Here is a 56,886-nt window from a genome sequence, read left to right on the forward strand (position 1 = left end):
CCGCGTTTGCGTCCGACGATCTTCTTGCCGGCGTCGATGCCCTGGCTGGCCAGTGGCGCGTTGGTGGAGGTTTTCACGCTCTGGGTGTCGATCACGCCGGCTGAGGGCTGGGTGGCGCGTCCGGCCTTGGCGCGGGCCAGGCCGGTGAGCTGGTAGTTGAGTTGGGTGAAGATGCCGTCGCCTGTCCAGGCGGTGAAGTAGCCGTAGACCGTCTGCCAGGGCGGGAAGTCGTGGGGCAGATAGCGCCAGGCGATGCCGGTGCGGTTGACGTAGAGGATCGCGTTGAAGATCTCCCGCAGGTCGTAGGTGGGTTTGCGTCCCCCGATGCCAGCATCGGTGCGAGCCTGGCGCCAGGCGTCCAGGCGTGGTGCGATCAGCGCCCAGCGGGCGTCGGACAGGTCGGAGGGGTAGGCAGGTCGTTCGGCCATACGACATGTCTACTGTGGACGCGGCGGTGGATCACACTTGGGTCTGCCGATTCCCGAACTTTGTGAACCAGACACGATCTGCGGATCAAAGCAGGGCATCTCGCATCGGCATCAATCAGGCGAATCTAGTCCCCTTGGTGATCATTCGGCCCCGCCGACGCCTCACCGGCCAGGTCCACGAAAGCAGCAATATGCAGCGAGCGTGATCAAAACGCCCAGTGAGATCTTGTCGCGGAACCCGGTCGGGTGATGCCCCCGGCCTGGTCAGTTCGGGTGGACGGGCTGGTCCAGGATCGCGCTGAACCGCTCCTCGGCCAGGTCGAGCTGGCCGAAGATGTGCCGCTTCACCGCCGGCGACAGCGGCGTGTCCGGTCGGGCGATCAGCTCCCGGAAGAGCGGCACCATCGGCCGGTACTTGCGGGCCGATGAGACGACCTTCGGCCCGACCGTGTGGATCACCCCGACGCCGTTGTCGGTGAAGTCGGAAACCTTGATCACCCGGGCCCACGGCTCCCGGTCCAGGCTGACCGCCAGGTGCTCGCGGTACTGCGCGTTCCGGTCGCGCTGCGGGTCGTACGCCGGGTTGGTGACGGCGGCGACCAGGGTGGCCACCCGCGGCCCGAACCGGCTGGCCAGTGCGGCCAGCGCGGCGCTGGTCGGGTCGGTGCCCACGTCGCCGCCGGCCAGGTCGGCCGGGTGGTCCTCGACGGCGTCGTGCAGCAGGCCGGCGACGATCACGTCCACATCGCGTACCTGGTAGTGGTGCATCAACCGGATGGCTACCCGCAGCAGGTGGTTGAGGTACGGCTCGCGGACCCGCCGGTCGTCACGGTGCAGGTCGGCGGCCAGGTCGAGCGCGGCGGTCAGCCGGGCCCGGGCGTGGTCGTCGAACTGCAGGACCTCCAACCGGAAGCGCTCCAGCAGGCCTGGTTCGCCGTGGATCTCGGTGATCGCGTGCATCGGCATGCTGCCCAGGTGCGGCGGGAAGTCCATGCGTCACTTATAGCCGATCTTCACCATGTCGATGGCCCCGTGCGTCGCCGACCCGACCGCACGGGACCGGGCCGAACGCTGTCACGGCGTTCGGCCCGGTCGTGCGAACGATGGTGGGCCGATTGCTCAGATTGGCAGCCGGTCGGCGCCGGCGAGCGGCCCGACCAGGAGCGGGACCAGCGGTGCCGGCAGGACCGGGTCGCGGCGCAGGGTCGGCGTCCAGCCGGCGTCGGCCCCCAGGTCGGGCTCGTGCACCGCGTTGTACGCCGCCAGCAGGTCGACCGGTCGCGCCGGAGCGCCGCCCCGGCGGACCCAGGTGCCCCGCTCGGTGAGCGCGGTGCCGCCCCAGTCGTAGAGCAGGTCGGCCGGGTCGACCGCCCAGTCCAGGGTGAAGAAGTTGTTCTGCGCGTACAGCGCGGACTGCACGCCGACGCCGAGCGCGTACTGGAAGTCGGCGCCGCCGAGCCGGTAGTGGTTGTTGTAGACGTCGACCTGGCCGAAGCGCACCCGGGGCAGCCGTTGCAGGACACCGTCGAAGAGGTTGTGGTGCAGGGTGACCTTCAGCCGCCCCACGTCCGGGCCGACGGTGTTGGACGAGCCGATCAGCATCAGCTTGTCGCGTCCGGTGAAGCGGTTCCAGGAGGCGGTGACCAGGCTGGCGGTGTGCGTGACGTCCAGCGACCCGTCGTGCACCTGGTACGGCCGTCCGAAGTAGGTCGGTTGGGCGCTGTCCGGGTTGTCGCCGTCGGTGAAGGTGTTGTGGTCGACCCAGACGTGCTCGCTGCGGCGTACCGAGATCTGGTCGTACTGGCTGTTCCAGTTGCCGGCCTCGCCGTCGGTAGGGGACCAGGCGGGGAAGCAGTCCCGGGCGTCGAAGAAGGTCACATTGCGGACGATGACGTTCGACGCTCGGTCGATCATGAGGGTGAGCCCGGTCAGCCGGGCGCCGGGTAGCCCGACGATGGTGGTGTTGGGGCCGACGTTGATCTGGGTCTGCCGGGTCTGGTTGGCCACCGAGCGCACCCGGGCCTCCTCCAGCGGCCCGGCCGGCGCCACCCGACCCCACACCGCCGGGTCGTACGCGGCCAGGTAGGCGTCCAGCCGGTACGCCGGGTCGGCCAGGTCGCCGCAGCTCAGCGGCGTGCCGTCCGATCCCTCGAAGCCGTCGACGGCACCGTCCACGTAGATCAGCTTCGGGGTGGCGTCGGTCGCGTTGCTGGCGTTGTCGCCGCCCAGCGCCTCGACCAGGTCGGCCCGGCTGCGGACCACCCGGGTCCGCTCGGGGGTCGCCGCCGATCCGCCGCTGGTCCCGGCGCCCTCGGCCGCCCAGCCGTCCCGCTCGGGCAGCGCCTGCCGACCGAGGTGGCGGGCCGACCAGGAGAGCCGGTCGGCGGCGGCCGGTGAGTCCGGGCCGGTGACAGCGGCGGCCGGTGAGTCCGGGCGGGGCGCGGCGCCGGCCGGTGCGGCGACAAGCAGGAGGGCGATCGCCGTAGCGCCGGTGAGGATTCTGCGCATCGATTCTTCCCGTTCGCTGGTGGTGATTCGGCAGTCACCAGGAACGGTAGGTTCGGTGTTTTATGAGAGTCAATATGGATTGTGTGCAGGAATGTTGCAGTTGTCCGGCTCGATCGGCATTGCCCCGACCTCACCGGTCGAGTATTCGGGGGATCTGTCCGATGTGGCCCGCAGGAGTCCGGGCGGTGTTTGCACTCCGGTTGCCGTCGCCCCCTAACCCGCCAGCTCCGCGCGGTACACCGGGGTCGCCCACGGCACCGCCAGCTCGCTCGGCAGCGCCCCCCGTTCGGCCGTCCGGCGCAGTACATCGACGATTCCCCGCAGGTGGCGTACCCGATCTCCGCCCTCGCCCACGTCGGCGACCAGGTCGCCGTCGAGCAGCCGGGGCTCCGGCGCGGCCCGCAACGCGTCCAGCAGCGCGGTGAACGGCGCGGTACGGGCCAGCGGGGCGATCAGCGGCAGCCCGTCCGGGTCGGCCCGGTGTGCGAGCAGGTTCTCCAACAGGCCCCGCCGCCCCGGGACCCGGCGGGTCACCACGTCCCCGGGCAGCCGCAGCCGGTCCGTCGGATACTCCAGCACCGCCCGCCCCGTTGTGCCGGTCACCACCAACTCGCCCGCGACGAACTCCTCGGCGGCCAGGGTCACCGCCGCCAGCACCGGCGGACCGGCGCGGAACCGGACCCGCAGCACCGCGGTGTCCTCCACCTCGATCGGCCGGACCCGGTAGCGCTCCACCTCGATCGCCGTCGGCCACGGCGGCGCACCGCCCAGCACCTCGGCGACCGCCAGGCACTGCATCACCGCGTGCGCGAGCGGGTTGGCCAGCGCGCCGTCCAGTACCGGTCGGCCGTCCAGGGTCCGTTTACCGGCCCACGGGGACCGGACGTAGTAGGCGTCCGGCCGTTGCCAGGCGGCGACCGTCGCGATGCCGGTGACCGTGCCCACCCGGCCGGCGGCCAGCGCGTCGGTCAGCGCGGTCAACGCCGCCGAGCCGAGCGCCTGGAAGCCGACCTGGGCTACCCGGCCGGTGGCCGCCAACGCCTGGGTCAGCTCCTCGTGCTCGACCAGCGACAGCACCGGCGGCTTCTCCAGCAGCAGGTCCGCGCCAGCGGCCAGGGCGTCCCGGGCGATCGGCAGGTGGGTGTGCGGCGGGGTGCAGATCACCACCACCTCCGGCTGCGTGGCGGCGAGCATCGCCCGATGGTCGGTGAACACCCCGACTCCGGGCGGCACCGGCGCCGCCGGCTCGTCCTCCACCGGCCGGACGTCGACCAGGGCCACCAGCCGCAGCCGGCCGGCGGCGTGCAGTGGCGCGATCACCCGCCGGTGCCACCGGCCGTGCCCGTTCGCCCCGATCACCGCCACCCGGGTCGGCGGCGTGTGCCCGTTCACCGGGCACCAACCAGCGTCGCCCCGCTCACCAGGGCACCAACCAGCGTCGGCCCGTTGGCCGGGCCGCAAGCCAGCGTCGGCCCGTTCACCGGGCACCGGCCAGTGTCGCCTCGACGCCGTGGCGCTCCAGCGCGGTCAGCCAGGCGGTCACCTCGGCCCGAACCTCGTCGTCCCCGGCCACCTCGGCAGGGATGACCTCGCGCAGCGCGAAGACCGCGTCTACCACACCGGCCGGGCTCTGCGTGCCGGCGTCCAGCGCGGCCCGGATCGCCCCAGCGAGGGGATCCTGCAGCGGCAGCGGCCGGCCGTCGTCGGCGTGGCCCAGCACGAAGCGCAACCAGGCGGCCACCACCAGCGCGCCCCAGCGGGCGGACCTGCCGGACGCACGCAGGTCGGCGATGGTGTGCAGGATCCGTTGCGGCAGCTTCTGTGAGCCGTCCATCGCCACCTGCAGGGTGCGGTGCCGGATCGCCGGGTTGCCGAACCGAGCGAGGACCTGCTCGCCGTAGTCGACCACCCGTACCCCGTCCGGCGGGGTGAAGCTTGCCGCCACGTCCTCGGCGATCAGCCGGCGCAGCACATCGGTCAGGTGCGGGATCTCCAGCGCGTCGGCGATCGTCTCCCGCCCGGCCAGCGCGCCCAGGTACGCCGCGGCCGAGTGCACGCCGTTGAGGGTGCGCAGCTTCAACCGCTCCCAGGGACCGGCGTCGTCGGTGAGCACCGCCCCGGCGTGCTCCCAGCCCGGCCGGCCGCCGGGGAAGTCGTCCTCGATCACCCACTGCGCGTACGGCTCGGCGGCCACCGCGGCCAGGTCGGTCACGCCGAGCGCCCGGCGGGCCGCCTCGATCGTCTCCGGGGTGCTGGCCGGCACGATCCGGTCCACCATGGTGCCGGGGCAGGTGACGTTGCCGGTCACCCAGTCGAGCAGCCCGGCGGGTACCCCGGCGGCCCGGCCGACGGCCTGGTCGACCAGGCCGCGTAACCGCCGGCCGTTGGCCGGCAGGTTGTCGCAGCTGACCAGCGCCACCGGCCCGGCGTCCGCCGCGGCCCGGGCGGCCAGCCCGCGCAGCAGCAGCCCCGGCACGGTGGTCGGGGGCCGGCCGCCGGCCAGGTCCGCGGCGAGCGCCGAATCGGGGCACAACTGGCCGGTCACCGGGTCGAGCTGGTACGCCTTCTCGGTGACGGTCAGCGTCACCACCCGCACCGCCGGATCGGCGAGCAGCGCCACCACGGCGTCCGGGTCGCTGGCCGCGTGCCGTACCCCGCTCAGCGCGCCCACCACCCGGGTGGCGCTACCGGCGGCGGAGAGGGTGCTGACGCTGAACAGGTTGTCCTGCGCGGCGAGCGCCTCGACGAGGGCGGTGCTGCGCGGGGCGACCGCCACGATGCCCCAGTCGCCGCCGGCCGCGCCGACCGCGGCCTCGGTGTAGACGGCCTGGTGCGCCCGGTGGAACGCACCGAGCCCGAGGTGGACGATGCCGGCCCGCACGGTGCCCGGCCGGACCAGCGGTCGGGCCTCGGCGGGCAGTTGACGCAGCATGCCCAGGCCGAGTCGGGAGGCGCCGACGGTCACCGCCATGCCGGGCCGTCCGGGAAGCGGAACTCGGCGATCGACGCGGGCTTCATGGTGGCGCTGTAGCCGGGCCGCTCGGGCAGCAGGTAACGGCCGCCCCGGGTACGTACCGGGTCGACGAAGTGCTCGTGCAGGTGGTCGACGTACTCGACCATCCGCCCGTCCAGGCCGGTGCCGACCCGCAGGTAGTCGAAGATCGCCAGATGCTGGACGTACTCGCAGAGGCCGACACCGCCGGCGTGCGGGCAGACCGGCACCCCGAACTTGGCCGCCAGCAGCAGCTCCGCGAGGACCTCGTTGACGCCGCCGACCCGGCACGCGTCGATCTGCATCACGCCGATCGCCTCGGCCTGGAGCAGTTGCTTGAAGATCACCCGGTTGGCGGCCACCTCACCGGTGGCCACCCGGCACCGCCCGTCGGTCAGCTCGGTGACCGCGCGGGCGATCCGGGCGTGCCCGAGGATGTCGTCGGCGTGCGTCGGCTCCTCGATCCAGTACGGGTCCACCTCGGCCAGCACGGTCATCGCGGTGATCGCCTCGTCGACGTCCCAGACCTGGTTGGCGTCCATCATGAGCAGCGCGTCCGGGCCGATCTCGGCCCGGATGATCCGGGCCCGGCGCAGGTCGTCGGCGAGCGGGCCGCCGACCTTCATCTTCATCGCCCGCCAGCCGTCGTCGTATGCCTGCCGGGTCAACGCCCGCACCTTGTCGTCGGGGTAGCCGAGCCACCCGACCGAGGTGGTGTACGAAGGGAAACCACTTTCCGTGAGCTCCGCGAGCCTGCCATCCCCTCCGATCAATCCATTGTCGAGGATGGCGGCGGCCTCGTCCGGGGTGAGCGCGTCGGTGATGTGCCGAAAGTCGATGCTGGCGACCAGCTCGTCGGTGGGCAGCTCGGCGAGGAACCGCCACATCGGCTTGCCGGCCAGGGTGGCCCGTAGGTCCCAGACCGCGTTGACCAGCGCGCCGGTCGCCATGTGGATGACGCCCTTCTCGGGGCCCAACCAGCGCAGCTGCACGTCGGCGCTGAGCGATCGCCAGAACGCCACCGGCTCGGCGGCGATCTCCTCGACCGTGCGGCCCCGCACGTGATGGGCCAGTGCACGGACCGCCGCGCAGGTGATCTCGTTGCCCCGGCCGTTGGTGAATGTGAACCCGGCGCCGGTCGGCCCGGCATCGGTGCCGAGCTCCACGTACGTGGCCGAGTAGTCGCCCCGGTTGATCGCGTCGGAGCCGTCGCCCCGGGCGGCGGTCGGGAACCGCACGTCGTGCACCTCGACGGAGGTGATGGTGACCGTCACCGCTGTTGTTCCTTCCCAAAGTTGAAGACCCGCTTCGGCAGCCGGTACGCCAGGTCGACGATGGTCTCGGCTGCCTCGTCCATCGGCAGCCGGTGCTCGGCGACCAGCCGGGCCAGGAAGCCGGCGTCCACCCGGCGGGCCACGTCGTGGCGGACCGGGATGGAGCAGAACGCCCGGGTGTCGTCGACGAACCCGGTGGTGTTGTAGAAGCCCGCGCTCTCGGTGACCGTCTCCCGGAACCGGCGCAGCACCTCGGGGGAGTCCAGGAACCACCAGGGCGCGCCGAGCAGCAGCGCGGCGTAACCGCCGGCCAGCGGCGCCAGCTCGCGGGTGAAGGTGTCCTCGTCGAGGGTGTAGAGCACCACCCGCAGCCGGGGGTCGTTGCCGTAACGGTCGAGCAGCGGGGCGAGCGCGTGCACGTACTCGGTGGCCTGCGGGATGTCGCCGCCGACGTCGCGGCCGTGCCGGGCGTGCAGCCAACGGTTGTGGTTGCGCACCGCGCCGGGGTGCAACTGCATGACCAGGCCGTCGTCGAGTGACATCCGGGCGAACTCCACCAGCATGTGCGCCCGGAACGCCTCCGCGTCGGCCGGGCCTGCCTCGCCGCGCCGGCCCCGGTCGTACAGCCGCGCGGCCTCCTCCGGGGCCAGGTCCAGGGTGCGCGCGGTGGGGTGACCGTGGTCGGAGGAGGTCGCCCCGGCGGCGATGAACGCGGCCCGGCGGGCCCGCAGCGCGGCCAGGTAGCCGGTGTACGTGCCGGTGTCCTCGCCGGCCAGCTCGCCCAGTCGCTCCACGTTGGTCGACCAGCCCTCGAACTCCATGTCCACCACGTCGTCCGGGCGGAAGGTGGTGACCACCCGGCCGCCCGGCCCGCCCCAGCCGTCGGCGGCGAGCTTGGCGTGCTGACCGAGGTCGTCCAGCGGCGACTCGGTGGTGGCCAGCACCTCGATGCCGAACCGTTCGAACAGCGCCCGGGGCCGGAAGTCCGGCTCGGCGAGCCGGGCAGACAGTTCGTCGTAGAGGGTGTCGGCGGTGGCCGGGCTCAGCGGGGTGTGCACCCCGAACACGGTGCGGAACGTCTGCTCCAGCCAGAGCCGCGACGGGGTGCCCCGGAACAGGTGCCAGTGCGCGGCGAAGCGCCGCCAGATGACCCGGCCGTCGGTCTCCACCGGGCTGCCGTCGCGGGTGGGAACGCCCAGGTCCGCCGGGGGTACGCCCTGGCTGAGCAGCATCCGGGTCAGGTAGTGGTCGGGCACGATGAGCAGTTGCGCCGGGTCCGGAAAGGGCTGGTCCTCGGCGAGCAGGGCCGGGTCGACGTGCCCGTGCGGCGAGATGATGGGTTGCTCGGCGGCCAGCGCGTACAGCTCCCGGGCCAGCGCGCGCTGGCCGGGCTCGGGTGGCAGGAGCAGGTCGGTGTGGTCGAACGTCGACACGGGGCTGGGCTCCTCGTCGGGTGGGTCAGCGGGGGGTGAGCAGGTCGGCGACCCGGACCGGCTGGCCGGTCTCGAAGGACCGGTTGGCGGCCAGGCCGGTGAGCAGGGCCAGGGCGCCGTCGTCGGCGGTGGCGGCGCGGTCCAGCGGGTCGGGGTGGCCACCGAAGAGCACGCCGGTCATCCGGGCGTCCGCGCCGCCGTGCCCGTGCCGGGTGCGACCCTCGACCGGGATCTGCCGGGGTGGGGCCCAGAACGGGCGCAGGGTGAGCGTCGCGCCGCCGCCCTCGGCGGGCGCCTCGGTGCCGTGCAGCGCGGCGCCCTTGACCGCGCCGGCGGTGCCTCGGTCGACGAAGTCGTTCTCGGTGACCTCCAGCTCCAGCCGGCCCCGGCTGCCGTTGACCATCACCCGGTAGCCCTCCCAGGGGGCGTACGCGGTGAGGTGGTAGGTCATCGTGGCGCCGGTGGAGTAGCGGGCGAGCACCGCCATGTCGTCCTCGATGCTCACTCCCGGGGCGAAGACGTTGCGGTCGCGCTGGTAGCCGTCCTCGGCCTCGCCGTCGAGGTACAACTCGCGCAGCCGGGGGTGCGCGTCGAGTCGCAGCGCGAACGGGTCGTCGACGGCGGCGGGGGAGCCGTGCGCCCGTTCGTAGTCGCGGGCGTAGCCGTGCCGGCGGCCGGTGTCGCCGTAGAAGAACAGCCGTCCGGCCGCGTACACCTCGATCGGGGTGGCGGCCAGCCACCAGTTGACCAGGTCGAAGTGGTGGCTGGCCTTGTGCACCATCAGCCCGCCGGAGGTGGCCTTGTCCCGGTGCCAGCGGCGGAAGTAGTCGGCGCCGTGCCGCACGTCGAGCAGCCACTCGAAGTGCACCGAGCCGATCTCGCCGACCGCGCCGTCGGCGAGCAGCCGGCGGACCTGCTCGTGCAGGGGGTTGTAGCGGTAGTTGAAGGCGACCGTCACCCGGCCGCCGGTCTCCGTCACGGCGTCCAGGATCCGCCGGCAGCGCGGCGCGTCCACGGTCATCGGCTTCTCGGTGACGACCTCCCGGCCGGCGCGCAGCGCGGCCACCACGTACTCGTCGTGGGTGACGTCGACGCTGGTCACCAGGACGACGTCGACGCGCTCCTTGTCCAGCATGGCCAGGAAGTCGCCGGCCGGGTAGGTGGCCACCGGCCGGTGCCCCAGCTCGGTCAGCCAGCGGTTGTGCGCGTCCATCCTGGCCTGGTTGACGTCGGCGAAGGCGACCAGCTCGGTGGAGTCGGCGTGGTCGAGCACCAGTGCCCGGACGAACATCTCCGCCCGCGCGCCGGCGCCCACGACGGCGTACCGGACCCGGCCGTCGGCACTCGGTGACATTCGGTCGCCTCCCCCGGATGATCCTGCAAAGGTTTGCAGTGAAGTAATCATGCTCGATCCGATCGCGTCAACGAGGGCGGCACAATCGGCGGTAAATGTCAGTGTTTACGGGGCTACGAGTCACGTGTGGGAGCGCTGACGCAACAGAACCGTAATCGTCCACCGTTGACACTGGCGCAACCGTTTGCATTAATTGGCCCCACCCACGTGACCGCCGCCACATCGGACGAAGGGGCCGCCGTGCCAGTCACCATCCGGGACGTCGCCCGTGCCTCCGGGGTGCACATCTCCACCGTGTCCCGCACCTTCTCCGCTCCGCACCTGGTCAACCCGGAGACCCGGGTCCGGGTGCTGGCCTGCGCGGAGGACCTGGGCTACCGGCCGAACCGGGCCGCCCGGGCCCTGATCACCGGGCGGACGCACAACATCGGGCTGATCATCGCGGACATCGCGAACCCGTTCTTCCCGCCGCTGATCAAGGCGGCGGAGAGCCAGGCCCGGCACCGCGACTACCACGTCTTCGTGGCCGACACCAACGAGGACCCGACCACCGAGGAGGAGTTGGTCCACGCGCTGGCCAAGCAGGTGGACGGGGTGCTGCTGTGCAGCCCGCGGATGAGCAACAGCCTGATCGAGCAGCTCAGCCGCGAGGTCCCTTTGGTGGTGGTGAACCGCCAGGTGACCGGCCTGCCCTGTGTGCTGATGGACGTCGGGCAGGGCGCCCGGGCGGCGATCGAGCACCTGATCGGCCTGGGCCACACCCGCATCGCGCTCCTCGGCGGGCCACGCAGCTCGTGGACCAACCGGGAGATGCGCCGGGCCGCCGCCACGGCCGCCCGGGCCGGCGGCGCGGAGTTGACCCTGCTCGGCCCGAACGCGCCCACCGAGACCGGTGGGTCCGCCGTCGCCGAGCAGGTGCGCCGCAGCGGGGTGTCGGCCGTGCTCGCCTACAACGACCTGATGGCGATCGGCCTCATCGAGGGGCTGGACGCGCTCGGGGTCCGGGTGCCGCAGGAGGTGAGTGTCGTCGGGGTCGACGACATCGCCCTGAGCCGGCTCACCCGCCCCAAACTGACGACGGTGGCCACACCCACCGCGGCCGCCGGCCGGACGGCCGTCGACATGCTGCTGCAACAGGACACCGAGTCACCGCGCGGCGCGCGGGGGCTCGGTGCCGGCACGGCGCTCGGCGTCCGTCGTACCACCGCACAGGTAATGCTCCAGACCGACCTGGTCATCCGCGACTCGACCGGCCCGGGCCCGCAGGCCCGACCGGTACGTCCCCTGGCCGCGCCGCAGAGCCCGGACCCGCATTGCCCTGCGGGCCCGGGCACCCCGACCGCGGCCACCGGTGACGCCGTCGCCTCCTAATGCCGAGGAGTGAGCGCACATGCACCCCGCAACGCCCCCCACCGCCAGCGCGTCCGTCGGGCGCACCCACCGTACCCCGCTGCCCCGGCGGCGGCTGCTGCGCGGCCTGCTCGCCGCGACGGTCGCCGCACCGCTGCTGTTCGGCGCCGCCGCCTGCGGCGGAGACGACGAATCCGCCGATCCCAACGCCCCGGTCAAGCTGTCCATCTTCTGGTGGGGCGGCGACGCCCGGGCCAAGCTGACCGAGGACGCCCTGGCCCTCTACACCAAGAAGCACCCGAACGTGACCTTCGAGAAGACCTGGCAGGCCAACCAGGGCTACTTCGACAAGCTGGCCACGCTCACCGCCGGCGGCAACCCGCCGGACCTGTTCCAGATCGACGACAACTACCTGGCCGAGTACGCGGCCCGCAACACCACGCTCGACCTGACCTCCTACCAGGAGTCCGGCAAGCTGGACACCTCCAAGTTCCCCGAGAGCCTCTGGCAGTACGGCGTGGTCGACGGCAAGCTCGCCGGTCTGGCCGCCGGGGAGAACACCCAGGGTCTGGTCTACAACAAGACGCTGCTGACCAAGAACGGCCTGCCCGAGCCCACCACCGGGATGAGCTGGGAGGCGCACATCGCCTGGGCCGAGGAGGTGTCGAAGAAGACCAGTGTGCCCGGCACGCAGGACCCGAGCGCCGACTACAAGGCGTTCTGGGTGTGGCTGCGCCAGCAGGGCAAGGACCTCTACAAGGGCAAGGAGCTGGGCTTCACCGCCGAGGACGTGACCGGGTGGTTCGATCTGTGGAAGGGCGCCCGCGACCGTAAGGCCACCCCGACCGCCGACGTCATCCACGAGGGCAACTCCAGTGACGTCACCAAGCAGTTGGTGGTCACCGGCAAGTCGGCGACCTCCTGGGTCTGGGCCAACCAGATGCCCGACCTGAAGAAGAACACCAAGGACGAGCTGGGCGTGATCGCCTACCCCGGTGACCCGAGCGCGCAGTGGGCCCGGGCCTCGATGTACTGGTCGGTGTTCAAGGGCAGCAAGAACAAGGACGTCGCGGTCGACGTGATCAACTTCCTGAACAACGACCAGGAGGCGGTCAAGCTGCTCGGCACCGACCGCGGTCTGCCGTCCAATCTGGACCTGCGTCGCGTGGTCAGCGACGACACCACCGACCCGGCGATGAAGCAGTCCATCGCCGTCGAGGCGGAGCTGACCCAGAAGTTCGGCAAGTCCCCGCAGGTGCCGATCAAGGGTCACAGCAAGGTCAAGTCCGAGCTGATCAAGGCCGCCGAGAACGCCCAGTACGGCCGGGCCACCCCCGCCGCGGCCGCCGCCCAGTTCGTCGAGGCGTGCAAAGCCGCCATCGCCTGACCGCCCCACCAGGCGAGGAGAGGAGCTGTTCGTGGCGTTGACCACGGCACCCGACCCGACCCGACGCGGCCCCGGAACCGACCGGGCCCACGCCGAGAGGCGTGGGCCCGGACGCCTCCGGCACAGCGAAGGTCTGGCGGGGTACGTCTTCCTGTCGCCGTGGCTCATCGGCCTGATGGGTGTCACGGCGGTCCCCATGCTGTTGTCGCTCTACCTGAGCTTCACCAACTACGACATCCTCACCCCATTCTCCGAGGTGGAGTGGGTGGGGTTGGCCAACTACGAACGGATGTTCACCGCCGACCCGTCGTACTGGCACGCGGTGCGGGTGACCTTGACCTTCGCGCTGGTCGCCGTGCCGCTGAAGCTGGCCGCGGCGCTCGGCGTGGCGCTGCTGCTCAACCGTGCCTGGCGCGGGGTCGGGTTGTTCCGCGGGCTGTTCTACCTGCCGTCGCTGCTCGGCGGCAGCGTCGCGCTGGCCATCGTCTGGGTCAACATGTTCAACCGCGACGGCGCGTTCAACTCGCTGCTGAGCCTCTTCGGCATCCAGGGCAAGCCGTGGGTCAACGACCCCGACTGGGCCCTGGAGACGCTGATGGTGCTGGCCATCTGGCAGTTCGGCGCGCCGATGGTGATCTTCCTGGCCGGCCTGAAGCAGGTGCCCACCGAGCTGTACGAGGCCGCGTCGGTCGACGGTGCCGGGCGCTTCCGCCAGTTCCGCAACGTCACCCTGCCGATGCTCTCCCCGGTGATCTTCTTCAACCTGGTGCTGGAGACGATCAACGGCTTCCAGGGGTTCACCGCCGCGTTCGTGCTGAGCAACGGCACCGGCGGCCCGGTCGACTCCACCCTGATGTACACGCTGAACCTCTACATCACCGGCTTCACCGACCTCGAGATGGGCTATGCCTCGGCCATGGCCTGGGTGTTCCTGCTCGCCATCGCGGTGATCACCGCGATCTTCTTCAGCACCGGGCGGTTCTGGGTGCACTACTCCGACGGGGAGGATCGGTGATGGTGGCGGTGACCCCGACGGCCGGCGTACCGACCGGGCCGGCGCCGGCAGCGCGTCGGCGCACCGGCGGACGGTCGGCACTGCGACTGCTGATCCTGGTGGCGATCGTCGCCGTGGTGCTCTACCCGCTGATCTGGATGCTGGGCACCTCGGTGAAGTCCCAGGAGGAGATCGTCAACAACGTCGGGCTGCTGCCGGAGCGGTTCACCCCGGGCAACTACACCGCCGGGTGGTCCAACTTCGACGTCAGTTTCGGCCGGTTCTTCCTCAACAGCGCGATGGTCAGCCTCCTCACCGTCGTCGGCAACGGGCTCTCCTGCCTGCTGGCCGCGTACGCCTTCGCCCGGCTGCGGTTCCGCCTGCGGGGCATGTGGTTCGCCGTCATGATCGGCACGCTGCTGCTGCCCCAACACGTGCTGATCGTGCCGCAGTACATCCTGTTCCGGACGCTCGGGCTGGTCGGCGGCGAGTGGCCCTACCTGCCGCTGCTCATCCCGCAGTTCCTGGCCACCGAGGCGTTCTTTGTCTTCCTCATGGTGCAGTTCATGCGGGGCGTCCCACGCGAGCTGGACGAGGCGGCCCGGATCGACGGCGCCGGCCCGTTCGGCATCTTCCGGCACATCATCCTGCCGCTGAGCCGTCCCGCGCTGGTCACCACGGCGATCTTCTCGTTCATCTGGACCTGGAACGACTTCTTCCGGCAGTTGGTCTTCCTCTCCCAACTGGAGGACTACACCGTGCCGGTCGCGTTGACCCTGTTCATCGACTCGACCAGCCAGAGCGCGGTCGGGCCGATGTTCGCCATGTCGGTGCTGTCGCTGCTGCCGGTCTTCCTGTTCTTCGTCGCGTTCCAGCGGATGCTCGTCGAGGGGATCAACACCAGTGGCATCAAGGGCTGAGCCGGAGGAGGCGGGCGTTCGGCGGGACTGGCGCGACGTCGCCTGGGACGCGGCCGACCTGGCGCTGCTCGGCATCCTGCTGGTGCTGGCGGCGGCACCGCTGGTCACCGCCGCCGCGGCGGTCGGCACGGCCAGCGCGGCGGTGCACGACTGGACCCGTACCGGCAGTTGGCCGCCGGCGCGGGCCACCGTGGGCCGGTTCGGTCGCTCGGTGCTGCCCGGCGTGCCGGTCAGCCTGCTGGCGGTCGCCGTGGCCGGGTTGCTCGCCGCCGACCTGGCGGCCCTGGCCACCGGCCGGGTGCCGGGCGGCCCGCCCGCGCTGTTGCTGACCGCGCTGGTCACGGCCGGCCTGGCCGGGTGGGCCGGGCTGGTCGTCGTCGAGGTGGGCGGGAACGGGGGCGGGCGGTGGCGGGCGGCGGCCCGGTCCGCCGCCCGCGCCTGCCTCGACCGGCCCGCCCGCTGGGCCGCCCTCAGCGGGGTGACCGCGCTGGCCGGGCTGCTTGGCGTCCTGGTCACGCCGGTGGCGGTGCCGATCCTCGCCGGCTACACGGTGGCAGCCCTGTACGCCGTCGCCGGTCGCCGGTCGCTCCCCGCCCACCCGGAGCTGCCATGACAACCGAGCGTCCGTCCGGCCACAGCGCCACCGACCCCGGCCCGGCCACCACGACCGAGGAGCCGGCACGGCTGCTGGTCGACGGGACGGAGGTGGCCCGGTACGTGCTCGACCCGGAGCTGGACGTGCGGCACGGTCCCCGGCCGTACCTGCACCCGGTACGCACCCTGGGCGGCACGGTCGTCACCGACGCCCTGCCCGCCGACCACGTGTGGCACCTCGGCGCCTCCCTCGCCGTGCAGGACGTGAACGGCACCAACCTCTGGGGTGGACGCACCTACGTCCGCGACGTCGGCTACACCTGGCGTGACGACCACGGGGTCATCGCGCACGCCGGTCACGTCGAGCGGGCCCCGGACCGGTACGCGCACGACCTCCAGTGGCGTGACCGTGCCGGCCGGACGCTGCTGACCGAGCGGCGTCGGCTCGCCGCGTCGGCGGTGGCGCCGGACGCCTGGCGGCTCGACCTGGACTCCGCCCTCACCGCGCCGGGCGACCGGGAGGTGCGCCTGGGCAGCCCGGCCACCAACGGTCGGCCCGGTGGGGCCGGCTACGGCGGGTTCTTCTGGCGGACCGCCGCCGACGGGGACCCGGCGGTGTTCACCGCCGACGCCGAAGGGGAGGAGGCGGTCAACGGCAGTGCGGCGCCGTGGCTCGCGCTGACCGGCGTCGGGCCGGGCGGCGGGGCGTACACCCTGGTCTTCGCCGGTCTCGGGCGCGGCGACCGGTGGTTCGTGCGGACCGCGATGTACCCGGGGGTCTGCGTGGCGTTCGCGTTCGGCCGGCCGGCCGTGGTCGCGGCCGGCGAGACCCGGCACGGCCGGTACCGGGTGTGGGTGGCCGACGGGACGCTCGACCGGAACCGGGCTGCGGCCCTGGTCGGGGCGGTGCCCTGAGGCCGATGTGCACGCCCGGGGCGCCGACGCCGACCGACCGTGGGCGTGGTCAGCGGGAGCGATCGGTCAGCTCGCGGACCGCCGCCTGATACGCGGCCTGAGTGTGGTACGGCCAGTGCCGCTCGACCGGGGGCGGCACGGTATCCGCCGGGTAGATGGTCAGGCTGCGGGGATCGCGGAGCCGGATGTCGACGTCGTCTGCTGCCGGGTCGGCGCAGGACGGCGGTGTGTCCGAGGCCCCGGGGAAGATCGGCCCGCCGATCGGATCGGTGTCCCGCCACAGGTTCCGCCACCGCCACCCGATCCGCTCGCCCAGGTCGCAGAGCGTCTGCGGCCCCAGGTACGCCGGATAGAGCCGGGCGTAGGTGCGGCGCAGCGGCGAGCCGTAGGTCAGCAGCGAGACCCGGGACAGCACGGACGGCGGTAGTTGCAGGATGGTGGCGGCGGCGAGGACCGAGCCGTGACTGTGCCCGGAGAGGATCACCGGCCCGTGTGCGGCGAGCCCGGTGACCCGTTTCGCCAACTCCGGAACGGTGCGGGCGGCGTAGCTGGGCGGCGCGAACGGGTGGACCGTGCGGGGCCAGAAGGTGCCTAGGTCCCACAGCACCGCCACCACCCGGCGGGTCTGGGAAGACCGGTAGGCGCGGAAACCGAGGACCATGAGGCAGATCACCAGCAGGCTGATCACCCACACACCCGCATCGGTGACGTAGGCGGCGACCACCGCCAGCGCGCCACCGTGTCCGCCGAGCCGGGCCGCGAGCTGGGTGGGACCGATCCCGATCAGGTCCAGGGCGACCGTGACCAGCCCCAGCGACGCGATCACCAGGAACGCGATGAGCACCGGTCCCAGCTCCTCGGTGAACCGGGACCGGGCGATGGTCTCTCGGACCAGGCGTAGCCGCTTCTGCTCCTGCGCCGGCACGTTCGGGTAGTCCCGCTCCACGACGCGTGCCGCCAGCCGACGTCGCCGCTGCCGGCTCAGCAGGAGCGTGGCCGAGGCAGCCGCCGCGCCCACCAGCAGCGCGGTGAGCCCGGCGAGTGCGGCCCACCAGTAGGCGACCGGCGGCTCCAGCGGGCCGAGGCTCGGCGCGTTGGGCCGGATCGGATCGGGAATGTTGCCGTGGTCGAGGGCGTCGGCGGTCCGGTAGACCAGGGTGGCGGTGAAGGCCGCGCCAACGCTTACCGCCGACGCCGCCATGATCGGGGTGCCGAGCCCGCGCAGGAAGTGGCGGGCGTGGGCGCCGGCAGTGCGCTGGCGGGCGTACGTGACGACGGTGAGCACGACGAGCAGGACGCCCTGGGCCACGACCACGCCAGCTGCCGCGCCCTCGTACCCGGGCAGCTTGCCGGACCCGGAGGGTGCCGCGCCCGCGAGGGCGGCAGAGCCGAGGCACAGCACACTCACCCCCGCGGTGGCCGCCGACAGCGATCGCAGTAACCGCCGGGTTCGCGCGGTGGTGGCGGGCACGGGCAGGCAGAGCAGGACCACGCAGAACACGAGCAGCCCGACGGCCGCCACGAACTGCGCGATGTGCCCGGATACGCCGACGCCGTCGGGCGAGATGCCCGCCAGCAGGCTGACGTTCAGTGTGCCGACGCCGAGCGCCACGTGGACCTGGCGCAGCCAACCGATCGTCCGCTCGTCGTGCCAGAAACCGGCGTCTTCGAGGCCCTCGGTCTGACCGGGGGCGGGCGGCTGCGCGGACGACGGGCCGAAGCCCTCGAACGCCCGCGCGGACCGGACGCCGATCGCCCAGACGACCCGCAGCGCGAGCAGTGGGACGAGCGCGAGCAGAGCCAGCCGGGGGCCGGACGGCAGCGTGTAGAGCCAGGCCAGATAGGGGCGGCTGGCCCGGCACCCGGGGTAGGGCACGCACTGCCAGCCGATCAGATCCAGCGTGACGCCCACGATCGCCAGCACGAAGGTGGCGGTGAGGGTGCCGGCGAGCAGCCGGCAGAGCACGCCGAGCAACCCCCACCGGTCCTGCCCCGGCGGCCGCAGCCAGATGGCCAGGTTCCCCAGCATGAAGGGCAGCAGCAACAACATCGAGGCCGACCGGACCGCGGCACCTGCGGTCAGGGATCCCCAGTGGTACGCCTCGACGGTGACTCCGGGGGTGGCCCCACCGGCTACGCCGCTCCCCGGACGGGGTCGGAAGAAGCCCGCGTGGCTGTCCCCGGCGACCCGGACCACGATCGGGTGATCGAGGATCCGTTCCGCGGTCACCCCGGAGACGCCGTGCACGCGCAGCTCCACTGCGTCGCACGCCGGCATCCCGTCCACGCCGCCAGGATCACAGACGATCCACCGGCGCGGTGCCGATCGCCGAAACGTCAACGGGTGGGCAGCGTGGCGGTCACCCGGACGGCCTTGACGATCGCCGGGATCGAACCGATCAGCAGCACCAGCCCCCAGATGATGGCGATCACCGCGAAGACCAGCGCCGCCACGTCGTCGACGATGCTGACCAGGATCACCGGCACCAGGTTGTGCAGGAACTCCAGCACGACCGTGCACAGCAGGGTAGTGAGAATCAGCAGCACGAGGCCCTTGTTCTGCAGGAAGCGCGGTTGGGCCAGCACCAGCAGCCCGGCCCAGACCAGCTTGAGCAGCAGCACCAGCCCGAGCAGCACCGCCGCCTCGCCGACCGGGAAGAACCCCCACAGGGCCAGATAGGCCAGCGTGCCGAACGGAACGGCCAGGAACAACGACACCATGATCATCAGTTCCACGAACGCCACGATCAGCGCGATCAGCCCGACGATGATCAGGATGACCGAGAAGATCAGGCTGGCGACGCCCTGCACCCGGCCCTGGATCCGTTCGGGCAGCAGCAGGCCCAGGCAGAACAGCCCGGTGCTCCAGACCGCCACCGCGTCGATCAACGCCAGGTAACCGGTGCCCCGGCCGGACGGCTCGCTGACCCCGGACACGTCGTCGAGCTCCACATCGAGGTCGCCGGCACTGTCGACCAGTGCCGTGCCGGCGTCAGCGCCGCCGAGCAGCAGCCCGGCGCCCAACTCCACCCCGATCGCCAGGACGACGGCGAGCATCGCCAGCAGCAGGAAAGGCTTGCGCAGGTCACCCACGGCGGCACCGCCTTCTCGGTCAGGACGTGGCCACGGTGACCGTGCAGCCACCGAGACCGGGACAGGTCACCGCCACCTCGGTCGCTTGGTCGACGGCGACCTTCGCCACCGCGCCCGTGCCGTCCGCCGCCGGCTCGACCTCGTCGCGGATGGTGAGCTCGGCGTCGCCGGGCGCCGGCGCGACGACCGTGAACCGTGCCCCGCTGCGCAGCACCAGGGTGCGCAGCCCGCCCGGGTCGGCGACCCGCAGCACGCAGCTACCGGAGAAGACCAGCACGCCGGTCTCGTCGGCGCAGTCGGCGCTGACCGTGGCCGGGTCGACGGCCGAGCGCTCGCCGCCCAGCGCCCCCAACCGCTCGACCAGCCCGTGCCGGGCCCCCGGATCACCCTGGTCGTCGCGGCCCGCGCCGACCGCGACCACGAACAGCGCCACCAGCAGGACGGCGAGCAGCCCCAGCAGCGCTTTCTGCCGGCCACTCATCGCGCGACGGCCTGCGCCACGAGCTCGGTGAACCGGATCTCGTCAACGCCCGCGAAGTAGCGGTTGGTGCCCTGCGTCTTGCCCACCACCAGCAGGGTGACCCGGTGCGGACCCTTGGTCAGCCGAACCGTGCCGACGTCCAGGAACTCCGTCTTCTGCACCGTCGGGGTGAAGCCGAGGAACGCCCCGCCGACCTGGTTGCCGTCGATGGCGAACACGGTGTTGGCGTAGTCGAGCGAGGTGGTGCGCACGGCGGCGAAGCGCCACGTGCCGTCGGCCGGGATCTGCACCGTCACGGTGACCTGGTCGCCGATGGCCAGCCCCTGGAAGAACAGCTGCTTGTCCCCGGACCAGGTCACTCCGCAGCAGTTGGGTTGCGCCACCACGACCGCCCCGCTGGTCCGCGGTGACTCCACCACCGCGGCGTCCACCAGGCTCTCCGCCTCAAGGGTGACCACCCGCGGCTCGCCGGGGTCCGGCTCGCCGCCACGGGTCAGCAGCACCACCCCCACGGTCACCACCACCAGCACCAGCGCCGCCGCGGCGGCGATCCACGGCCACGGGGTACGCCGTGGCGGGGCGACCGCCCGTACCTCGTAGGTGACCCGGCCGCTGGAGCGGGAGCTCTCCTCCGGCGCGGTGTTGGCCGAGTACGCGAACCCGGTCATGTCGTAGCGCCGGGGCGGGGTGCCGGCCGGCACGGCAAGCTTGACCAGGAACGAGACCGAGCCCTGCCCGGGCACGACCCGCTGCGGCTCGGTGACGGTGAACCAGGCCCGCTGGGAGCCGTCGCCGGGCGCCACGTCGAACACCACCGTGTCCGGCGCGTTGCCCGGGTTGGAGACGGTGAAGGTCAACTCGCCGCTGTTGCGCGGGTCGAGGGTGAACTGTTCGGCGGCGGCGACGACCGCCCACTCGGTGGTCATGACGACTCCTCTGCGACGACGATCTCGACGGTGGTCGAGGCGGGCTTCTCCGCCTCGACGATTCGGGTGATCACGGCGAGCTGGCCGGCGGCGGCCGCCGGTACCTGCACCACGACGTGAAACGGCTGCTCGGCCGGTTCGTCCAAGGCGAAACCACTCAACCCGGTAGCCACCTCGAGAGCTCTTCGCATCCCGTACGGGGTGCCGCGCCAACGAGCCAGCAGCGCCCCGTTGGCCACCAGGTCGCGCAGCCGGCCCACCGGCAACGGCAGCGGTGCGTCCGGGCGGGGCGAGGCCACGACGTGGTCCATCGCCACCCAGCGGGTCAGCTGGGCGACCAGCCCGTCCGGCGCCCGGTACGGGTCGAACAGGGCGTCCACCTCGGCGAGGATGGCCTCGTCCGGGGCGTGCAGCTCCTCCATCACCTCCAGCAGCGCCCAGAGCACGCTGCCCGGCACGCAGGCCCGCTGGTAGGCGGCGGGCAGCAGCCGTTCAATCGCCGAGCGTCGCATCCTGCCGCACCACCTCGATGTTGTGCTCGCCCGAGCAGAGCAGCCAGGTGTCCGGGACGGTCACCACGTCGGCGGTGGCCTGGTTGGCGCTGGCGGTCCAGTCCACCGCGCTGGCGCTGCGGTACACGCCCCGCTCGCCGCCGGCCAGGATCAGCCGCTCCGCCGCCTGGCCACCGGCGCCGGTGGTGGCGCTGCCGCTCACGGCGATCGCGTCTACCGGTACGAACCGGGTCCGGTCGCGCAGCGGCAGCCCGCAGTTGACCATCACCGGTTGCCACTGCGGCTGCGCGGCCAGGGTGTCCAGCCGCAGCACTCCGCCGCTCTGCGTGGCCGCCACAGCGAGGGGGCCGGCGAACGCGAGGTCCCGGCAGGTGCCGCCGATCCAGCCGCCCTGCACCGTCTGCCACTGCACGTCGGACTCGAACAACCGGGTGCGGTGGCAGCCCTGGCCGGGCTTCTTCGGATCCGGCTCACCGGCACCGCTCCACAGCAGCGTGGCCGGGCCGTCGTACTGCACCGCCAGCACCCGGTTGTCCACGTTGGAGAGACCGACGTGGGCGAAGCTGCCCGGCCGGCCGCCGGCGGTCGACAGGTACACCCCGAAGCCCGCCTGCGCGGCCACCGCGACGCCGGGCGCACCCCGCTCGGAGACGAACGCGCGCACCGCGTAGAACCCCCGGTCGGCGTCGGACGGGTCGACCAGGATCTGCAACGGCACCGCGCCGGGCAGCAGCGACACCTCGTACAGGCCGGTGTCGGTGGCCACCAGCAGCGCGCCCGCGCCGTCCCGGTCCAGCCAGGCCACGTCGGAGATCCGCGAATCCAGGTCGGTCAGCAGCGACCAGGTCTCGCCCAGGTCGGTGCTCAGGTGCACCCGGGACCCGCCGGAGGCGCGCAGCGTCACCACGGCCACCGAGCCGGGACGTGGCACGATGCCCGGCCGGACCGGCGCAGGCGCGGGCGCCACCCGCAGCACCGTCTCGCCGTCGAACCGGCCCGCCGGCTCCCAGCCCGCGCCGGCGTTGCTGGAGCGGAACAGCACCGCGCCCCGCCCGGCGTACCAGGTGCGAGGTTGGTACTGGTCGACGGCGAGGGCGCGCACCTCGGCGTCGGGCGCCTCGTCGACCACGAACCGGACCGACTCGACGTAGCGCACGCCCGGCTCGGCGTGCTCCAGCAGCCGGTACACGTTGGACGCACGCAGCGGCTCGCCGAACGGCCAGCCGGTCGGGTTGAGCGCGGTGGGCAGCGGGCTCAGCGTCTGGTGCAGCCGGTCGTGGATCCGCCGGCGGACCGCGTCCACGTCCTCCTCCCGCCGGACCACCACCCGGGCCTGCACCGAGACCGCCTTGAACCGGGCCCAGGTCGCCCGGGACCGGATGCCGACCATCCGGCGCTGTTCCAGGTCCGCCTCCACCCGGCGCCGCGCCTCGGGCACCTCGTGCTCGCGCAGCACGGCCACCGGCAACCGGCCACCCGGGCGGGCCGTCGACGGCACGTACGGCACCAGCACCACCTCGACCTCGCCCGGCCGGGCGAAGCTGTACACCGCGGCGCGGGTGAACGCGCGGGCCCGCGCCACCGCGCCGGAGCTGGTGGCCAGCACCTCGAAGTCCCGGGCGGTGACCGCGCGCTGCTGGGCGAAGAACTCGTACGGGCCGCGCAGCAGCACCGACTCCAGCGCCTCCATCTCGCGCCCGCCGGCCGCTGGCGCGGGGTTGTCCACCCGTACGCCGGGTAGCGGGTCGCGCAGGCTGGTCAGGGTGCCCGCGGCCACGTTGCCGGTCGGCCCGCCGCCGGCCCGGTACCAGAGCCGCACCTGCCGCCCGGCCGGCGGCACCGCCGCCACGGTCACCGGCGACCGCGCCGGATCAGCCGCCGCGAGATCCGCGGGCGGGGCCGGATCGGTCGGCGTGGGCTCGCCGGGGGTGTCGGGGTGGGACGGCCCGGCGGGCGGCCGCAGGTCGAGGGCGGGAGCGAAGGTGACCGTGCCAGAGCAGCGGTCCACCAGGTACACCTTGGCCTGCGGGCCGAGCCCGGCGAAGCTGTCCACCGGCCGCCAGATCTCGAAGGTGCGGCCGTCGTGCTCGCGGGCCGCCGCGCCCAGCTCCACCGTGCCGGCCGGCACCTCGACCCCGAGCAGCAGGTCCAGCGCCTCGGCGGTGTGCGCCAGCGGGGCGTGGGCCGCTCGTAGCACCTGGCCCGGCTGGCCGGTGCCGGTGCCGAGCAGCTCCGCCTCGACCGGCTCGCAGTGGTGCATCCGCACGGTCACCGACGCCTCGCCGGCGGGCAGCAGCGCCGGCTCGGTGGTGACGAACACGACCGGCCGGGGATCGGCGCCGCGGGCCGCCGCGACCCGCAGGCCGGCCGGGATCCGCACGCCGCCCTGGTCGGTGCCGCTGCGGGTGAACCGGACGTCCGCCCACGCCGCGGTGGGTGCGTGCCGGGCCACGCCGAGCAGGTTCAGGAACGAGACGTACGCCTTCTCCGGTAGCTGGTTCAGCCGGTAGATCATCACCTCGGTGAGGTGCGCGAACGCCTCCACCAGTGCCATGCCCGGGTCGTGCGCCGACAGGTCGGTCCAGGCCGGGCAGGACTGCCGGATCCGTTCCCGGGCCTCGGTGACCAGGTCGAGGAACGCGCGGTCGTCCAGGTGCGGCACGGGCAGCGTCATGACGGTCCCTCCTGCGCCGGTTCGTCGATCGGGAGCAGGTCCACAGAGAAGACCAACTGTCCGGGCGTCAGGCTGGCCCGGACCCGGTAGTCCAACCGGATCACCAGCCGCCACGCGTCGTCCGGATCCGGCCCGGCGTCCACGTCGATCACCTCGACCCGGGGCTCCCAGCGGGCGATGGCCTGCCGGACGTAGTGGATGGCCAGCCCGGCGGTGGTGTCGTCGTTGGGCGCGAAGATCAGCCGGTGCAGCCGGGAGCCGTACCCGGGCCGCATCAACCGCTCGCCGGGCGTGGTCGACAACAGCAGGAACAGCGCCTGGCGTACGCTCTCGTCGTCCTCGGTCATGGCCAGGCCGCCGGCCGCGGTGAGCGCCAACCCACCGGACCGGCCGGCGTCGAAGCCGGCGCCGACGAAGCGGAACGCCCTCACCGGTCCGCCCCCAGGAATCGCTGGCGCGGGTCGCGCACCGTGTGGTGGACCGCGTTGGGCGGCGTCCCGTTGGTGAACCCCTCCAGGTTGTCCAGCACCACCCGGTGCCCGTCGACCCGCAGCCATTCGCTGTAGCCGACGCGCAACGTCTCCGTCGTGGTGCACGGCTTGATGGTCGGTCCGTAGTTCGGGCAGGCGATGATCTTCCGTCCCTCCGGGTCGTCGTCCACCAGCACCGGCACGCCGGTGACGGTCACCCACCGCTGCGACGGCCGGTTCTCGACCCGGCCGTCGTGGTCGCAGGTGATCAACGAGTCGCGGTGGATCCAGCGCATCAGCCGTCTCCTTCGTGGTGTGCGCGGGCGAGCGCACGCGCACGCTCCGCCGCGGTGGTCGGGTCCTCGGTCGACTCGGCGTGCAGGAAGTCCACGCTGCGGGCACGGACCACCATGGCCCGGCCGGGCGCGGAGATCACCAGGTCGGTCGCCGCGTGCAGGGTGGCCAGATCGGGGGTGAGCTCCAGCCAACTACCACCCTCGGTGGCCAGCCGCAGGCTGCGCTGGACGTCGTCGACCACGATCGATTGCCCGCCGGCGGTGCGCAGTGTCCAGCGGCGGGCCCGGCCGTCGTCGATGCCCGCGTCGTACGGCTCGACGGCGCCGAAGAGCGAGCCGAGCACGATGCCCGAGGCCGGTTCGCCGCCCGGCAGCACCACCAGCACGGTGTCGTCCGGATCGGGGAGAGCCACCAGCCCCTTGCCGCGCCCCGCGCCCGGGCAGAGCACGGCGAGCCAACCGACGTCCAGGTCCCCGTATGCCGGCAGGGTCAACCGGACCCGGCCCAGCCCGTCCGGGTCGGTGACGTCGGTGACGGTGCCGAGGGTGACCACCGCGCCGGCCGCTCCACCCGTTGCGCCGGCTCCGGTTGGCGGGGCTGCCGGTGGCACGGTGGAGAACCGGGTCAGGTGGCCGCTGCCGTCCACGGTGTGCACCACCTCGGTCAGCACGTACGCCCCGGCGACCTGGTCCGGTACGCCGCTCAGGTCGATCCGCCGGCCGGGTCGCAGCGCCGGATCGCCCTCGGCCACCCCCTCGGCGGTCACCAGCGCGGCGGCCCGGGTGTCCAGCCGGGCCTGGGCCAGCGCCGCCAGCTCGTCATCGCTGCGGCCGGGCTGGTCGACCGCCGTGCGTACCCCGTCGGCGCCCACGTCGGCCGGGTCCGGCCGGTCGCCGGCCGGCCGGCCGCAGCGCGCCTCGTCGGCCTGCTGGCTGATCGGTTCGGCCCGCTGCGGGTGCCAGCCCAACGCGGCGCTCGCGCCGCTGGCCTGGTCCAGGTTGGTGGCGAGCCGCAGGGTGTGCACGTTCGCGCCGAGGGCCAGCTTCACCGGTTCGCCGTACCCGGCGAGGGTGATCAGACGTACCCCGTCGCCGTCCGCGGCCAGGTGCAGCCCGGCCCGGCCGGTCACTTCGCGCAGCAACTCCAGATCACTGTGCCGGTGCTGGAGCAGCCGCTCCAGCCGCGGCCCGTCGGTCTCTGCCGTCACCGTCAGCCCGACCTCGCCACACAGCTCCCGGGCCAGCTCGGCGGCGGTCACCGAGGTGAAGACCCGCAGCCCCTGTCGCTTGCGCAGCCGGTGCAACGCGTCGTACGCCCGCAGCCGCAGCACCGCGGCGCCGTCCGCGGCGTACTCGACCTCCACACAGGTCACCTCACCGGTGAACAGCGCGTCGGGATGATCGGCGAGCCGCAGGTCGAGCGCCGTGCCGGGGCGTACCGGGGGGTCGAACGCGCCGCCCCCGGCGGTCGTGGCGAGCACCAGCTCTGCCTGGGTGGGTTGGTCGAGCCGGGCGGCCACCCGCAGCGAGCGGACCCGCTGGCGGGCCGCGCCGGCCAGTTCGACGCCGTCGAGGAGGACGGTCAGCGCCCGGGGCGCGACGCTGGTCACGGCGCACCGCCCGGGCTGGTGCCGCCGGGGTTGGTGCTGCCTGGGTTGCCGCCGGTCGGTGTTGGGGTGGTCGTCGTTCCGGTCGCCGCACCCCAGGCCGCCGGGGCGGTGGCGATCGAGGCGCCCACGAACGACGCGCCAGCACCGACCGCGCCGGCCACCGCCCGGGCGACCCCGGCCACCGCACCAACCAGCGTCGACCCGCTGCCCGCCATCCCGCCCGCCGGGGTGGCACCGGCCGGCGGAACGGCCAGTGTGGTGCCGGCCGGCACCGCCAGCGGATCGGTGATCCGATTGTGCTCGGCCAGCAACCGCCAGCGCAGCGGCGAGCCGAGCGCGTCGTTGGCCAGCAGATCGAAACGCACCCCGGAGCGCCCCGGCTCGGCGGCGCCGTCACCGGCGGCGACCACCGCACTGCCCGGGGCGGCGGTCGGGGTGTTCGCCGCAGCCAGCTCCTCGGCGAAGCCGGCCTCCGCCTGGTCGGCCGTCTCGGCCGCCCGGACCAGCTTCAGTCGCAGCCAGGAGCGCCGTGGCGAGCCGGTGCCGGTGAACGCGTCGAACCGCTCCGCCACCGCGATGATCACGCCGGGCACGTTCCAGGTCTTGCCCCAGACCAGCCGGACCAGCGGCGGCCGCAGCCACCCGTGCTCGGCGGTGGAGTTCTCCGCCAACATCCACAGCGGACGGGTGAGCACCCGTACGTCGCTCGGGCGGACCTGCGCCTCCACGAAGTCGACGTCGAAGAGCAGGTCGAGCACGAGCTCGGTCCGGCCGCCACCGGTGAAGACCAGCGGATCGTCCGCCAGCCCGGCCCCGGTGAGCTGCCCACCGGCGGCACCCCGATGGCGTACCCCGGCGAGCCGGGTCACCTGCACGGTCTCCGGGTTGAGCAGGCAGTCCACCCGCTCCCCGGAGGAGTCGATGAGGAAGGCGACGCGTTCCATCAGTCGCCCGCCTGTTCCCGATCCAGGCGGCTCAGCTGTGCCGCGTCTAGCGCCTCACCGGGCACTGTCCACAGCGGCCGGTCGTCCGGCAGCGCCGGCCACAGGCCGCTGGCCACCGCCGACCATCCACCGCCGGTCAGGTCCGGCCCCGATCCACCCGGCTCCGCCTCGCCGGCCCGGTGTCCGGGCGACGCCGGCTCGTCCGGCAGGGCCGGCCAGGGACCGCTGCCAGCGGCGCGGGCCACGCCGAGCAGGCTATTGCCCGTCTCTGGCCCCGTACCCGCCGGGCCCGTCCACCCGGCTGGCCCTTCGCCCTCGCCCAGGTCCCGCCCGCCTGGCACATCACCCGCCGCCGAAACCCCGCCCAGCCGCCCGCGGCCAACCCCGAATCCCCTCGGGTCACCGCCAGCCCAGAACCCGCTGCGGCCGATCCCGAACCCGTCCTCGTTCGCTTCGAACCCACCCGGTCTCGCCGAGAACCCGCGTCCGCCCGCCGAGGAGCGCCCTCCGTCCCACTCATCCGAGGCGCTCTCAAACGCAGCTGTAGATCTTGGAGAGAAAGCGCCCCCGGGGGGCCCGGAATCTTCCAAGAACCGGCGCGACTCCCGCGAACCGCGCGCGGGGGTGGGTTGGGGGGTGGTCGAGGCCATTCCGGGGTGCTCGGTCCAGCGGTCGACGGGGCTGGTGCCTGGAGGCGAGCCGAGCGGGCCGGGGACCGCCGGGCGGATCATCGGCCGGGATGGCCCAACGGCTTCCCTCTCCCGTCCAGACGCCGCTGACCTGTCGTCGGCCATCCCGCCAACCGCGCCGGACGCGCCAAGCTGCGCCGATCCACCCCGTCCCGACGATGCGCCCCATCCGGCCGACGCACCCGATCCCGCCGACGTAGTCGACCCCGCCGGTGCACCAGGCCCAGCCGCCGAGTCGAACCCGCGACGGACGCGCAGTCGGGCCGGCAGCGTCCCACCGGCCGCCGGTCCACCCGCCACGCCGAACGCCATCCCCGTGCCAAACACTCCGGCGGCGCCAGAAGTACCCGCCGCATCGGAGGCACCGAACGAGCCGGCCCTGCCGAACGTGCCGGCGGCACCGAACGAACCGGTGGTGCCAAGCCCAGACTCGCCGAGTCCACCACCTCTGCCGGAAGGCCCGGACCCGCCACCCGCCCGCCACCCGCCCGATCCTCCGAACCGGTTGGCAGCACCGGGCACTCCGAACCGCCCAGCCAGACTGGGTCCGCCTGCAGTGCCGTGCCCTCCGGACACCTCCGCCGCGCCGGGCTCTCCGAAGCCGCCAGCGTCGCGCCTGCCGAATTCACCAGCGGCGGCAGGGCCGTCGGTGCCGGCAGGCCCGCCGAAGGCGCCGCCAGGGACACCGAGCCCGTCGGCAGCGTCGTACCCCTCGAACCCACCCATACCTGGGATCCCGGTCGGCCCTCCGAACCCACCCTGCGGGTCGGCAGTGGACCGGTGACCAGGCTCGCCCGGTCCCTGGCCGGCTGTGGTCGTCCGACCACCGGGGCCCCGGTCCGCTGGTCCGGCACCGTCCTCGCGGCCGGGCCAGCCGTAGCGCCCGTCGCCGGTGTCCGTGTCGGCAGCGTCGGTCGAGGCCCGACCACCCGGAGGTACGTCGAGGTCCAGGTCCTGCAGCAGACCGGGGGCGTGCGCGGTGACCAGGTCCAGCCAGTGCTGCGGTGGCTCCCCGAAGCGGCGTGGCGCTGCCGTGCGCAGGTCCGACGGCCGGCGCACCGAGTGCTGCCCGGTCGCGACGCTGGGCTCGACCCGTCCGGCGAGGCGTTGCATGGCCCCGGCCGCCGAGCGCAGCCGGCCGGCCAGCCAGCTACGCGGGAGTCGGCGCGGTGGCACCGCCGGTCTCCAACTCCAGGCCCTCGTAGCGCAGCGTCAGCGACGCGATGGCGATCTCGTGACTGAGCGTGTTGAGGTGTGCCCCGCGCCAGCGGGTGGGCCAGGCGCCGATCAGGTTCCAGCGCAGCATTTCGGCGGTGCCCACGGAGTCCAGCAGCACCACGGAGACGTTGCGGCGGTTGAGCGTGCCCTGGGCGGTGGCGTTCACCCAGTCCCACAGCTCCCGGGACGCGGTGAGCCCGAAGTGCAGCGTCACCGGCTCGTACTCCGCCTGGCCGGGCACCATCCGCATCCGGCCCAGGCCGTGCTCCCGGTACGGCTGCCCGGGGATGTTCACCTCCAGCCCACTCATCTCGGTGAAGTGGCCGTTGGTGACGCCGTTGATGAGCAGCCTGAAGTTGTACGCCCGGTACGGGTCGACCGGGGCGCCCGGTTGCGGGGTGGCTGTGGTGGGCATGTCAGCCTCCGATCGTCTCGGTCTCGGTGCCGCCGGCCCACTGGCTCAGCTTGAACACCACGAACTCGGCGGGCTTGACGACGGCGATGCCGATGTGGGCGATCACCATGCCGGCGTCACGGACCTCCGACGGGTTGGTCTCCTCGTCGCACTTGACGAAGAAGGCCTCCTCCGGGCTTCGCCCGAGCAGCGCGCCGTCGCGCCACACCCGGGTGAGGAACGCCCCGATGTCACGCCGGATCGAGCGCCAGAGGGTGAAGTCGTTGGGCTCGAAGACCATCCACCGGGTGCCGTTGGCGATGGCCTGCTCGATGGCGATGCTGAGCCGGCGCACGTTGAGGTAGCGCCACTCGCTGGCCTCGGCGGCGAGCGTACGGGCGCCCCAGACGCGGATGCCCTCGCCGGCGAAGTAGCGGATCACGTTGACGCCCTTGGGGTTGAGCACGTCGTGTTCCGGTCGGGTGACCAGGTAGCCCAGGTCGACGGCGCCGCGTACCGGCTCGTTGGCCGGTGCCTTGTGCACACCGCGCAGGGCGTCGGTGCGGGCCCAGATGCCGGCCAGGTGCCCGCTCGGCGGGGTGAGTTCCAGCTCCCCAGTGATCGGGTCGCGTACGCGCAGCCATGGGTAGTAGAAGGCGCCGAACTCGGACTGCCGGGGCCGGTACGCCGCCCCGTCGTGACCGCCCGAGCCACCGGGACCGCCCGAGCCGCCGGAACCGCTGGCCGCGCCCTCGGCGGGCTTGGGGGGCTTGCCGGAGGACGGCGTGGCGACCCGGGTCAACGCCGAGATGTCGTCGATGTCCGGCGCTGGGTCGCAGATCGCCACCATGGTGCGGGTCCGCTCGGCCATGCTCAGCAGCGCCTCGTGGGCCACCACGTCGTGGAAGCCGGGCGCGGCGATGATGGAGATCTCATCGACCGCTTCCAGTAGTTGCAGGCCACCGCGCCGCTGCCCGGTGCCGGTGATCGCGCCGCCTTCGCCGACGTTGACCACCCAGCAGCGCGCGCCGCCGTTGTCCAGGAAGCCGAAGACCGCCCGCGCCAGCGCGGTGCTCTCCGCCTGCTCGCCGCCGGCGAAGAGCCGGAGGAATTCGGTCCAGTTGTTGACCGGCACCGCCTTGCCCAGTTGGGCGGAGCGGTCCGGGGCGACGCCGACGAACGCGGCGATGCTGGTGCTCTGCGGCCCGATCGGTCGGGCGCCATCGGGGACCTCCTCGACGTAGATGCCGGGGGAGAAGTAGCTGGGCATCGGTCCTCCTGTGCGGGTGGGCGTCAGTGGGTCGGTGGCGCGCAGACGATGACGATCTCGGGTTCGGCGGGGTCGACCTCGGCGGTGAGCACGAGCCCTCGTCCGGTCAGCCGGAGTCGGACCGGGCCCGGTTGCTCGGGGTCGTGCGGGACTCCGACGATCAGGAACCGGCCGTCGGGGTCGGTGCGGGTGGCGGACGCCGTGCCGGGCAGTTCGACCCGCATGGCGGCCAGTGGTTGGTCCTCGGGGCCGACCACCCGGCCGGCGAGCGTGCGCAGCTCCAACTGCCGCAGCCGCAGCGGTTGCAGGACCGGCGGCGCGGCCGGGGTCGGGTGGTCCACCTGCGCCGGCACGTCGATCAGCAGCGCCGGGCGGGGTGCGCTGCCGAACGCCGTCCACAGCGTGGCGTCGCCGGCCTCCAGCACCACCGGATAGCTGCCGTCGCTGGTGGCGGCGGTGAGCACCCGGTCCAGGCCGGGCAGCCCGGCCGGCCCGGCCGCGCAGAGCAGGTAGCGGATCGTGAACCGGTACGGCTCGCGGACCGCGCCGCTGGAGCGGGTCTGCCGGGCCGGGCGCAGCTCCATCGGCCAGAGGGTGAGCCCGGCCGCGTCGCCGTCGGTGCGGGGCGGGCCGATCGGGACGGGTTCCCCCGCCGCGCTGGCCAGCCAGGCGGTCAGCTCGGCGGTGGCCGTCTCGATCGGTCCGCGCCCGTGGTTGGTCATCGCGGCGGCGTCCCCTGGATCCGGTAGGCGATGGCCTCGTTCCAGACGTGGGGGTAGACGCCGATCTCGAAGTAGCGGGTGAACCGGTTGATCGGCGCGTTGGTGTGGTCGTGGTAGAGCAGCCACACCGGCGCGATGGTGAACAGCACGTAGTTCGCCAGCACCAGCGGGATGTAGAGCGGGCCGAGCAGGCGGCCCTGGAAGATGTGCACGTCCTCGTGCCGCTGGATGCCGGAGCTGGAGCCGGCGCAGACGGTGCCGATGGTGGTGGCGTAGCGGGGCGAGACCCCCTCCACCACGCTGACCCGGCCGCTGCCCTGCGAGGTGGGCCGGTCCAGCGAGTGCCCGAAGAGCAGGTGCACGGCCAGGTAGATGGCCCCGACGAACGTGTTCAGCAGACTCCACGTGTGGTCGACGACGAAGAGGAGGATGCCGCGGGCGTCCGATCCGTACACCCCGGCGGAGGCCACCGCCCAGCCGAAGACCGCGCCGACCAGCAGGCCCACGACGGCGCCGATCAGCAGCCCGATCGGGCCGCCGGCCAGGAGGCCGAACAGGGCGCCGAAGCCGACCTGGACTGCCGCGCTGATGATTCCGAAGATCATGATGTCACTCCTCAGACCCAGGAGCGGAGGATGCGGGGCTCGCGGCCTTGCGCGAGCTGGGTCGGCGACGCCTGGGTCGCCTGCCGGTTGCCGGGCGGAATCTGGTTGACGCCGAGCGCGGCGGAGAAGATGACCAGGGCGTTGAAGAACGCGATGATCCACTTCTCGCCGCCGGCGTTGTCGGCGAACGCCGCGGTCACGTAGGACAGCAGCAGTGCGATGCCGATGGCGATCCACTTGCGGGCCTTGTCGCCGCTGGGGCCGATCAGCCCGCCGATGACGTTGGTGGCCAGTAGGGTGGCGGCGCTCGCGCCGGCGAGGCTGCCCAGGGCGGCCCAGGTGAAGAGATCGTTCACGGCGATCCCCCTTTTCTGCGATGGTGCGACCGGGATGAGGTGGTGGTGAGGTGAGGTCCGGTGCTCCCGGGTGGGAGCACCGGAGCCGGTCGCCGTCGTCGCGGGGCGGCCGGAGCCGGGCGTGGCCGGCGGGGCCGGCCACCGGATGGATCAGCCGGGCCCGGGAGCGCCGGCGGGCGGGCCCGGCGAGGTCGGGCCGGGGGCCGCCGGCGCCGTCGGGCGACGGCGACGCAGCAGGAGTACGCCCACCGCGGCGAGCAGCAGCAGGAGGAGCAGCCCGCCGACGATCAGCAGCCAGGGGAACCCGCCTCCGTCGGCGGCGGCGACCGGCGAGGCCGACGGTCGCGGCGGTGCCTCGGCGACGGCCCGCAGTTCGGTCGGCTTGTCCTGGTTGGAGTCCACCTTCCAGCTGACCGACCGGCCGTTGACGGTGCCATTGGTGTCGATCACCCGGCCGGGAAATGTCACCGAGATCTCGAATGACATCAACTTGAGAAATGCCTGCTGCTGCTGCGGATTTTGTTGGGCTATTGTTCCGCCGTATTTGGCCGGGTCGAGCGGCAACGTGAAGCGGTAGAAATCGCCGTCCCGCACCAGTTTGACGCTCTCGGTGTCGAAGCCCGCGAGCGGCGCCTTGCGGTAATTGATCTGGGTGCCGAAGAGTTTGTCGTCCTGGTAGCCGGTCTCCTCGCCGGGCGGCAGCGCGGGAATGTTCTGTCGCAGCTCCGCGAACGCCGCCGGTATGTTCTTGTTCCGGGAGCTGAGCAGGGATTTCTGGGCGGTCAGCAGGAGCTGCCCGTCGACCGTGTCGTCGGCGTTGACGGTGAGCCCCATGTTGAGCTGCATGCAGCCGCTCAAAACGGCGAGAAGGAGGAGACACACCGCGACGCGGAGTGCCTTACCGCGGTTGACTCTCCTGTTCATGGGCTCAGTGTGTGTGATCGCTATCACCACGAGCAGTCAGCGATCAGTCAGAACGCAGTCGCCGATCTTACCGGTGTGCTGTCACGTTCGGATGAGGCCGCCGGCAACACAAATGGCTACTCTGGAGTTTTGGGCCCAGTGCAGTTCTTCTGCGCCTCGGCGTCACATCTGGCCGCGGAGGCTGTTGATGATTTTTTCCCCCGTCGCCCGGTCGTCGGGCCGGTTGGTCAGCCACGCCGCCACGTAGAGGGTCTGTGCCGGGGAACCCGGTCCCAGCACGCCGGCCGGGGCCGTCCAGACGTGCTCCATCAGCAGGTGCAGAGTCCGGCGACCCATCCAATCGGGCTTCGTCAGGACGTCGGCGAGCCAGGTGCTGTCGTCAACTGCCCGTACAGGTCGGTCCACGAACGGCGGCCTCAGCCGGGTCCTGGCATCGGGGCCGCACGGCGGCGGGCACGGTGCCAGCAACACGCGCAGGAAGCTCTCCTGGCCGGTGGTGTCGTCGGACCCCGCGGAGCATTCCCACTCGGCTGTCGACGCGGTGCCGACGCCCGGAATACTGAACGCCAGGCATCGCCACTCGGTGTCCCGGGGCACCAGCACCGTCATCGGTAGCCCCGGCTCGCCGAAGGGAGTCGCCTCGCCCGCGGCGAACTGCGCGCCAGCGACCGAACCGGCGGGAGACAGCAGCGGCCGCGGCGTCGACGGTGGATAGTGGGGTGCCGCCGGCAACGGGGGCATCGAGACCGGCGCGACCGCCCGGTCCACGGAGGCGGCCTGGGCGCGCCCCAGGGGCGCAGCGACGACATTTCCCAGCGCGTAGCCTCCCAGGGATAGGGCGACGACGACGAGCACCAGCACGACGTCCGACTCGGTCAGCACCTTGCGTGGCATCGCGCGGCCACCTCCTGCACCAGAGTCCGTACCGCCTCGAACATGGCGTCCCGCGACGCGTACGCCGTGTCCAGCTCTGCGGTGATCGTCACCGTGCCGATCCGAGCGCGGACGATCGTCGACTGCCGCCCGTCGTCGTGCGTGTCGCCGTACTCGTAGGACTCGTCGCCGATTCGGACTGGCGTCGGATGTGTCCGGCAGCGGGTGCAACTCCACAGGTGCACCTCGTCGCGGGCCCGTTGCACCGCGGATTCGCCCTCCCGGCGGGTCGATCGGAGATAACCGAACCAGAGCACCACATCGGCCCGGTCCTCGCCCACACCTACCCGGCCGGACACGACGCACAAGACGTACCCGCGGTTGCCGTGCTCGACCGTCGGCTGCGACGCCGCAGGCACCATCCGGGCGATCGTCTCGGAGCGGGCGAGACCGCAGACGTCGACGGAAGGGGGTCGGCTCGGCACATCGGCGGTCAACGCCTGCCAGCCGAAGAGGCCCAGCCCGACGGTGCCGCCGACGATCAGCGCGTTCCGCAGCCGGTGACCGATCCGCCACTGCATACCTTCGGAGCGTAGAACGCCGCCGGCCTCAGGCCACCGCTCCCGCGCCTACCCGACAGGGCGGTCCGGCTTAGGCTGGTCGGGTGATAGTGGTCGCGTGCGTGCTGCTGGTGGATCCCGACGGGCAGGTGCTGCTGCAACTGCGCGACGGCAACGCCACCTTCCACCCGAATGTGTGGGGGTTGCCCGGCGGCCACGCCGAGGCGGGGGAGATTCCGGAGCAGACCGCCGAGCGGGAGCTGTGGGAGGAGACCGGCCTGCGCGCCGACGGCCCGCTGCGCCCATTCACCGTGCAGTCGCTGCCCGAGCTGGGCCGGGCGAAGCACTACTTCACCGGCAGCACCCGGGCCCGGCAGGAGGACGTGGTGCTCGGTGAGGGCGCCGCGATGCTCTTCGTGCCTGGCGACCGGGTGCTCGACGGCCGCCCCTTCACACCCGGCACCGTCGAGGTGCTGACCCGGTTCCTCGCCTCACCCGGGTACGCCGACGCCAGCACCACCGGCTGAACGGGTCAGTCGGCCGAGGCGCCGATCCGGTGCTGGCTCGGGGTGATGCCGCGAACCCGGCGGAACGCGGTGCTCAGCGCGTACGGGCTGGCGTAGCCGACCCGGCGGGCCACCGCGCCCAGTGTGGCGTCCGGCTCGCGCAGCAGGTCAGCCGCGAGTGCCAGCCGCCATCCGGTCAGGTACGCCATCGGCGGCTCGCCGACCAGTTCGGTGAAGCGGCGGGCCAGCACCGCCCGCGAGACGCCCACCTCGGCGGCGAGCGCGGCGACCGTCCACGGTCGAGCCGGGTCGTTCCGCACCATCCGCAGCGCCGGGCCGACCACCGGATCGCCGGCCGCCCGATACCAGCCGGGCGCCGCCTCCGGGCGGCCGAACCAGGTGCGCAGCGCGCCGATGAGCAGCAGGTCCAGCAGCCGGTCCAGCACGGCCGCCTGGCCGGGCGCGTCCCGGGTCACCTCCTGGGCGAGCAGCGGGACCAGCGGGCTGCGCCACTCCTCGGCGGGCACCACCAGCAGCGGCGGCAGCGCGGTGAGCAGCCGTCGGCTGACCTCGCCGGGCAGGTTGTACGTGCCGGTCAGCAGCACCGTCGACCCGTGCGGGCCGGTGCCCCAGGTGCGTACCCCCAGTGCCATGGACTCGGCCAGCGGCTCGCCGCGCAGGGTGGTGCAGCGCTGACCCGGGTGGATGACCACCTGCGGCGGGGTGGCCGGGTCGTCCGCGACGAGGTAGCCGTCCGGCCCGCGCAGCACCGCCACGTCGCCGGGGCGCAGCGGCGCGGCGGGGGCGTCGTCCGGCACCAGCCAGGCGGTGCCGCGAACCAGGGCCACCACGGTCAGCGGCGCCCGGTCCTCGATCCGCAGCGCTTACGGCGGGTCCAGCACCGAGCGGAGCAGGAAGGCGCCCCGGGCGCGGGGACCGTCGAGCAGCCCGGTGAGCGGGTCCATCGCGCGATGGTAGACGATCGCGAGGGTCGCTCCGGGTGTGGAGTGGTGCGGCCTGATGACCGGTGGGGGAGGTGGGGGATGGCGCGGTTCAGCGGCCTGCGGGTGGCCGGCGAACGGCTGCGGCACGGATGGCGGCCGGTGCTGGAGGCGACCCTCGCGGCGACCGTGGCCTGGCTGCTGGCCACTCGGCTGCTCGGGCACCCGCAGCCCTTCTTCGCCCCGGCCGCGGCGCTGATCGTCCTCGGTCAGGCCCGGGGGCAGCGAATCCGGCGTGCCGTCGAGGTCGTCCTCGGGGTGGCCGCCGGGGTGCTGGTCGCGGACCTGGTGGTGCAGGCGCTGGGTCCGGGCAGCACCTGGACCGTGTTCACCGTCATCCTGCTCACGGTCCTGCTCGCGGTGGCCTTCGGCGCCAGCGGCGTGACCCTGGTGCAGGCCGCGGTCTCCGCGCTCTACCTGGTGGTGGTCGCGCCGCCGGACGGGTCGCTGGTGCCGTTCCGCTTCGTCGACGCGTTGATCGGCGGCGTGGTCGCGCTCGCGGTCAGCCTGCTGGTCGACGCCCGGCGTCCGCTGGCCCCGCTGGTCGCCGAGGTGCGGCGCACGTTCGACGAGTTGGCCGGGCTGCTGGGCGGGATCGCCGACGCGCTGGACCGCCGGGACGAGGCCGGCGCGGTCGCCGCGTTGGCCCAGGCCCGTGGCATGGACGTCCGGGTCGACGGGCTGCGCGACGGGGTGCTGGCGGCCGGCGAGGCGCTGCGGCTCAACGTGCGTCGGCACCGGCACATCGGCCGTCTGCGGTCGGTGGACGAGTCGATCCGGCAGATCGACTACGTGGTACGCAACGTACGGGTGCTCGCCCGTGCCGGGGTGACGCTCAGCCGGCTGCCGTCCCCGGCGCCGCCCGAACTGGGTGCCGCGCTGCGGTCGCTGGCCGAGGCGGTCGGGGAGGCCGGCTCGGCGCTCGCCGCCGACCTGGACGGGCAGGACGAGGCCGCCGACCGGCACGCCATTCGGGCGGACGAGTTGGCGCTGGCCGCCGTACACACCGCCGGGCAGCTCTTCGGGTCGGCCCAGACCCTCCCGCTTGCCATGATCATCGGCCAGGTCCGGGCCACGGCCATCGACCTGCTGCGCGGCCTCGGCCCCGACGACGACGCCACCGTCCTCACCCGTGTCGACGAAGCCCTCGGCCTCCCCGCGATCTGACCACCACCTCCTCACCCCGACCACGCCCTCGGCCCGCGCTGTGACGTGTGTCCCGGGGGCGGTCAGGGTGGGGTGGTCAGCCAGTCGGTGGCGGACTGGCGCACGGGGGTGGAGACCTCGTGGCCGCCGGGGAACTCCTCGTAGGTGACGTCGTAGCCGAGGCTGTGCAGGTGCGGGACGAGCCGCCGGCTGCACAGGTCGATCGGCAGGACCCGGTCGTCCACGCCGTGTGAAACGAAGATCCGTGGCCGGCCATGCGTCACCGGCGGCGCGGCGAAGCCGGGGGAGAAGGCCAGCACCGCGTCGACGAGGTCGCCGTTGGCCAGGCCCAGCGAGAGCGCGTACGAGGCGCCGTCGGAGAAGCCGCCGAGCGTCACCTCACGCACCGGATAGCCGTCGAAGACGGTGGCCAGCAGCCCGTCGATGCGCCGCACGTCCACCCCGAAGCCGCCGGCGATCAGGTCCCAACTACTCGCCGACGCCTGCGGGGCCACCAGCAGCAGGTGATGCGCGTCCGCGACCGGCAGCAGCAGGTCCAGGCCCTGCCGCGCGGAGCCGCCCGCCCCGTGCAGCAGCACCACCAACCGGTACGCGGTCCCGTCGGTGGCCGGCTCTGGGGCGTACGCCATCGCCAGTGGCCCACCGTGGGCGCCGGTCATCGGCATCAGCCCGGTGGGCGCCGACGCCACCGGCTGGTGGGCACGGGCGGTCAACCGGCCGTGCCGTTGATCGTCCGCCGGCACGCGGTCCGGCGGCGCGGGTTCGGACACGGGTCACCGCTCCTCGCTGTCGGCAGGGTGTGCGCCGCGGTTACCCGACCCGCCACGGGTTAACCGCCGGCCATCACCGGCAGCCCGGTCAGGAGCTGCCGCGGGCCGCCAGGTTGACCGGGTCAGGCGCTGTCGCGGGCCACCAGGGCGGACGGGAAGAGGGTCTCCGGCACGGTCCGGCGGCCGTCCAGCACGGCGGTGGCCGCGGCGGCGGCGATCCGGCCCACCGGGTGGCTCGCGGTGGTCAGCGCGGGGGTGGTCATGCCGGCCAGCGGGATGTCGTCGAAGCCGGCCACGGCGACGTCGCCGGGCACCCGCACCCCGCTGTCGCGCAGCGCCGCGATCACCCCGAGCGCGGTCTCGTCGCTGATCGCGTAGATCGCGTCGAGGTCCGGCCAGCGCCGCAACGCCTCGTCGGCTGCCGCCCGGCCGCGTGCCGCGGTGAAGTCTCCGGGCAGCACCCGCTCCGGCAGGCCGGCCTCGCGCATCAGCCGGCGGTACGCCACCACCGGGCGCTGTGAGCACGGCAGCCAGCGGGGGCCGGTCACCATGGCGATCCGGCGGCGACCCGTGCCGTACAGGTGACGCAGCACCTCGCTGGCGCCGGCGTCGTTGTCGACGTCGAACGACGGGACGGTGGCTGAGCCGACGCCGATCGAGACCACCCGGCCGTGCAGCGACCGCGGCACGGCGGCCAGCAGCTCCGCGGTGGTGTTGACCAGCACCACGCCGCACACGCTGCGGTCCCCGGCGAGCTGGTCGAGAGGGCTCGGATCGCTCAACGGCAGCCAGTGCAGCGCCACGCCGATACCGGCCGGCGCGCAGACCTGGGCCGCCGAGCCGACCACCTGGTGGACGTACGGGTCGTCCAGCACCGCGGCGCTGGTCCCCGCGACCGCCACCACCAGCCGTACGCCGCCGCCCCGGACCAGCGCCCGGGCGGCCGGGTTGGGGACGTAGCCGAGCCGGTCGACGGCCGCCGCCACCCGGTCCCGGGCGGCCGGCGAGGCGAACCCGGTCCCGGCGATCACCCGCGAGGCCGTGGACCGGGACACCCCGGCGATCCGCGCGACGTCCTCCAGGGTGGCCGGTCGGTGTGCCGCTGCCGTCATCGTCCCCTCCTCCGGTTACCCGTCCGGGCGGACGAACACCTGCCTCGAATCATCCCCCGACCGGAGGCAGAGCCGGTAAGGGGCGGTAGCCGGTTTGTGGTGGTAGCGCTCTCAGGTGTGCGATCGTGCCAGGAGATCACCCCGAGAAAGAGGACCCGCCGCCCGTGACCGCCCCCACCAGCTCATCGGTTTCGCCCGACACCGCCCCGGCACCGTCACGTGCCGTGCGGCTCGCCCGTAACGGCGTCGCCGTCGTCTTCACCCTCAACGGGCTGGCCGTCGGCAGCTGGTTCTCCCGGGTTCCGGCGGTCCGCGAGGCGTTGGACCTCTCCGCCGGCCGGCTCGGGCTGCTCCTGCTGGCGATGAGCGTCGGCGCACTGCTGGCCATGCCCACCTCCGGCCTGCTTGCCCAGCGCTTCGGCGCGGCCCGCACCGTGCGACTGGGCACGGTGCTGGTCGCGGTGGGCGTGACCGTGGCCGGACTGGGCGCCACGGTGGCCGGTTCGGCCGTCGTCGTCGCGGTGGGTTTGGTCGCCTTCGGCTACGGCTCGGGTGCCTGCGACGTCGCGATGAACGTCGAGGGCGCGGTGGTGGAGCGGCGGTTGGGGCGTACCGTCATGCCCCGCTTCCACGCGGCCTGGAGCCTCGGGTCGGTGGCCGGCGCGGGGCTCGGCGCCGGGGCCGCCCGCTTCGACGTGTCGGTCGGCGCGCACCTCGCCGCCGTGGCGGTGGTGGTGCTGACCGGCACCGTGCTCGGCTCGCGGGCGTTCCTGCCCCGGCCGGTCGTCGACCCGGCCGCCCCGGCGGCGGCCGCCAGCCCGGCCGCCGGCCGCCGCGCACAGCTCGCCGCCTGGCGCGAGCCCCGCACCCTGCTGATCGGGCTGTTCGTGCTGGTGATGGCGTTCACCGAGGGCAGCGCCAACGACTGGCTGGCGGTCGCCTTCGTGGACGGCCGGGACCTGAGCGAGGCGGCCGGCGCGGCGGTCTTCGGCGTCTTCGTCGTCGGCATGACCCTCGGGCGCACCGCGGGCACGATCGCGCTGGACCGATGGGGTCGGGTGCCGGTGCTCAGCGGCACCATCCTGCTCGCCGTGGTGGGCGCGAGCCTGGCCGTGCTGGCGGGCTCGGGGCCGGTGGCCATCGTCGGCGTCGCGCTCTGGGGACTCGGCGCGTCGCTGGGCTTCCCGGTCGGGATGAGCGCGGCGGCCGACGAGGAGGCGCACGCCGCCGTCCGGGTCAGCGTGGTCGCGGTGATCGGTTACACCGCCTTCCTGGGCGGGCCGCCGTTGCTGGGGTTGCTCGGCGACCGGGTCGGCACCCTGGACGCGCTGCTGGTGGTGCCGCTGCTGCTGGTGCCGACGCTGGCGCTGGTGTCGGTGCTGCGTCCGCCCCGGCGATCATGAAGTTATCGCCCTCGATGTCGGCGTTTCGCGCCGCCAACTTCATGATCACCGGGGTCGAGGGTCAGTCGCGGAGCCAGACTCGGAGGGGTCCTACCGGGACGAAGCCGGCCTTGCGGGCGGCGGCGAGGTCCGGGCCGGATTCGTAGCCGACCAGCGGCAGCCGGGGCAGGGTGGTGAGCACGCCGTGCCAGATCTCGCCGGGGTCGCCGGTACGGGCGAACAGGTTGGAGACGCCGTACACGCCGTCGCCGCTGACCACCGCGCCGCCGACGACCGCACCCCGGTCGTCGTACCGGGCCAGCACCCGTACCCGGGGGTCGGCCAGCAGTGCCGGGCGGAACAAGTCCCCGCCGCCGTGCGCCGCCGCCCAGGTGATCAGCCCCGAGGGCGTCGTGACCCGGGTGAGCGGCGGGCTGGCCGGTGGGTCCGCCGGCGGGCGGTGGATCCACTGCGCGTCGAAGAGCACCCGGAAGCCGTGTTCGGTGAGGTCGAGGTCGGCGAAGCTGTCCTTGACCGACGCCCCGGACCCGGCGTCGATCCGGGCCAGCAGGGCGTCGGCGTCGACGCCCGGGCGCAGGGTGACCGCGTCCGGGTACCAGGGTGGGGAGCGGCGGGGGACCGACCAGGCGTCGGCGTTGATCCGGCCGGTCAACCCGTGAGTGCCGCAGACGACGTCGCACCATTCGGCGTTGTCGCGGGCCGCCGCCTCCCGCACATCCTGGGGCACGCCCCGCAGCCTAAGACCTCCTGACCGGGACGCCGCCCCCCACTCCCGGACCTCAGGAGTTCGTGAGGATGACCAGTTGCTGGGTCGCGCGGGTCATCGCGACATAGCGGTCAACCGCTCCCTCGATGCCCGAGCCGAACGCCTCCGGGTCGACGAGCACGACCAGGTCGAACTCGAGCCCCTTCGACAGCTCCGGGGTCAGCGACCGGACCCGGGACGTCGGCTCGAAGGTGGGATCGCCGATGACGCAGGCGATGCCCTCGGCGTGCGCGGCGAGCCAGGTGTCGAGGATCGAATCCCGATCAGAGGCAGGTCCGTGTACGACGGGGACGCCGCTGCCGCGGATCGACGTCGGCACGTTGGCGTCCGGGAGCACGGCGCGGATGACCGGCTCGGCTTCCGCCATGACCTCTTCCGGCGTCCGGTAGTTGATGCTCAGGGAGGCCAGGTTGATCCGGTCGAGCCCGACCCGTTCGAGCCGTTCCTGCCAGGACTCCGTGAACCCGTGCCGGGCCTGGGCACGGTCCCCGACGACGGTGAAGCTCCGGGACGGGCAGCGGAGCACCAACATCTGCCATTCCGCGTCGGTCAGCTCCTGGGCCTCGTCCACGACGATGTGCGCGAACGGGCCGGCGAGCAGGTCCGGGTCGGCACTGGGCAGCGCGGTCTCGTCGACCAGGGCATCCTGGAGATCCAGTTGGCGCAGGCTCGACAGCACACCTTCGCCGTCGTCATAGGCGTGGGCCTCGATCAGTTCGTCGACGACCGTGGCCATCCGCTCGCGCTCGACGGCGACGATGGCCCCCTGCCGACGCTTACGCATTGACGCCTCCGGGTCGCCGAGCCGCTGCCGCGCCGCGTCCAGGAGCGGCAGGTCGGACACCGTCCAGGCCTGGGCGTCGCCGCGCTGCAGCTTGCGGACCTCGGCCGGGCTGAGCCGGGGAGCGCACTTGCGCAGGTAGGCCGGCACCGACCACAGGTCTCCGACGAGGTCGGCCGCGTCGAGCAGCGGCCAGGCGCGGTTGAAGGTCGTGCGCAGCTCCCTGCTCCGCAGCAGCGACCTGCGGACCACGTCATCCGGCTCATCGCCGTCGTACCTGTCCGTCAGGATCGTGAGCAGTTCCTCCCAGACCTCGTCACGCGCCTCGTTGTGCGGGGTGCCGGGCCCCGGTGCCTCGAACGCCTCGGCCCAGTCGTCGGCGCTCAGCCGGATGTCGGCCTCGTCCGTCGTGACCGTCATCGGTGCGGTCGGCGGCTCCTCGTAGAACCTGACGGCCGCCTCGATCGCCTTCACCAGGTCCGCGGACGACTTCAGGCGGGCCACGTCCGGGTCGGTCTCGATGGTTGCCGCGGCACCCTCGGGGACGAGGTCCCGCAGGGTGCAGATCTGCACCTCCTCCTCGCCGAGGCTGGGGAGGACGTCGGCGACGTAGGCCAGGTAGGGCTGATGCGGACCGACGAACAGCACACCGCCTCGGCCGTGACCGAGGCGAGGGTCGGCATAGCGGAGGTAGGCGGTGCGGTGCAGGGCGACGACGGTCTTCCCGGTACCCGGGCCGCCGTCCACGACGAGAGCGCCGCTCGATCCCGCGCGGATGATGGCGTCCTGGTCGGCCTGGATGGTGCTCAGCACATCCCGCATCTGGGTCGACCGGCTGCTGCCCAAGCTGGCGATGAACGCGGACTGGTCGTCGAGCGCGGCGTGCCCCTCAAGCCCGTCCGGGGTGAACACCTCGTCCCAGTAGTCGCTGATCCGGCCGCAGGTCCAGCGAAACCTGCGGCGGCTCGCCAGACCCATCGGGTTGGCGTGGGTGGCTCCGAAGAACGGCTCAGCCGCGGGGGAGCGCCAGTCGAGCAACAGCCGACGGCCCTCGTCGTCCGTGAGGCCACGTCGCCCGATGTACCCGGGCTCGGTGCTGTCCGCGCTGACCATGCGGCCGATGCACAGGTCCAGACCGAAGCGACCCAGTGCGCGCAGACGCGCCGTCAGTCGGCGCACCTCCATGTCCCGGTCCACCGCCTGCCGGCCTTTGCCGCCGGGCGCCTTGCGCGCCGCGTCGAGGCGGTCGGACAGGTCGGCGAGCAACTGCTCCAGGCGTTCCGCGATGGCCGCGAAGTGCCGCTCGTCGCCCGCGATCAGCGCCGGCTCGGCCTTGGGGGAGAGGTGGTCGGGAAGATCAAACACGCTGGTGGTCAGCGGGGTCACGTCATCAGCTCCGATCTGAGGTCTTGCAGTCGAACGAGTGCGCGGCGGCTCTGCGCACGGATCGCCTCGATGGCCACTCGCGCGAGCACTGTCGAGGCCCGCGGGACGGCCTGCGCGTGCGCGTATCGCGCGGCCCGAGGCATGGCCGCGTACGTTGTCCACCGGTGGCAGGCCGGTCTGGAGGTTGAGCGCCGCGCCGACCAGCGCGTCACCGGCGGCGGGGTTCTACGTCGCCATCTCCCACCCGCTCAGGCTCGGGTAGCCCTGGCCTGGCGCGTTACGACACCGTGGGGGAAGGCCATGCGCATCTGCCTGAGACCCCGTCCCCGCGCGACCCGCTCGTCGACAACAACACCCGCATTTCGCGACTCCCATTTCCGCAGGTTATGGCCTCGGTCCGGCAATTCTGTGGCATCACCCGGGTCTTGCCACAAGGCCCCCGGTGCGGTATATGTTGAGAGTGGAAGGGAGTGGCTAGGTACTTCCCTTTCCCTTGATCGTCCGCCAGACGGACACCCCCCGCACACCATCAGGCGATCAGCCAACGGCCTGCCGCCGGGAAACCGATGCCGGCGGCAACATCCCACGACGGTCAGGGCAGCCGGTCGGCGTACACCAGATCCATCGTGTCGGTGTGTCCGGCCCAGCGGAGTTCGAGGTGCCAGCAGCCCGCCCGCGGCATGTCGATGATCGATGGGCCAGGACCGCCGACGACCTCCCGGGTCACCCTGGTGTCGGTGCCGTCCAGCGTCGCGGTGATCGCCAGCGTGTCGGGCGACGTCGTGTCGGGCGACGTTGTGGCAGCGCGGGAGACCCACAGGATCTTGTTGCTCGACCCGTCCTGCCTGACCTGCGCCAGTGGGTGAGCGAACAGCACCGCCACGATGTCGCCCCTCGCGCCGAAGACGTGCGGGGCCCGGGCGTCCCCGCTGAACCCGGCGTCCGCCCAGTCCGGCAGGGACCCCGTCTCGACCCGCGAGCTGCAGCCTGGCGCCGCGCTCGCCGGGGCCGTGGTGGCCGGAGCGCCGGCCGGCGTGGCTGACTGGCCGGTCGTACACCCTGCAAGCAGGACCACCGACCCCAGCATGAACCTGGCCCAGGAACCCATCTCGCCCCTCCCGGATAAGCGTTGGCGACTCGAATCGCGCGTCGCACCCTCTAGACACCGGACGGGCCTGCCAGGTTCCCGAACGTCCCTACCTCAGCGATCCGGCGATCTCGATCGCCTCGGGCTTGCTGAGGTCGCCCTCAAGCCGATAGCTCACGCCACCGGCCTGCCAGATCAGGGTCGAGGCGGCGAGCCGGGCGGTCTCCACCCGAACCTCTCCCGCCCGGTCCACATAGGCCAGCGTGTGTGGGCCACCGACCCAGACGGCGAAGTCGCGGTTGACCTGGACCCAGTCCGCCGGCCGGCTGGTCTCCTTGTGGAAGGCCAGGTCGAGTCGACCGTCGAAGGCATCGATGCGTAACGTGCCCCCGCCGTAGAGCAGCGTCGCCACCCGGTAGCGGCCCGTGCGGTCGGGATCGGCGACCAGCACCTGCTCGGGCCTGCCCAGCTTCGCCGGCAGGCGAATCGGGAAGCGCACCGCCCGTTGTGCCTCGTCCAGGGTGGTGGTCCGCTGCGCGGGCAACGGCGACGGAGTGCCGGTGGGCAGCTCCGCGGGCGACGTGGCAACGCTGACTCCGGCGAAGCGCAGCAGCCCCGCGACGGCGTCGGCGAGGGCGCCCCGTCCCGGCGGCAGCACCGCCACCAGCAGGGCGACGAGCGCCGCAACGGCATACGAGCGCCACCGGCGTCGCCGGCGGGCGGGCGCGGTGAGCTGTGCGCGTACGCGCGCGGTCACCTCGGGCGGGTCGGGTGTCTCCAGCCAGGCCGACAGGTCGCGCAGCTCCCTTTCGAGGTCACCCATGCCGGACCTCCTCGCGATCGAGCAGGCCGCGGAGCTTCGCCAGAGCCCGGGACGTCCGCGACTTCACCGTGCCCCGGGGCCAGCCCAACGTCGCCACCGTCTCCTCCTCGCTGAGATCGAGGAGGAATCGGCAGACGATCACCTCGCGGTCCCGCACCGGCAGTTGGCGCAGCGCCTGCACCAGCGCGGCGCGGCGCTCCCCGGCCAGGACCGCGCCGACCGCGCCATCCTCGGCGATCTCGGACGCCGGGTTCGCCGCCGCAGCCCGCAGGACGAGCCCGTCCCGCCGGTTGCGCGACCGATGCAGGTTGCGGGTCTCGTTCGCGACGATCGCCAGCAGCCATGATCGGAAGGACGACTCGCCCCGATAACGGGACAGCTTGCGGTATCCCTTCACAAACGCCTCCTGGATGACGTCCTCGGAATCCGAGCCCGCGCCGAGCAGCACCGCCGTCCGGTACGCGGACGCGGTGTGCCGGGTGACCAGGAGGTCGTACGCCTCCAGGTCACCTGCCCGTGCGCGGGTGACGAGCACGTCGTCGTCCAGGGGGACCTCCGGTTGGATCACACTCATGACACCGCCCGCGCGCTGTGGGTTCCACCCGCCGCTCGGCCAGCTCACTCCCATCCGACGTGCAGCGTATTGCCAGGAATCGGTGGTGCACTGGGAGGGCATCGAGGAGAGGGGTGGGTCATGGGCTGGTTCAGTCGACGGGCACGGGGCACCGAAGCGACCCCGACGAAGCTGGACCGGGAGGCGACCCGGGACGACCTCGCGGCGTTGGAGGCGTTCATCGCCAGCCGGCAGGGGGTGGAGTTCTATCTGGAGCCGGAGACGACCGCGACCGACACCACCGTGATGGCGATCGCCCACGACGGCGAGTGGATCCGCCGCCGGACGGGCACGCCACGTGCGGCGGGAGCCATCGCCCGCAAGCACGCGGTGCCGCTGTACGAGGCGGCCCGTACCGGCTACCCGGAGCGGATGCGGGTGTGGAGCCGGGCCCACCCGGAGCGCCACGCCCGCTGAGGCCCGCCGCCTGCGGATCATGACCGACGGCGCCGCCGTCCGCTGCTTCGCTGACCTGGGCTGACCGCGTCGACGATCACATTTCCGCCCCCGTCGGGGGTCCTGGCAACCTCGGTCCGGACGTTGTTCCGGGCCGGAGTCACCGGTGGGGAGCCGGTGGTCCGCGTTCGGATCCCGGTGTCGGGCCGCATTGATCGTGGCCGTTGACCCACGTCCGCTCTGTTCGAGGCGGGCGGGTGGCGACTCAACGCTCCCGTGAGGGACCCGGGCTGGCCGGATGGTCCGCCCGCCATTGTTCCGCTGCCGGGAACGCAACGATGAATGCGCTGCCGCTATCGCGCCGGGTGCGGCAGAGCAAAGGGCGCGCGGCATTGAAGCGGGGCATTGTGAGGGCGGCGAATCGAGGCGTACCGATCGGCGTATCTCGATCGGTTGGGCCCGGCCGTCGGCGGTGGGGGCAGCGTTGACCGGCGGCGGACGGGTGTGGCAGCATTCGCGGCCTGACGGCAGTGAAGGAAGTCGGTGCGATTCCGACGCGGTCCCGCCACTGTCACCGGGGAGTGATCCCCCCTCGTGCGCCACGACCGTGTGTCTGCGGTTGGAAGGCCGGGGGAGAGCGTCGATCCGGAAGCCAGGATACTTCGGCCGTCGGGACGTACCCCAGGGCGTGGACACCCGAGGAGGACCCGATGACGCATGGCGTCTCTTTCGTTGACGAGCACCGTCATGACCCGCACGGTGGACGCTCCGCCGTACCCGCAGCCGCACCCGGATCCGGCCCCGCCGGCATGCGCCGCGCCGGTCGGGTGGACGGCCGCGCCGGTCACCGGCACCGCTGAGTCGCGCACCCGGCGCTGACCGGCCCCGACGCCCGCGTCGGTGACCCGTCCGCTCGGCCGTCGTACCGGCTGACGCCGCATCCACCCGCTTCGTCCCGGTCGCCCTCATGGGCGACGGGGACGTCACTCTCCGGAGCCTTCCGTGCGCATCCTGCTGCTCTCCACCGCCGACACCGACCTGCTGGCCGCACGTTCCAGCGATGCCGACTACCGGCTGGCCAACCCCGCGCGGGTCGCCGCCGACGAGGTGCCCGCCCTGCTCGACGGGGCCGACCTCGCCGTCGTACGCCTGCTCGGGGGCCGGCAGGCGTGGCCGGACGGCCTCGCCGCGGTGCTCGCCAGCGGCCTGCCGACGGTCGTGCTCGGCGGCGAGGCGGTGCCCGACGCGGAGCTGATGGCCGTCTCCACCGTGCCGTCCGGGGTGGCCACCCAGGCGCTGGCGTACCTGGTCGAGGGCGGCCCGGAGAACCTGGGCCAGCTGGCCCGGTTCCTCTCCGACACGGTGCTGCTCACCGGCGAGGGCTTCGCCCCGCCCGCGCCCACCCCGGCGTACGGCGTGCACGGCGAGTACCCGGTCGACCCGGACCGGCCCACCGTGGGCATCGTCTTCTACCGGGCGCACACACTGGCCGGCAACACCGGCTTCGTCGACGTGCTGGCCGACGCGGTACGGGCGGCCGGCGGCAACCCGCTACCCATCTTCTGCGGCTCACTGCGCGGCCTGACCGCCGGCGCCGGCCCGCTCGGGCTCTTCGCCCGCTGCGACGCGCTGCTCGTCACGATGCTCGCGGCCGGCGGCGCGGTCGCCGCGGACGCCTCCGGTGGCGGCGATGAGGACGCCTGGGACGTCGGCGCGCTGGCCGCCCTGGACGTGCCGGTCATCCAGGCGCTCTGCCTGACCAGCACCCGCGAGCAGTGGTCCGGCAGCGACGCCGGACTGTCCCCGTTGGACGCCGCGATGCAGGTGGCCATCCCCGAGTTCGACGGCCGGATCGTCACCGTGCCGTTCTCGTTCAAGCGGATCGACGCCGACGGGATCTCGGTCTACGCCGCCGACGAGGAGCGGGCCGCGCGAGTGGCCGACATCGCGGTGCGGCACGCCCGGCTGCGGTACGTGCCCAACGCCGACAAGCGGGTCGCCGTGGTGCTCAGCTCGTACCCCACCAAGCACTCCCGGGTCGGTAACGCCGTCGGGCTGGACACCCCGGTCTCGGCGGTCCGGCTGCTCGCCGCGTTCGCCGACGCCGGCTACCACCTCGGCGACGGCCCGGTGCCCGACGATGGAGACGCGTTGATCCACGCGCTGATTGCCGCCGGGGGTCACGACGTGGAGTGGCTCACCCCGGAGCAGTTGGCCGCCGCCGAGGCCCGGGTGCCCGGGCAGACGTACCGGCGCTGGTTCGAAGGGATTCCGGCCGGGCTGCGCGAGCGGATGCGGGAGCACTGGGGCGAGCCACCCGGCGAGCTGTACACCGACGGCGGGGACATCGTGCTCGCCGGGCTGCGCTTCGGCAACGTGGTGCTGCTGATCCAGCCACCGCGCGGCTTCGGGGAGAATCCGATCGCCATCTACCACGACCCGGACCTGCCGCCCAGCCACCACTACCTGGCCGCGTACCGCTGGCTGGCCGCGCCGGTCGCTGACGGCGGCTTCGGCGCGGACGCCGTGGTGCACCTGGGCAAGCACGGCACCCTGGAATGGCTGCCCGGCAAGGGCCTCGGTCTCGCCGCCGACTGCGCGCCCGACGCGGTCCTCGGCGACCTGCCGCTGGTGTACCCGTTCATCGTCAACGACCCCGGCGAGGGCACCCAGGCCAAGCGGCGGGCGCACGCCGTGGTGATCGACCACCTGGTGCCACCGATGGCCCGCGCCGAGACCTACGGCGACCTGGCCAAGTTGGAGCAGCTACTCGACGAGTACGCCACCGTGCAGGCGCTCGACCCGGCCAAGGTGCCCACCGTGCGGGCGCAGATCTGGGACCTGGTGCGTGCCGCCGAGTTGCACCACGACCTGCACGCCGAGGCGATGCCGGCCGCCGACGACTTCGACGACTTCGTGCTGCACCTCGACGGCTACCTCTGCGAGGTCAAGGACGTGCAGATCCGCGACGGGCTGCACATCCTCGCCGCCGCGCCGACCGGCGAACCCCGGGTCAACCTGGTCCTCGCGGTGCTGCGCGCCCCGCAGATCTGGGGCGGCACCCGTGCCCTGCCCGGCCTGCGGCAGGCTCTCGCCAGCGCGTACGGGCTCGACGAGCAGGAACTGCTCGCGACGCCGGGACAGCGGCTGGCCCTGCCCACCGAGCTGACCGACGTGGTGGACGGACCGGCCGGCACTGCCGCCGACGCCGTCGACCTGATCGAGGCGCTGGCGCGACGGCTGGTCGTCGCGATGGAGACCCTCGACTGGTCCACCGTGGCCGTCGACACGGTGGTCGAGGAGGTGACCGGCCGACCGATCCCGGACGTCGCCGCGGTGCTGCACTTCGCCGCCACCGAGTTGGTGCCCCGGCTGGACCGGACCACCGACGAGCTGACCAACACCCTCGGCGCGCTCGACGGCCGGTTCGTGCCGCCCGGCCCATCCGGTTCACCGACCCGGGGTCTGGTCAACGTGCTGCCCACCGGCCGCAACTTCTACTCCGTCGACCCCAAGGCCATTCCCAGCCGCAACGCCTGGGATGTCGGGGTGGCCCTGGCGGACTCCCTGCTGGCCCGGCACCTCGCCGACACGGGGGCGTACCCCCGCTCGGTGGGGTTGACCGTGTGGGGCACCAGCGCGATGCGGACCCAGGGCGACGACATCGCCGAGGTGCTCGCGTTGCTGGGCTGCCGGCCGGTCTGGGACGACCGGTCGCGGCGGGTCGCCGGCGTCGAGGTGGTGCCGACCGCCGAGCTGGGGCGGCCCCGAGTCGACGTCACCGTGCGCATCTCCGGCTTCTTCCGCGACGCGTTCCCGCACGTGGTGGCGCTGCTCGACGACGCCGTCCGGCGGGTCGCCGCCCTGGAGGAGCCCGAGGCCGAGAACTACGTCCGGGCGCACGTCGCCGCCGACCTCGCCGAACACGGCGACGAGCGGCGGGCCACCGCGCGCATCTTCGGCTCCAAGCCCGGGGCGTACGGCGCCGGGCTGCTGCCGCTGATCGACGCCCGGACCTGGCGCAGCGACGCCGACCTGGCCGAGGTGTACGCGGTCTGGGGCGGCTACGCCTACGGCCGTGGCCTGGACGGCCGGGAGGCGCGCGCCGACATGGAACGCTCGTTCGCCCGGATCGCGGTGGCGGTGAAGAACCAGGACACCCGCGAGCACGACATCGTCGACTCCGACGACTACTTCCAGTACCACGGCGGGATGGTGGCGATGGTCCGCCACCTCACCGGCGCCTCGCCGCAGGCGTACGTGGGCGACTCGGCGATGCCGCACGACGTGCGCACCCGCACCCTGGGCGAGGAGACCCGGCGGGTGTTCCGGGCCCGGGTGGTCAATCCGAAGTGGATCGCCGCCATGCGCCGGCACGGCTACAAGGGCGCCTTCGAGCTGGCCGCCACCGTGGACTACCTGTTCGGCTACGACGCCACCGCCGGCGTGGTCGACGACTGGATGTACGAGCACCTGGCCGCCGCCTACCTCTTCGACGAGACCACCCGGGAGTTCCTGGAGCGGTCCAACCCGTGGGCGCTGCGCGGCATCACCGAGCGGCTGCTGGAGGCCGCCGACCGGGGGCTGTGGGCCAAACCCGAGCCGGCCACCCTCGACCGGCTCCGCGACACGTACCTGGCCAGCGAGGGTGACCTGGAGGACCGCGCATGACCACCTACCCGTTCAGCGCCGTGCTCGGCATGGCCGACATGCGGCTGGCGCTGCTGCTCAACGCGGTGTCCCCGGCGATCGGCGGGGTGCTGGTCCGCGGCGAGAAGGGCACCGCCAAGTCGACCGCCGTACGCGCCCTCGCCGCGCTGCTTCCCCCCGTACCCCGGGTCGAGGGTTGCCGGTTCGGCTGTGACCCGGCCGAGCCCGACCCGGCCTGCCCGGACGGCCCGCACCCGGCCGGCGCCCCCGTCGAGACCCGACCAGCCCGCCTGGTGGAGTTGCCGGTCGGCGCCGCCGAGGACCGGGTGGTCGGCTCGCTGGACCTGGAGAAGGCCCTCGGCGAGGGGGTACGCGCCTTCGAACCGGGCCTGCTCGCCGCCGCGCACCGGGGCGTGCTCTACGTCGACGAGGTCAACTTGCTGCACGACCACCTGGTCGACCTGCTGCTGGACGCTGCGGCGATGGGCCGCAGTCACGTCGAGCGGGAAGGCGTCTCGGTCAGCCACGCCGCCCGGTTCCTGCTGGTCGGCACCATGAACCCGGAGGAGGGGGAGCTGCGCCCGCAGCTGCTCGACCGGTTCGGGCTCACCGTCGAGGTCGGCGCCAGCCGGGACCCGGCGATCCGGGTCGAGGTGGTCCGCCGCCGGCTCGCCGCCGACGCCGACCCGACCGGCTTCGCCGCCCGCTGGGCCGACGCCGACGCCGAGATCGCCAGCCAGGTGGCCGCCGCCCGCCGTCGGCTTCCCGGGGTGCGGCTGCCCGACGCCGCGCTGCGCCAGATCGCCGAGGTGTGCGCCGCGTTCGACGTGGACGGGATGCGCGCCGACATCGTCACGGCCCGTACCGCGCTGGCGCACGCCGCCTGGCACGGCCGGGACCGGGTCACCATCGACGACGTCCGGGTGGCCGCCCGGCTGGCCCTGCCGCACCGGCGCCGCCGCGACCCGTTCGACACCCCCGGGCTGGACGAGAAGCTCCTGGACGAGGCGTTGCAGCGAGCCCAGGACGCGCACCCCGACGACGAACCGGACGACGACGGCCCCGACGACCGGGGGCCGGACGGCGGTGGTGGTCCGCAGGGTGGCGGCGACCCGGACGGGAGCGGCGGTCCGGACGGCGATGGCGGTCCGGACGGACGTGGCCCCGACGGTGCCGACCCTGGTCCGGGCCGGGCCGGTCAGACGGCCGCCGGCGACACCGGCCTCGATGGACGGGCCGATCAGGGTTCCGACGGCGGGCGGCCGCAGCGCGCGTCGGACGACGACGGCTGGAGCGGCCCCGACCAGGACAACGGGCCGCGCGGCGACCGGACCGACGGAGGCGGCGGCGTGGCCAGCGGTGCGGCCGACGGCGACCCGAGCCGGGGCGGGGCGCACGCCAGCGCGGGCGGTCAGCCGATGGCCGTACCCCGGGGTGGGTTGAAGGCGCGGCTGCTCACCGCGCCCGGTGTGGGTGACGGGGTGCCCGGCCGGCGTTCGCGCGCCCGCACCGGCCGGGGCCGCACCACCGGTGCCCGGGTGCCGGCGGGCCGGGTCGGGGCGCTGCACCTGCCGGCCACGGTCCGCGCCGCCGCGCCGCACCAGGCCGCGCGGGGACGGCTGACCGGCCCGCTGCGGCTGCGCCCGGACGACGTACGCGAGGCGGTCCGGGAGGGACGCGAGGGCAACCTGGTGCTGTTCGTGGTGGACGCCAGCGGATCGATGGGCGCCCGGCAGCGGATGACCGCCGTCAAGGACGCGGTGCTGGCCCTGCTCACCGACGCGTACCAGCGGCGGGACAAGGTCGCGGTGATCGCCTTCCGGGACGCGGGCGCGCGGACGCTGCTGCCGGCCACCTCGTCGGTGCTGGCCGCGTCGACCCGGCTGGCCGAGCTGCCCACCGGCGGGCGTACGCCGCTGGCCGAGGGGCTGTTTGCCGCCGCCGACCTGCTGCGGGTGGAGCGCCTGCGGGACCCGAAGCGGCGTCCCCTGGTCCTGGTCGTCACCGACGGCCGGGCCACCGCCGGCCGCCGCCCGCTGGACCGCGCGGCGGGAGCGGCGGCGGTGCTGGCCGCAACCGGCGCCGCCTGCGTCGTCGTCGACTGCGAATCCGGCCCCGTCCGCCTGAACCTGGCCAACCGCCTGGCACTCCAACTGCACGCCCCCCACCGCCGGCTCGACGACGTCGCCGCCAACCCCCTGCGGCATCCCCAAGCCGCAGTCCGCACCACCAGCACGCCAGACAGGAGTGTCGCCTGATGCCGCAGGGGAAGCCGAGCACGGTGCCCGCCGACGGGTTGACCACCCGGCAGCGACGCCACCGGCCGCTGCTGATGGTCCACACCGGACAGATGAAGGGGAAGTCCACCGCCGCCTTCGGGCTGGCCCTGCGGGCGTGGACCGCCGGCCTGCCGGTCGGGGTGTTCCAGTTCGTCAAGAGCGCCAAGTGGCGGGTGGGGGAGGAGAACGCCTTCCGGGCGCTCGGCGAGGTGCACGACCGTACCGGCCAGGGCGCACCGGTGGCCTGGCACAAGATGGGCGAGGGCTGGTCCTGGATCCAGCGCGGCGCCGACGCCGACCATGCCGCCGACGCCCTGGAGGGCTGGCGGCAGATCCAGCGCGACCTGGCCGCCGAGCGCTACGGGCTGTACGTGCTGGACGAGTTCACCTACCCGATGAAGTGGGGCTGGGTGGACGTCGACGAGGTGGTGGCCACCCTGGCCGACCGGCCCGGCTTCCAGCATGTGGTGATCACCGGCCGGGACGCCGACCCGCGGCTGGTGGCCGCCGCCGACCTGGTGGCCGAGCTGACCAAGGTCAAGCACCCGATGGACGCCGGCCAGAAGGGCCAGAAGGGCATCGAGTGGTGAGCGTCGGGGTCGCCGCAGAGCCGTGGCCGCTGCCCCGGGTGGTGGTCGCCGCGCCGGCCAGCGGTCACGGCAAGACCACCGTGGCCACCGGGCTGCTCGCCGCGCTGCGCCGCCGTGGCCTGACGGTCAGCCCGCACAAGGTCGGCCCGGACTACATCGACCCCGGCTACCACGCGCTCGCCGCCGGGCGGCCCGGCCGCAACCTCGACCCGTTCCTGGTGGGCCCGGAGCTGATCGCCCCGCTGCTGCGCCACGGCGCCACCGTTCCGAGGCCCGCCGACGTGGCCGTGGTGGAGGGCGTGATGGGTCTGCACGACGGCGCTGTCGGTCGCCGCGACTACGCCTCCACCGCGCACGTGGCCCGGCTGATCGAGGCACCCGTCCTGCTGGTGCTGGACACCACCGCGCAGGGCCGCTCCGCCGCCGCGTTGACGCTGGGCATGGCCGCCTTCGACCCGGCCGTACGGATCGGCGGGGTGATCCTCAACCGGGTCGGCTCGCCCCGACACGAGACGCTGCTGCGCGACGCGCTGGCCGAGGTGGGCGTACCGGTGCTCGGGGCGGTCACCCGGGCCGCCGAGGTGGCCGCCCCGGCCCGGCACCTGGGGCTGGTCCCGGTCGCCGAGCGGGCACCCGAGTCCCTCGCGATCGTCACCGCCCTCGCCGAGTTGGTCGAGTCCACCGTGGACCTCGACGCGGTGCTCGCCCTGGCCCGGACCGCCCCGGCACTGACCGCCCCGGCCTGGGACCCGGTCGCCGCCGTCGGCGGGCCGGCCGGCTCGGAGCGACCGCGCGTCGCGCTCGCCGGTGGTCCGGCCTTCACCTTCTCGTACGCGGAGACCGCCGAACTGCTCGCCGCGTCCGGCGCGGACGTCGTCACCGTCGACCCGCTGCGCGATCCGGCGCTGCCCGCCAGCACCCGTGCGGTGGTGGTCGGCGGCGGCTTCCCCGAGGCGTACGCGGAGGCGCTGGCCGGCAACGCCGCGCTCCGCACCGAGCTGGCCGCCTTCGACGGGCCGATCGTGGCCGAGTGCGCCGGGCTGCTCTACCTCGGGCGGTCCCTGGACGGCGTACCCATGTGCGGCCGGCTGGACCTGACCGCCCGGATGACCGGCCGGCTCACCCTCGGCTACCGGGAGGCGGTGGCCGTCACCGACTCCCCGGTGGCCCGGGCCGGCGAGCCGGTACGCGGTCACGAGTTCCACCGCACCACCACCGACCCGGTGCACGGCGACCGGCCGGCGTGGCGCTGGGACGGCGCGCAGCATGGCTTCGTCGCCGGCCGGGTGCACGCCTCCTACCTGCACACCCACTGGGCCGGTCACCCCGGCGCCGCCCGCCGCCTGGTCGAGGCGTGCCGGTGACCGCCGCCGTTCGTCCCGCCGCCGCGCACGCAGGCTCGGCCGACGCCACGTTGACCGGGGTCGGTGTCGGACCCGGCGACCCGGAACTGCTCACCGTCAAGGCGGTGCGGGTGCTGCGCGAGGCCGACCGGGTCTTCGTACCCGTGATGGCGGACCGACCCGACCCGGACGCCGCAGCCGGGCGGGCCGAGCGGACCGTGCGGGAGTACGTGGCGGCGGACCGGCTGCGCCGGCTGCCGTTCGCCCTGGACGACCGGGGCGGGGTGACCGCCCGCCGGACGGCGGCCTGGGACGACGCCGCGCGCGCCGTGGTCGACGCCATCGACAGGGGCGCGCGGTCGCTGGCCTTCGCCACCATCGGCGACCCGAACGTCTACTCCACCTTCGGCTACCTGGCGCAGAGCGTCCGGGCGCTGCGCCCGGCGGTGCGGGTGGCGACCGTGCCCGGTGTCACCGCCATGCAGGAGCTGGCCGCGCACAGTGGCACCCCGCTCTGCGAGGGACGCGAGCCGCTGACCCTGCTGCCGGCAACCGCCGGGCTGGCGCTCTTCGCCGACGCGCTGGCCGGGCCGGGCACCGTGGTCGCCTACAAGGGCTGGCGGCGGCACCCGGAACTGCTCGCCGAGCTGCGCCGACAGGGCCGGCTCGCCGACGCCGTGCTCGGGCGCAGCCTGGGGCTGCCCGATGAACGCATCGGCCCGGTCGACGACCCCGAGCACGACCTGCCGTACCTGTCGACGCTGCTGGTCCCGGCCCGCCGCGAGCACCGAGGAGGAAAGCTGTGACCACCGACGGCAAGGTGTGGTTCGTCGGGGCCGGCCCCGGGGCGGCGGACCTGCTGACCCTGCGGGCCGCCCGGGTGATCGCCGAGGCGGACATCGTGATCTGGGCGGCCAGCCTGGTGCACGCCGACGTGCTCGGTCACGCCCGGTCCGGGGCCGAGATCGTCGACTCCTCGCAGCTGCCCATCGAGGGGGTGCTCCCGCTCTACCAGCGGGCCGCCGAGGACGGGCTGACCGTGGCCCGGATCCACTCCGGCGACCCGGCACTGTGGGGCGCGGTGCAGGAGCAGCTGGACGCCTGCAGGGCGCTCGGCCTGGCCGTCGAGATCGTGCCCGGGGTCTCCTCGTTCACCGCCGTCGCGGCGATCGTCGGGCGGGAGCTGACCGTCCCCGAGGTGGCCCAGTCGGTGATCCTCACCCGGCTGGAGGGTGGCAAGACCCCGATGCCGCCCGGCGAGCGGGTCCGCGACTTCGCCCGGCACGGCACCACCATGGCGCTGTTCCTCTCCGCCGCCCGCTCCGGGCAGGTGCAGACCGAGCTGCTGGCCGGCGGCTACCCGGCGGACACCCCGGCTGTGGTGGCGTACCAGGCAACCTGGCCGGACGAGCTGGTGGTGCGCTGCACGGTCGGCACCCTGGAGGCC

At 73.4% G+C, this 56,886-nt stretch carries 52 protein-coding genes and 1 riboswitch (1 of these 53 only partly in view); of the genes, 17 read left to right on the forward strand and 35 right to left on the reverse strand.

Features of this window, described 5'->3' with window-relative positions; translation table 11 throughout:
- The 8 genes from ABZV00_RS21135 to ABZV00_RS21170 all read right to left on the reverse strand — a co-directional run.
- A partial coding sequence (locus tag ABZV00_RS21135) for a transposase (protein ID WP_355608733.1) occupies window positions 1–428 on the reverse strand: 428 nt, incomplete at its 3' end.
- Between the two features lie 264 nt (window positions 429–692).
- Window positions 693–1,421, reverse strand: coding sequence for an HD domain-containing protein (locus ABZV00_RS21140; RefSeq protein WP_355608736.1), 729 nt, complete (start codon window positions 1,419–1,421; stop codon window positions 693–695).
- Between the two features lie 126 nt (window positions 1,422–1,547).
- On the reverse strand, window positions 1,548–2,936 hold the full coding sequence (locus ABZV00_RS21145) for a polysaccharide lyase family 1 protein (protein ID WP_355608739.1): 1,389 nt from the start codon (window positions 2,934–2,936) through the stop codon (window positions 1,548–1,550).
- Window positions 2,937–3,149: 213 nt separating this feature from the next.
- Window positions 3,150–4,328 (reverse strand): Gfo/Idh/MocA family oxidoreductase, encoded by a 1,179-nt coding sequence (locus tag ABZV00_RS21150; RefSeq protein WP_355608742.1) that lies wholly within the window; start codon window positions 4,326–4,328, stop codon window positions 3,150–3,152.
- Between the two features lie 85 nt (window positions 4,329–4,413).
- Entirely contained in the window at window positions 4,414–5,907 is a 1,494-nt protein-coding gene (locus ABZV00_RS21155) for a mannitol dehydrogenase family protein (RefSeq protein WP_355608745.1), read from the reverse strand.
- On the reverse strand, window positions 5,898–7,202 hold the full coding sequence (locus ABZV00_RS21160; protein WP_355608748.1) for an enolase C-terminal domain-like protein: 1,305 nt from the start codon (window positions 7,200–7,202) through the stop codon (window positions 5,898–5,900). The genes ABZV00_RS21155 and ABZV00_RS21160 overlap by 10 nt, the downstream gene beginning before the upstream one ends.
- A complete protein-coding gene (uxaC, locus tag ABZV00_RS21165) occupies window positions 7,199–8,635 on the reverse strand; it encodes a glucuronate isomerase (protein WP_355608751.1) in 1,437 nt (478 codons plus the stop codon). Before uxaC ends, ABZV00_RS21160 begins: the two co-directional genes overlap by 4 nt.
- A 25-nt stretch (window positions 8,636–8,660) precedes the next feature.
- Window positions 8,661–9,989, reverse strand: a complete 1,329-nt coding sequence (locus ABZV00_RS21170) for a Gfo/Idh/MocA family oxidoreductase (RefSeq protein WP_355608753.1) — start codon at window positions 9,987–9,989, stop codon at window positions 8,661–8,663.
- A 240-nt stretch (window positions 9,990–10,229) separates the two neighbouring features.
- Here ABZV00_RS21170 and ABZV00_RS21175 point away from each other — a divergent pair, with 240 nt between their 5' ends.
- From ABZV00_RS21175 to ABZV00_RS21200, 6 genes are read left to right on the forward strand one after another with little or no spacing between them, the layout of a single operon-like run.
- On the forward strand, window positions 10,230–11,360 hold the full coding sequence (locus ABZV00_RS21175; protein WP_355608756.1) for a LacI family DNA-binding transcriptional regulator: 1,131 nt from the start codon (window positions 10,230–10,232) through the stop codon (window positions 11,358–11,360).
- A 19-nt stretch (window positions 11,361–11,379) separates the two neighbouring features.
- Entirely contained in the window at window positions 11,380–12,726 is a 1,347-nt protein-coding gene (locus ABZV00_RS21180) for an extracellular solute-binding protein (protein ID WP_355608759.1), read from the forward strand.
- 31 nt (window positions 12,727–12,757) lie between these two features.
- A complete protein-coding gene (locus ABZV00_RS21185) occupies window positions 12,758–13,741 on the forward strand; it encodes a sugar ABC transporter permease (RefSeq protein WP_355608762.1) in 984 nt (327 codons plus the stop codon).
- Window positions 13,741–14,640: a carbohydrate ABC transporter permease gene (locus ABZV00_RS21190; RefSeq protein WP_355608765.1), complete on the forward strand. Its 900-nt coding sequence runs from the start codon at window positions 13,741–13,743 to the stop codon at window positions 14,638–14,640. Before ABZV00_RS21185 ends, ABZV00_RS21190 begins: the two co-directional genes overlap by 1 nt.
- Entirely contained in the window at window positions 14,624–15,253 is a 630-nt protein-coding gene (locus tag ABZV00_RS21195) for a hypothetical protein (protein ID WP_355608767.1), read from the forward strand. Before ABZV00_RS21190 ends, ABZV00_RS21195 begins: the two co-directional genes overlap by 17 nt.
- Window positions 15,250–16,149: a PmoA family protein gene (locus ABZV00_RS21200; RefSeq protein WP_355608770.1), complete on the forward strand. Its 900-nt coding sequence runs from the start codon at window positions 15,250–15,252 to the stop codon at window positions 16,147–16,149. The genes ABZV00_RS21195 and ABZV00_RS21200 overlap by 4 nt, the downstream gene beginning before the upstream one ends.
- Before the next feature lie 49 nt (window positions 16,150–16,198).
- Here the strand turns inward: ABZV00_RS21200 and ABZV00_RS21205 are convergent, their stop codons facing one another.
- The 19 genes from ABZV00_RS21205 to ABZV00_RS21295 form a co-directional block, all read right to left on the reverse strand.
- A complete protein-coding gene (locus ABZV00_RS21205) occupies window positions 16,199–18,427 on the reverse strand; it encodes a hypothetical protein (protein WP_355608992.1) in 2,229 nt (742 codons plus the stop codon).
- A 59-nt stretch (window positions 18,428–18,486) separates the two neighbouring features.
- Window positions 18,487–19,242, reverse strand: coding sequence for a hypothetical protein (locus ABZV00_RS21210; RefSeq protein ID WP_355608772.1), 756 nt, complete (start codon window positions 19,240–19,242; stop codon window positions 18,487–18,489).
- Window positions 19,243–19,261: 19 nt separating this feature from the next.
- Complete coding sequence (locus ABZV00_RS21215; RefSeq protein WP_328416252.1) at window positions 19,262–19,723, reverse strand: hypothetical protein; 462 nt, start codon at window positions 19,721–19,723, stop codon at window positions 19,262–19,264.
- A complete protein-coding gene (locus ABZV00_RS21220) occupies window positions 19,720–20,649 on the reverse strand; it encodes a hypothetical protein (RefSeq protein WP_355608775.1) in 930 nt (309 codons plus the stop codon). Before ABZV00_RS21220 ends, ABZV00_RS21215 begins: the two co-directional genes overlap by 4 nt.
- Window positions 20,646–21,161 (reverse strand): phage tail protein, encoded by a 516-nt coding sequence (locus ABZV00_RS21225; RefSeq protein ID WP_355608778.1) that lies wholly within the window; start codon window positions 21,159–21,161, stop codon window positions 20,646–20,648. The genes ABZV00_RS21220 and ABZV00_RS21225 overlap by 4 nt, the downstream gene beginning before the upstream one ends.
- Window positions 21,142–23,835 carry a putative baseplate assembly protein gene (locus tag ABZV00_RS21230; RefSeq protein ID WP_355608781.1) on the reverse strand — a complete coding sequence of 898 codons (2,694 nt, stop codon included), beginning with the start codon at window positions 23,833–23,835 and terminating at the stop codon, window positions 21,142–21,144. The genes ABZV00_RS21225 and ABZV00_RS21230 overlap by 20 nt, the downstream gene beginning before the upstream one ends.
- Window positions 23,832–24,266: a GPW/gp25 family protein gene (locus tag ABZV00_RS21235; RefSeq protein WP_328416260.1), complete on the reverse strand. Its 435-nt coding sequence runs from the start codon at window positions 24,264–24,266 to the stop codon at window positions 23,832–23,834. Before ABZV00_RS21235 ends, ABZV00_RS21230 begins: the two co-directional genes overlap by 4 nt.
- A complete protein-coding gene (locus ABZV00_RS21240) occupies window positions 24,263–24,601 on the reverse strand; it encodes a hypothetical protein (RefSeq protein WP_355608783.1) in 339 nt (112 codons plus the stop codon). The genes ABZV00_RS21235 and ABZV00_RS21240 overlap by 4 nt, the downstream gene beginning before the upstream one ends.
- On the reverse strand, window positions 24,601–26,211 hold the full coding sequence (locus ABZV00_RS21245) for a phage baseplate assembly protein V (RefSeq protein ID WP_355608786.1): 1,611 nt from the start codon (window positions 26,209–26,211) through the stop codon (window positions 24,601–24,603). The genes ABZV00_RS21240 and ABZV00_RS21245 overlap by 1 nt, the downstream gene beginning before the upstream one ends.
- The gene (locus ABZV00_RS21250; RefSeq protein ID WP_355608789.1) at window positions 26,208–27,155 is read right to left on the reverse strand and encodes a hypothetical protein; all 948 of its coding nucleotides are present in this window, start codon (window positions 27,153–27,155) and stop codon (window positions 26,208–26,210) included. Before ABZV00_RS21250 ends, ABZV00_RS21245 begins: the two co-directional genes overlap by 4 nt.
- The gene (locus tag ABZV00_RS21255; RefSeq protein WP_355608792.1) at window positions 27,155–27,400 is read right to left on the reverse strand and encodes a hypothetical protein; all 246 of its coding nucleotides are present in this window, start codon (window positions 27,398–27,400) and stop codon (window positions 27,155–27,157) included. The genes ABZV00_RS21250 and ABZV00_RS21255 overlap by 1 nt, the downstream gene beginning before the upstream one ends.
- Before the next feature lie 1,594 nt (window positions 27,401–28,994).
- Window positions 28,995–29,477 carry a phage tail protein gene (locus ABZV00_RS21260; RefSeq protein ID WP_328416270.1) on the reverse strand — a complete coding sequence of 161 codons (483 nt, stop codon included), beginning with the start codon at window positions 29,475–29,477 and terminating at the stop codon, window positions 28,995–28,997.
- A gap of 1 nt (window position 29,478) precedes the next feature.
- Window positions 29,479–30,726 carry a phage tail sheath subtilisin-like domain-containing protein gene (locus tag ABZV00_RS21265; RefSeq protein ID WP_355608795.1) on the reverse strand — a complete coding sequence of 416 codons (1,248 nt, stop codon included), beginning with the start codon at window positions 30,724–30,726 and terminating at the stop codon, window positions 29,479–29,481.
- Window positions 30,727–30,749: 23 nt separating this feature from the next.
- Window positions 30,750–31,448: a carboxypeptidase-like regulatory domain-containing protein gene (locus ABZV00_RS21270; protein ID WP_355608798.1), complete on the reverse strand. Its 699-nt coding sequence runs from the start codon at window positions 31,446–31,448 to the stop codon at window positions 30,750–30,752.
- Window positions 31,445–32,053, reverse strand: a complete 609-nt coding sequence (locus tag ABZV00_RS21275) for a glycine zipper family protein (protein ID WP_328416275.1) — start codon at window positions 32,051–32,053, stop codon at window positions 31,445–31,447. The genes ABZV00_RS21270 and ABZV00_RS21275 overlap by 4 nt, the downstream gene beginning before the upstream one ends.
- An 11-nt stretch (window positions 32,054–32,064) precedes the next feature.
- Window positions 32,065–32,409, reverse strand: coding sequence for a hypothetical protein (locus ABZV00_RS21280; RefSeq protein ID WP_328416277.1), 345 nt, complete (start codon window positions 32,407–32,409; stop codon window positions 32,065–32,067).
- A 150-nt stretch (window positions 32,410–32,559) separates the two neighbouring features.
- Entirely contained in the window at window positions 32,560–33,255 is a 696-nt protein-coding gene (locus ABZV00_RS21285; protein WP_328416279.1) for a DUF3153 domain-containing protein, read from the reverse strand.
- 240 nt (window positions 33,256–33,495) lie between these two features.
- On the reverse strand, window positions 33,496–34,227 hold the full coding sequence (locus tag ABZV00_RS21290; RefSeq protein ID WP_355608802.1) for a hypothetical protein: 732 nt from the start codon (window positions 34,225–34,227) through the stop codon (window positions 33,496–33,498).
- Entirely contained in the window at window positions 34,209–34,787 is a 579-nt protein-coding gene (locus ABZV00_RS21295) for a hypothetical protein (RefSeq protein WP_355608805.1), read from the reverse strand. The genes ABZV00_RS21290 and ABZV00_RS21295 overlap by 19 nt, the downstream gene beginning before the upstream one ends.
- Before the next feature lie 83 nt (window positions 34,788–34,870).
- Between ABZV00_RS21295 and ABZV00_RS21300 the strand changes: the two genes are divergently transcribed.
- A complete protein-coding gene (locus ABZV00_RS21300; RefSeq protein ID WP_355608807.1) occupies window positions 34,871–35,293 on the forward strand; it encodes an NUDIX domain-containing protein in 423 nt (140 codons plus the stop codon).
- A gap of 5 nt (window positions 35,294–35,298) precedes the next feature.
- On the opposite strand, the gene ABZV00_RS21305 is transcribed toward ABZV00_RS21300, so the two are convergent.
- Entirely contained in the window at window positions 35,299–36,153 is an 855-nt protein-coding gene (locus ABZV00_RS21305) for an AraC family transcriptional regulator (RefSeq protein WP_355608994.1), read from the reverse strand.
- A gap of 162 nt (window positions 36,154–36,315) precedes the next feature.
- Here ABZV00_RS21305 and ABZV00_RS21310 point away from each other — a divergent pair, with 162 nt between their 5' ends.
- Window positions 36,316–37,440 (forward strand): FUSC family protein, encoded by a 1,125-nt coding sequence (locus tag ABZV00_RS21310; protein WP_328416287.1) that lies wholly within the window; start codon window positions 36,316–36,318, stop codon window positions 37,438–37,440.
- 62 nt (window positions 37,441–37,502) lie between these two features.
- On the opposite strand, the gene ABZV00_RS21315 is transcribed toward ABZV00_RS21310, so the two are convergent.
- Together ABZV00_RS21315 and ABZV00_RS21320 are read right to left on the reverse strand one after the other, a co-directional pair.
- Window positions 37,503–38,210 (reverse strand): phospholipase, encoded by a 708-nt coding sequence (locus ABZV00_RS21315; RefSeq protein WP_355608810.1) that lies wholly within the window; start codon window positions 38,208–38,210, stop codon window positions 37,503–37,505.
- A 122-nt stretch (window positions 38,211–38,332) separates the two neighbouring features.
- Window positions 38,333–39,322 carry a LacI family DNA-binding transcriptional regulator gene (locus ABZV00_RS21320; protein ID WP_355608813.1) on the reverse strand — a complete coding sequence of 330 codons (990 nt, stop codon included), beginning with the start codon at window positions 39,320–39,322 and terminating at the stop codon, window positions 38,333–38,335.
- A gap of 164 nt (window positions 39,323–39,486) precedes the next feature.
- Here ABZV00_RS21320 and ABZV00_RS21325 point away from each other — a divergent pair, with 164 nt between their 5' ends.
- A complete protein-coding gene (locus tag ABZV00_RS21325) occupies window positions 39,487–40,725 on the forward strand; it encodes an MFS transporter (protein WP_355608815.1) in 1,239 nt (412 codons plus the stop codon).
- Between the two features lie 61 nt (window positions 40,726–40,786).
- Here the strand turns inward: ABZV00_RS21325 and ABZV00_RS21330 are convergent, their stop codons facing one another.
- The 5 genes from ABZV00_RS21330 to ABZV00_RS21350 form a co-directional block, all read right to left on the reverse strand.
- Complete coding sequence (locus ABZV00_RS21330; protein WP_355608818.1) at window positions 40,787–41,452, reverse strand: hypothetical protein; 666 nt, start codon at window positions 41,450–41,452, stop codon at window positions 40,787–40,789.
- A 52-nt stretch (window positions 41,453–41,504) separates the two neighbouring features.
- The gene (gene helR / locus ABZV00_RS21335; RefSeq protein WP_355608997.1) at window positions 41,505–43,649 is read right to left on the reverse strand and encodes an RNA polymerase recycling motor ATPase HelR; all 2,145 of its coding nucleotides are present in this window, start codon (window positions 43,647–43,649) and stop codon (window positions 41,505–41,507) included.
- Between the two features lie 601 nt (window positions 43,650–44,250).
- The gene (locus ABZV00_RS21340) at window positions 44,251–44,733 is read right to left on the reverse strand and encodes a hypothetical protein (protein WP_355608820.1); all 483 of its coding nucleotides are present in this window, start codon (window positions 44,731–44,733) and stop codon (window positions 44,251–44,253) included.
- Between the two features lie 121 nt (window positions 44,734–44,854).
- Window positions 44,855–45,568 (reverse strand): hypothetical protein, encoded by a 714-nt coding sequence (locus tag ABZV00_RS21345; RefSeq protein WP_355608823.1) that lies wholly within the window; start codon window positions 45,566–45,568, stop codon window positions 44,855–44,857.
- Complete coding sequence (locus ABZV00_RS21350; protein ID WP_355608824.1) at window positions 45,561–46,142, reverse strand: RNA polymerase sigma factor; 582 nt, start codon at window positions 46,140–46,142, stop codon at window positions 45,561–45,563. Before ABZV00_RS21350 ends, ABZV00_RS21345 begins: the two co-directional genes overlap by 8 nt.
- Window positions 46,143–46,262: 120 nt before the next feature.
- Here ABZV00_RS21350 and ABZV00_RS21355 point away from each other — a divergent pair, with 120 nt between their 5' ends.
- The 8 genes from ABZV00_RS21355 to cobM all read left to right on the forward strand — a co-directional run.
- On the forward strand, window positions 46,263–46,598 hold the full coding sequence (locus tag ABZV00_RS21355) for a hypothetical protein (protein ID WP_328416301.1): 336 nt from the start codon (window positions 46,263–46,265) through the stop codon (window positions 46,596–46,598).
- Between the two features lie 512 nt (window positions 46,599–47,110).
- Window positions 47,111–47,240, forward strand: a riboswitch (cobalamin riboswitch).
- 84 nt (window positions 47,241–47,324) lie between these two features.
- Entirely contained in the window at window positions 47,325–47,456 is a 132-nt protein-coding gene (locus ABZV00_RS21360; RefSeq protein WP_355608828.1) for a hypothetical protein, read from the forward strand.
- 123 nt (window positions 47,457–47,579) lie between these two features.
- Window positions 47,580–51,248 carry a cobaltochelatase subunit CobN gene (cobN, locus tag ABZV00_RS21365; RefSeq protein WP_355608831.1) on the forward strand — a complete coding sequence of 1,223 codons (3,669 nt, stop codon included), beginning with the start codon at window positions 47,580–47,582 and terminating at the stop codon, window positions 51,246–51,248.
- On the forward strand, window positions 51,245–53,485 hold the full coding sequence (locus ABZV00_RS21370; RefSeq protein WP_355608833.1) for a magnesium chelatase subunit D family protein: 2,241 nt from the start codon (window positions 51,245–51,247) through the stop codon (window positions 53,483–53,485). The genes cobN and ABZV00_RS21370 overlap by 4 nt, the downstream gene beginning before the upstream one ends.
- Entirely contained in the window at window positions 53,485–54,096 is a 612-nt protein-coding gene (gene cobO, locus ABZV00_RS21375; RefSeq protein ID WP_355608835.1) for a cob(I)yrinic acid a,c-diamide adenosyltransferase, read from the forward strand. The genes ABZV00_RS21370 and cobO overlap by 1 nt, the downstream gene beginning before the upstream one ends.
- Window positions 54,093–55,460: a cobyrinate a,c-diamide synthase gene (locus ABZV00_RS21380; protein WP_355608838.1), complete on the forward strand. Its 1,368-nt coding sequence runs from the start codon at window positions 54,093–54,095 to the stop codon at window positions 55,458–55,460. The genes cobO and ABZV00_RS21380 overlap by 4 nt, the downstream gene beginning before the upstream one ends.
- Entirely contained in the window at window positions 55,457–56,245 is a 789-nt protein-coding gene (gene cobI, locus ABZV00_RS21385) for a precorrin-2 C(20)-methyltransferase (RefSeq protein WP_355608841.1), read from the forward strand. Before ABZV00_RS21380 ends, cobI begins: the two co-directional genes overlap by 4 nt.
- Window positions 56,242–56,886, forward strand: partial view of a precorrin-4 C(11)-methyltransferase gene (cobM, locus tag ABZV00_RS21390; protein ID WP_355608844.1) — the 5' portion only. The gene runs 222 nt beyond the window's last position; 645 of the gene's 867 nt are visible here — the first part of the coding sequence; its start codon is at window positions 56,242–56,244; its stop codon lies off the right edge, out of view. Before cobI ends, cobM begins: the two co-directional genes overlap by 4 nt.

The sequence above is a fragment of the Micromonospora sp. NPDC005173 genome (assembly GCF_040608515.1).
In the GTDB taxonomy this organism is placed as follows: Bacteria; Actinomycetota; Actinomycetes; order Mycobacteriales; family Micromonosporaceae; genus Micromonospora.

Excerpts from the sequence above, each read along its gene's own strand:
- ABZV00_RS21140 (WP_355608736.1), bottom strand. The coding sequence starts at position 1,421 with ATGGACTTCCCGCCGCACCTGGGCAGCATGCCGATGCACGCGATCACC.
- ABZV00_RS21145 (WP_355608739.1), bottom strand. The coding sequence starts at position 2,936 with ATGCGCAGAATCCTCACCGGCGCTACGGCGATCGCCCTCCTGCTTGTC.
- ABZV00_RS21155 (WP_355608745.1), bottom strand. The coding sequence starts at position 5,907 with ATGGCGGTGACCGTCGGCGCCTCCCGACTCGGCCTGGGCATGCTGCGT.
- ABZV00_RS21170 (WP_355608753.1), bottom strand. The coding sequence starts at position 9,989 with ATGTCACCGAGTGCCGACGGCCGGGTCCGGTACGCCGTCGTGGGCGCC.
- ABZV00_RS21180 (WP_355608759.1), top strand. The coding sequence starts at position 11,380 with ATGCACCCCGCAACGCCCCCCACCGCCAGCGCGTCCGTCGGGCGCACC.
- ABZV00_RS21190 (WP_355608765.1), top strand. The coding sequence starts at position 13,741 with ATGGTGGCGGTGACCCCGACGGCCGGCGTACCGACCGGGCCGGCGCCG.
- ABZV00_RS21200 (WP_355608770.1), top strand. The coding sequence starts at position 15,250 with ATGACAACCGAGCGTCCGTCCGGCCACAGCGCCACCGACCCCGGCCCG.
- ABZV00_RS21205 (WP_355608992.1), bottom strand. The coding sequence starts at position 18,427 with ATGCCGGCGTGCGACGCAGTGGAGCTGCGCGTGCACGGCGTCTCCGGG.
- ABZV00_RS21215 (WP_328416252.1), bottom strand. The coding sequence starts at position 19,723 with ATGAGTGGCCGGCAGAAAGCGCTGCTGGGGCTGCTCGCCGTCCTGCTG.
- ABZV00_RS21220 (WP_355608775.1), bottom strand. The coding sequence starts at position 20,649 with ATGACCACCGAGTGGGCGGTCGTCGCCGCCGCCGAACAGTTCACCCTC.
- ABZV00_RS21225 (WP_355608778.1), bottom strand. The coding sequence starts at position 21,161 with ATGCGACGCTCGGCGATTGAACGGCTGCTGCCCGCCGCCTACCAGCGG.
- ABZV00_RS21230 (WP_355608781.1), bottom strand. The coding sequence starts at position 23,835 with ATGACGCTGCCCGTGCCGCACCTGGACGACCGCGCGTTCCTCGACCTG.
- ABZV00_RS21240 (WP_355608783.1), bottom strand. The coding sequence starts at position 24,601 with ATGCGCTGGATCCACCGCGACTCGTTGATCACCTGCGACCACGACGGC.
- ABZV00_RS21250 (WP_355608789.1), bottom strand. The coding sequence starts at position 27,155 with ATGGAACGCGTCGCCTTCCTCATCGACTCCTCCGGGGAGCGGGTGGAC.
- ABZV00_RS21260 (WP_328416270.1), bottom strand. The coding sequence starts at position 29,477 with ATGCCCACCACAGCCACCCCGCAACCGGGCGCCCCGGTCGACCCGTAC.
- ABZV00_RS21265 (WP_355608795.1), bottom strand. The coding sequence starts at position 30,726 with ATGCCCAGCTACTTCTCCCCCGGCATCTACGTCGAGGAGGTCCCCGAT.
- ABZV00_RS21270 (WP_355608798.1), bottom strand. The coding sequence starts at position 31,448 with ATGACCAACCACGGGCGCGGACCGATCGAGACGGCCACCGCCGAGCTG.
- ABZV00_RS21275 (WP_328416275.1), bottom strand. The coding sequence starts at position 32,053 with ATGATCTTCGGAATCATCAGCGCGGCAGTCCAGGTCGGCTTCGGCGCC.
- ABZV00_RS21285 (WP_328416279.1), bottom strand. The coding sequence starts at position 33,255 with ATGCAGCTCAACATGGGGCTCACCGTCAACGCCGACGACACGGTCGAC.
- ABZV00_RS21290 (WP_355608802.1), bottom strand. The coding sequence starts at position 34,227 with ATGCCACGCAAGGTGCTGACCGAGTCGGACGTCGTGCTGGTGCTCGTC.
- ABZV00_RS21295 (WP_355608805.1), bottom strand. The coding sequence starts at position 34,787 with ATGCAGTGGCGGATCGGTCACCGGCTGCGGAACGCGCTGATCGTCGGC.
- ABZV00_RS21310 (WP_328416287.1), top strand. The coding sequence starts at position 36,316 with ATGGCGCGGTTCAGCGGCCTGCGGGTGGCCGGCGAACGGCTGCGGCAC.
- ABZV00_RS21320 (WP_355608813.1), bottom strand. The coding sequence starts at position 39,322 with ATGACGGCAGCGGCACACCGACCGGCCACCCTGGAGGACGTCGCGCGG.
- ABZV00_RS21345 (WP_355608823.1), bottom strand. The coding sequence starts at position 45,568 with ATGGGTGACCTCGAAAGGGAGCTGCGCGACCTGTCGGCCTGGCTGGAG.
- ABZV00_RS21350 (WP_355608824.1), bottom strand. The coding sequence starts at position 46,142 with ATGAGTGTGATCCAACCGGAGGTCCCCCTGGACGACGACGTGCTCGTC.
- ABZV00_RS21355 (WP_328416301.1), top strand. The coding sequence starts at position 46,263 with ATGGGCTGGTTCAGTCGACGGGCACGGGGCACCGAAGCGACCCCGACG.
- ABZV00_RS21360 (WP_355608828.1), top strand. The coding sequence starts at position 47,325 with ATGACCCGCACGGTGGACGCTCCGCCGTACCCGCAGCCGCACCCGGAT.
- ABZV00_RS21370 (WP_355608833.1), top strand. The coding sequence starts at position 51,245 with ATGACCACCTACCCGTTCAGCGCCGTGCTCGGCATGGCCGACATGCGG.
- cobO (WP_355608835.1), top strand. The coding sequence starts at position 53,485 with ATGCCGCAGGGGAAGCCGAGCACGGTGCCCGCCGACGGGTTGACCACC.